The sequence below is a fragment of the Aliivibrio sp. 1S128 genome, assembly GCF_001691065.1.
GTDB lineage: Bacteria > Pseudomonadota > Gammaproteobacteria > Enterobacterales > Vibrionaceae > Aliivibrio.
Map to the genome: position 1 here is coordinate 31,020 of NZ_MAJV01000025.1, position 57,671 is coordinate 88,690.

At 38.0% G+C, this 57,671-nt stretch carries 56 protein-coding genes, 1 pseudogene and 1 riboswitch (1 of these 58 only partly in view); of the genes and pseudogenes, 26 read left to right on the top strand and 31 right to left on the bottom strand.

Translation table 11 applies throughout. From position 1 onward, the window contains the following. Positions 1-63: 63 nt before the first annotated feature. The 4 genes from A6E03_RS04525 to A6E03_RS04540 all read left to right on the top strand — a co-directional run bounded on the left by A6E03_RS04525 (position 64) and on the right by A6E03_RS04540 (position 3,236). Positions 64-495 (top strand): cytochrome c, encoded by a 432-nt coding sequence (locus A6E03_RS04525; protein ID WP_065600254.1) that lies wholly within the window; start codon positions 64-66, stop codon positions 493-495. Positions 496-561: 66 nt separating this feature from the next. Further along, entirely contained in the window at positions 562-1,236 is a 675-nt protein-coding gene (locus A6E03_RS04530) for a hypothetical protein (RefSeq protein WP_065592038.1), read from the top strand. Between the two features lie 149 nt (positions 1,237-1,385). Then, positions 1,386-1,451, top strand: a riboswitch (Fluoride riboswitch). Between the two features lie 103 nt (positions 1,452-1,554). Continuing rightward, positions 1,555-2,247: an iron-sulfur cluster assembly scaffold protein gene (locus A6E03_RS04535; RefSeq protein WP_017021560.1), complete on the top strand. Its 693-nt coding sequence runs from the start codon at positions 1,555-1,557 to the stop codon at positions 2,245-2,247. 14 nt (positions 2,248-2,261) lie between these two features. After that, on the top strand, positions 2,262-3,236 hold the full coding sequence (locus A6E03_RS04540; protein ID WP_065600255.1) for a GGGtGRT protein: 975 nt from the start codon (positions 2,262-2,264) through the stop codon (positions 3,234-3,236). A 75-nt stretch (positions 3,237-3,311) separates the two neighbouring features. Here A6E03_RS04540 and A6E03_RS04545 read toward each other — a convergent pair whose 3' ends face one another. Continuing rightward, positions 3,312-4,196 carry a LysR family transcriptional regulator gene (locus tag A6E03_RS04545; protein WP_065592036.1) on the bottom strand — a complete coding sequence of 295 codons (885 nt, stop codon included), beginning with the start codon at positions 4,194-4,196 and terminating at the stop codon, positions 3,312-3,314. A 150-nt stretch (positions 4,197-4,346) separates the two neighbouring features. Between A6E03_RS04545 and A6E03_RS04550 the strand changes: the two genes are divergently transcribed. Beyond that, positions 4,347-5,030, top strand: a complete 684-nt coding sequence (locus A6E03_RS04550) for a cation transporter (RefSeq protein WP_065592035.1) — start codon at positions 4,347-4,349, stop codon at positions 5,028-5,030. Here A6E03_RS04550 and A6E03_RS04555 read toward each other — a convergent pair. Next, positions 5,027-5,470, bottom strand: coding sequence for an Lrp/AsnC family transcriptional regulator (locus A6E03_RS04555; protein WP_065592034.1), 444 nt, complete (start codon positions 5,468-5,470; stop codon positions 5,027-5,029). The genes A6E03_RS04550 and A6E03_RS04555 overlap by 4 nt on opposite strands. 108 nt (positions 5,471-5,578) lie before the next feature. Here A6E03_RS04555 and A6E03_RS04560 point away from each other — a divergent pair, with 108 nt between their 5' ends. Both A6E03_RS04560 and A6E03_RS04565 read left to right on the top strand, forming a co-directional pair. Next, on the top strand, positions 5,579-6,166 hold the full coding sequence (locus A6E03_RS04560) for a LysE family translocator (protein WP_065600256.1): 588 nt from the start codon (positions 5,579-5,581) through the stop codon (positions 6,164-6,166). Positions 6,167-6,267: 101 nt separating this feature from the next. Further along, positions 6,268-7,107 carry a hypothetical protein gene (locus A6E03_RS04565; protein ID WP_065600458.1) on the top strand — a complete coding sequence of 280 codons (840 nt, stop codon included), beginning with the start codon at positions 6,268-6,270 and terminating at the stop codon, positions 7,105-7,107. Between the two features lie 16 nt (positions 7,108-7,123). On the opposite strand, the gene A6E03_RS04570 is transcribed toward A6E03_RS04565, so the two are convergent. Next, a complete protein-coding gene (locus A6E03_RS04570; RefSeq protein ID WP_065600257.1) occupies positions 7,124-8,029 on the bottom strand; it encodes a LysR family transcriptional regulator in 906 nt (301 codons plus the stop codon). A gap of 178 nt (positions 8,030-8,207) precedes the next feature. Between A6E03_RS04570 and A6E03_RS04575 the strand changes: the two genes are divergently transcribed. Then, positions 8,208-8,729, top strand: a complete 522-nt coding sequence (locus tag A6E03_RS04575; protein ID WP_065600258.1) for an NADPH-dependent FMN reductase — start codon at positions 8,208-8,210, stop codon at positions 8,727-8,729. Positions 8,730-9,068: 339 nt separating this feature from the next. Then, a complete protein-coding gene (locus A6E03_RS04580; RefSeq protein WP_065600259.1) occupies positions 9,069-10,685 on the top strand; it encodes a mechanosensitive ion channel family protein in 1,617 nt (538 codons plus the stop codon). Positions 10,686-10,732: 47 nt separating this feature from the next. On the opposite strand, the gene A6E03_RS04585 is transcribed toward A6E03_RS04580, so the two are convergent. Continuing rightward, positions 10,733-10,948: a hypothetical protein gene (locus tag A6E03_RS04585; RefSeq protein WP_065592029.1), complete on the bottom strand. Its 216-nt coding sequence runs from the start codon at positions 10,946-10,948 to the stop codon at positions 10,733-10,735. 423 nt (positions 10,949-11,371) lie between these two features. Here A6E03_RS04585 and A6E03_RS04590 point away from each other — a divergent pair, with 423 nt between their 5' ends. Continuing rightward, the gene (locus A6E03_RS04590; protein ID WP_012552262.1) at positions 11,372-11,581 is read left to right on the top strand and encodes a cold-shock protein; all 210 of its coding nucleotides are present in this window, start codon (positions 11,372-11,374) and stop codon (positions 11,579-11,581) included. Positions 11,582-11,870: 289 nt separating this feature from the next. Beyond that, on the top strand, positions 11,871-12,080 hold the full coding sequence (locus tag A6E03_RS04595) for a hypothetical protein (protein ID WP_065592028.1): 210 nt from the start codon (positions 11,871-11,873) through the stop codon (positions 12,078-12,080). Positions 12,081-12,110: 30 nt separating this feature from the next. Here the strand turns inward: A6E03_RS04595 and A6E03_RS04600 are convergent, their stop codons facing one another. The 7 genes from A6E03_RS04600 to A6E03_RS04630 form a co-directional block, all read right to left on the bottom strand. Further along, positions 12,111-12,776 carry an HAD family phosphatase gene (locus A6E03_RS04600; protein WP_065600260.1) on the bottom strand — a complete coding sequence of 222 codons (666 nt, stop codon included), beginning with the start codon at positions 12,774-12,776 and terminating at the stop codon, positions 12,111-12,113. Between the two features lies 1 nt (position 12,777). Then, a complete protein-coding gene (locus A6E03_RS04605) occupies positions 12,778-13,797 on the bottom strand; it encodes an ABC transporter ATP-binding protein (RefSeq protein WP_065592026.1) in 1,020 nt (339 codons plus the stop codon). Then, positions 13,794-14,582, bottom strand: a complete 789-nt coding sequence (locus tag A6E03_RS04610; RefSeq protein WP_017021573.1) for an ABC transporter permease — start codon at positions 14,580-14,582, stop codon at positions 13,794-13,796. The genes A6E03_RS04605 and A6E03_RS04610 overlap by 4 nt, the downstream gene beginning before the upstream one ends. Next, complete coding sequence (locus tag A6E03_RS04615; RefSeq protein WP_065592025.1) at positions 14,569-15,456, bottom strand: ABC transporter permease subunit; 888 nt, start codon at positions 15,454-15,456, stop codon at positions 14,569-14,571. Before A6E03_RS04615 ends, A6E03_RS04610 begins: the two co-directional genes overlap by 14 nt. Next, the gene (locus A6E03_RS04620) at positions 15,453-16,274 is read right to left on the bottom strand and encodes an alkaline phosphatase family protein (RefSeq protein ID WP_065600459.1); all 822 of its coding nucleotides are present in this window, start codon (positions 16,272-16,274) and stop codon (positions 15,453-15,455) included. The genes A6E03_RS04615 and A6E03_RS04620 overlap by 4 nt, the downstream gene beginning before the upstream one ends. 8 nt (positions 16,275-16,282) lie before the next feature. Next, positions 16,283-17,350, bottom strand: a complete 1,068-nt coding sequence (locus A6E03_RS04625) for an ABC transporter substrate-binding protein (RefSeq protein WP_065600261.1) — start codon at positions 17,348-17,350, stop codon at positions 16,283-16,285. A gap of 662 nt (positions 17,351-18,012) precedes the next feature. Beyond that, positions 18,013-18,900, bottom strand: coding sequence for a LysR family transcriptional regulator (locus tag A6E03_RS04630; RefSeq protein ID WP_065592023.1), 888 nt, complete (start codon positions 18,898-18,900; stop codon positions 18,013-18,015). 132 nt (positions 18,901-19,032) lie between these two features. On the opposite strand from A6E03_RS04630, the gene A6E03_RS19990 reads away from it, so the two are divergent. Beyond that, positions 19,033-19,203, top strand: a complete 171-nt coding sequence (locus tag A6E03_RS19990) for a hypothetical protein (RefSeq protein WP_141676913.1) — start codon at positions 19,033-19,035, stop codon at positions 19,201-19,203. Between the two features lie 29 nt (positions 19,204-19,232). Here A6E03_RS19990 and A6E03_RS04635 read toward each other — a convergent pair whose 3' ends face one another. Further along, complete coding sequence (locus A6E03_RS04635; protein ID WP_065600262.1) at positions 19,233-21,119, bottom strand: methyl-accepting chemotaxis protein; 1,887 nt, start codon at positions 21,117-21,119, stop codon at positions 19,233-19,235. A 168-nt stretch (positions 21,120-21,287) separates the two neighbouring features. On the opposite strand from A6E03_RS04635, the gene yddG reads away from it, so the two are divergent. The 3 genes from yddG to A6E03_RS04650 all read left to right on the top strand — a co-directional run bounded on the left by yddG (position 21,288) and on the right by A6E03_RS04650 (position 24,148). Beyond that, entirely contained in the window at positions 21,288-22,175 is an 888-nt protein-coding gene (gene yddG, locus A6E03_RS04640) for an aromatic amino acid DMT transporter YddG (RefSeq protein WP_065600263.1), read from the top strand. 59 nt (positions 22,176-22,234) lie between these two features. Next, on the top strand, positions 22,235-23,320 hold the full coding sequence (locus A6E03_RS04645) for an AI-2E family transporter (protein ID WP_065600264.1): 1,086 nt from the start codon (positions 22,235-22,237) through the stop codon (positions 23,318-23,320). 144 nt (positions 23,321-23,464) lie between these two features. After that, positions 23,465-24,148, top strand: coding sequence for an alpha/beta fold hydrolase (locus tag A6E03_RS04650; RefSeq protein WP_083190295.1), 684 nt, complete (start codon positions 23,465-23,467; stop codon positions 24,146-24,148). 3 nt (positions 24,149-24,151) lie between these two features. On the opposite strand, the gene A6E03_RS04655 is transcribed toward A6E03_RS04650, so the two are convergent. Then, a complete protein-coding gene (locus tag A6E03_RS04655) occupies positions 24,152-25,009 on the bottom strand; it encodes a PA4780 family RIO1-like protein kinase (RefSeq protein WP_065592019.1) in 858 nt (285 codons plus the stop codon). Between the two features lie 316 nt (positions 25,010-25,325). Between A6E03_RS04655 and pepE the strand changes: the two genes are divergently transcribed. Next, positions 25,326-26,063, top strand: a complete 738-nt coding sequence (pepE, locus tag A6E03_RS04660; RefSeq protein ID WP_065592018.1) for a dipeptidase PepE — start codon at positions 25,326-25,328, stop codon at positions 26,061-26,063. A 64-nt stretch (positions 26,064-26,127) separates the two neighbouring features. On the opposite strand, the gene A6E03_RS04665 is transcribed toward pepE, so the two are convergent. Then, complete coding sequence (locus A6E03_RS04665; protein WP_065600265.1) at positions 26,128-26,574, bottom strand: FAD-dependent oxidoreductase; 447 nt, start codon at positions 26,572-26,574, stop codon at positions 26,128-26,130. Positions 26,575-26,913: 339 nt separating this feature from the next. Here A6E03_RS04665 and A6E03_RS04670 point away from each other — a divergent pair. Both A6E03_RS04670 and A6E03_RS04675 read left to right on the top strand, forming a co-directional pair. Beyond that, a pseudogene (locus A6E03_RS04670) lies at positions 26,914-27,448 on the top strand (LysR substrate-binding domain-containing protein). Positions 27,449-27,701: 253 nt separating this feature from the next. After that, positions 27,702-28,658, top strand: coding sequence for a DUF3187 family protein (locus A6E03_RS04675; RefSeq protein ID WP_255310582.1), 957 nt, complete (start codon positions 27,702-27,704; stop codon positions 28,656-28,658). Positions 28,659-28,774: 116 nt separating this feature from the next. On the opposite strand, the gene A6E03_RS04680 is transcribed toward A6E03_RS04675, so the two are convergent. Next, positions 28,775-29,731 carry an AEC family transporter gene (locus A6E03_RS04680; RefSeq protein WP_065592016.1) on the bottom strand — a complete coding sequence of 319 codons (957 nt, stop codon included), beginning with the start codon at positions 29,729-29,731 and terminating at the stop codon, positions 28,775-28,777. 373 nt (positions 29,732-30,104) lie between these two features. Between A6E03_RS04680 and A6E03_RS04685 the strand changes: the two genes are divergently transcribed. After that, a complete protein-coding gene (locus tag A6E03_RS04685) occupies positions 30,105-31,379 on the top strand; it encodes an NRAMP family divalent metal transporter (RefSeq protein ID WP_065600266.1) in 1,275 nt (424 codons plus the stop codon). Between the two features lie 86 nt (positions 31,380-31,465). On the opposite strand, the gene A6E03_RS04690 is transcribed toward A6E03_RS04685, so the two are convergent. The 8 genes from A6E03_RS04690 to A6E03_RS04725 form a co-directional block, all read right to left on the bottom strand. Beyond that, positions 31,466-31,939, bottom strand: coding sequence for a MarR family winged helix-turn-helix transcriptional regulator (locus A6E03_RS04690; protein ID WP_023602810.1), 474 nt, complete (start codon positions 31,937-31,939; stop codon positions 31,466-31,468). Positions 31,940-32,205: 266 nt separating this feature from the next. Further along, the gene (gene choV, locus A6E03_RS04695) at positions 32,206-33,393 is read right to left on the bottom strand and encodes a choline ABC transporter ATP-binding protein (protein WP_065600267.1); all 1,188 of its coding nucleotides are present in this window, start codon (positions 33,391-33,393) and stop codon (positions 32,206-32,208) included. Positions 33,394-33,395: 2 nt separating this feature from the next. Further along, the gene (gene choW / locus A6E03_RS04700; RefSeq protein WP_065592013.1) at positions 33,396-34,238 is read right to left on the bottom strand and encodes a choline ABC transporter permease subunit; all 843 of its coding nucleotides are present in this window, start codon (positions 34,236-34,238) and stop codon (positions 33,396-33,398) included. Positions 34,239-34,283: 45 nt separating this feature from the next. After that, positions 34,284-35,225 (bottom strand): choline ABC transporter substrate-binding protein, encoded by a 942-nt coding sequence (locus A6E03_RS04705; protein ID WP_065600268.1) that lies wholly within the window; start codon positions 35,223-35,225, stop codon positions 34,284-34,286. 77 nt (positions 35,226-35,302) lie between these two features. Then, positions 35,303-37,003 (bottom strand): choline dehydrogenase, encoded by a 1,701-nt coding sequence (gene betA / locus A6E03_RS04710; protein WP_065600269.1) that lies wholly within the window; start codon positions 37,001-37,003, stop codon positions 35,303-35,305. A 59-nt stretch (positions 37,004-37,062) separates the two neighbouring features. Then, the gene (gene betB / locus A6E03_RS04715; protein WP_065600270.1) at positions 37,063-38,523 is read right to left on the bottom strand and encodes a betaine-aldehyde dehydrogenase; all 1,461 of its coding nucleotides are present in this window, start codon (positions 38,521-38,523) and stop codon (positions 37,063-37,065) included. Positions 38,524-38,546: 23 nt separating this feature from the next. Next, positions 38,547-39,155 (bottom strand): transcriptional regulator BetI, encoded by a 609-nt coding sequence (betI, locus tag A6E03_RS04720; protein ID WP_065592009.1) that lies wholly within the window; start codon positions 39,153-39,155, stop codon positions 38,547-38,549. Between the two features lie 336 nt (positions 39,156-39,491). Then, positions 39,492-39,683: a hypothetical protein gene (locus A6E03_RS04725; RefSeq protein WP_065592008.1), complete on the bottom strand. Its 192-nt coding sequence runs from the start codon at positions 39,681-39,683 to the stop codon at positions 39,492-39,494. A gap of 266 nt (positions 39,684-39,949) precedes the next feature. Between A6E03_RS04725 and A6E03_RS04730 the strand changes: the two genes are divergently transcribed. Further along, complete coding sequence (locus tag A6E03_RS04730) at positions 39,950-41,812, top strand: PhoX family phosphatase (RefSeq protein WP_065592007.1); 1,863 nt, start codon at positions 39,950-39,952, stop codon at positions 41,810-41,812. An 84-nt stretch (positions 41,813-41,896) separates the two neighbouring features. On the opposite strand, the gene A6E03_RS04735 is transcribed toward A6E03_RS04730, so the two are convergent. Together A6E03_RS04735 and A6E03_RS04740 are read right to left on the bottom strand one after the other, a co-directional pair. Continuing rightward, positions 41,897-42,289: a 3D domain-containing protein gene (locus A6E03_RS04735; protein WP_065592006.1), complete on the bottom strand. Its 393-nt coding sequence runs from the start codon at positions 42,287-42,289 to the stop codon at positions 41,897-41,899. A 139-nt stretch (positions 42,290-42,428) separates the two neighbouring features. Then, on the bottom strand, positions 42,429-43,295 hold the full coding sequence (locus tag A6E03_RS04740) for a LysR family transcriptional regulator (protein WP_065600271.1): 867 nt from the start codon (positions 43,293-43,295) through the stop codon (positions 42,429-42,431). Between the two features lie 115 nt (positions 43,296-43,410). Here A6E03_RS04740 and A6E03_RS04745 point away from each other — a divergent pair, with 115 nt between their 5' ends. Together A6E03_RS04745 and A6E03_RS04750 are read left to right on the top strand one after the other, a co-directional pair. Further along, positions 43,411-43,785, top strand: coding sequence for a nuclear transport factor 2 family protein (locus A6E03_RS04745; protein WP_065600272.1), 375 nt, complete (start codon positions 43,411-43,413; stop codon positions 43,783-43,785). Positions 43,786-43,866: 81 nt separating this feature from the next. Beyond that, the gene (locus A6E03_RS04750) at positions 43,867-44,736 is read left to right on the top strand and encodes a DMT family transporter (protein ID WP_065592003.1); all 870 of its coding nucleotides are present in this window, start codon (positions 43,867-43,869) and stop codon (positions 44,734-44,736) included. Positions 44,737-44,798: 62 nt separating this feature from the next. Here A6E03_RS04750 and A6E03_RS04755 read toward each other — a convergent pair whose 3' ends face one another. From A6E03_RS04755 to A6E03_RS04775, 5 genes are all read right to left on the bottom strand, one after another. After that, complete coding sequence (locus A6E03_RS04755) at positions 44,799-46,973, bottom strand: heparinase II/III family protein (RefSeq protein WP_065592002.1); 2,175 nt, start codon at positions 46,971-46,973, stop codon at positions 44,799-44,801. 1 nt (position 46,974) lies between these two features. Beyond that, positions 46,975-47,526, bottom strand: a complete 552-nt coding sequence (locus A6E03_RS04760; RefSeq protein WP_065592001.1) for an acyltransferase — start codon at positions 47,524-47,526, stop codon at positions 46,975-46,977. Positions 47,527-47,694: 168 nt separating this feature from the next. Further along, positions 47,695-49,485: a transporter gene (locus A6E03_RS04765; protein ID WP_065592000.1), complete on the bottom strand. Its 1,791-nt coding sequence runs from the start codon at positions 49,483-49,485 to the stop codon at positions 47,695-47,697. Then, entirely contained in the window at positions 49,475-50,683 is a 1,209-nt protein-coding gene (gene uxuA / locus A6E03_RS04770) for a mannonate dehydratase (protein ID WP_065591999.1), read from the bottom strand. Before uxuA ends, A6E03_RS04765 begins: the two co-directional genes overlap by 11 nt. An 84-nt stretch (positions 50,684-50,767) precedes the next feature. Next, positions 50,768-51,535: a GntR family transcriptional regulator gene (locus A6E03_RS04775; protein ID WP_141677223.1), complete on the bottom strand. Its 768-nt coding sequence runs from the start codon at positions 51,533-51,535 to the stop codon at positions 50,768-50,770. Between the two features lie 236 nt (positions 51,536-51,771). On the opposite strand from A6E03_RS04775, the gene A6E03_RS04780 reads away from it, so the two are divergent. The 4 genes from A6E03_RS04780 to A6E03_RS04795 all read left to right on the top strand — a co-directional run bounded on the left by A6E03_RS04780 (position 51,772) and on the right by A6E03_RS04795 (position 57,110). Beyond that, complete coding sequence (locus A6E03_RS04780; RefSeq protein WP_065591998.1) at positions 51,772-53,247, top strand: mannitol dehydrogenase family protein; 1,476 nt, start codon at positions 51,772-51,774, stop codon at positions 53,245-53,247. A 28-nt stretch (positions 53,248-53,275) separates the two neighbouring features. Continuing rightward, positions 53,276-54,358: a class I mannose-6-phosphate isomerase gene (locus A6E03_RS04785; RefSeq protein ID WP_065591997.1), complete on the top strand. Its 1,083-nt coding sequence runs from the start codon at positions 53,276-53,278 to the stop codon at positions 54,356-54,358. A gap of 408 nt (positions 54,359-54,766) precedes the next feature. Further along, on the top strand, positions 54,767-56,254 hold the full coding sequence (locus A6E03_RS04790; RefSeq protein ID WP_065591996.1) for a SulP family inorganic anion transporter: 1,488 nt from the start codon (positions 54,767-54,769) through the stop codon (positions 56,252-56,254). Between the two features lie 10 nt (positions 56,255-56,264). Next, positions 56,265-57,110 (top strand): universal stress protein, encoded by an 846-nt coding sequence (locus tag A6E03_RS04795; protein WP_065600273.1) that lies wholly within the window; start codon positions 56,265-56,267, stop codon positions 57,108-57,110. A gap of 76 nt (positions 57,111-57,186) precedes the next feature. Here A6E03_RS04795 and A6E03_RS04800 read toward each other — a convergent pair whose 3' ends face one another. Beyond that, positions 57,187-57,671: the 3' portion of an alkene reductase gene (locus A6E03_RS04800; protein ID WP_065600274.1), read on the bottom strand. Its footprint extends 616 nt past the window's final position; the window shows 485 of its 1,101 coding nt (coding positions 617-1,101); the start codon falls outside the window, past its right edge; its stop codon occupies positions 57,187-57,189.

The following is a 57,671-nucleotide window of genomic DNA, read 5'->3' on the forward strand; positions in this document are numbered from 1 at the left end:
AACTGTTGTTGTGTAAATTAAATGCAACTTGAAGCGAGACAGACATCTATTAGAGAGAAAGTAATGAAAAAATTAGTACTTAGTTTATGTGTTTTACTACCAAATATTGCATTTGCTCAAACGAGTGTTGACCTTATTAACACAAGACAACAGGCTTTTGTACATATCGAAAATCAATCAGAGCAAGTTGAAGGCATGATTGATGAAGATGCGCCTAAGTGGAACGAAATTGAATTGATCAGCCATGAACTTTCTAAACATAGCCAATTACTAACTACAGCATTTCCGGAAGGTAGCCAAGATGGCAGTAAAGCCAAAGAAGCGATATGGAATAAACCTGAAAAGTTTAATCAATTGATGCAAGAGATGGATAGTGGCTTTGTTCAACTTTATCAAGCAAGCCAACAACAAGATAAAGCATTAGCAGAAGCGGGTTTAGAGCAAGCACAAGATATTTGCAATGCGTGCCACCGTTCTTATCGTTCACGTTTTTAAATGCGAGCCCCTTGTTTTTAAAACCACCTTTTAGATAAAGATTATAAAATTAGAGAGAGAAATTTTATGAAAAAATCAATTAAAACAACCTTACTGATTACCTCATTACTTGGTTCTTCAGCGATAGTACAGGCTGCTGATTATGGCGTGACATTAAATTGGAATACGACTGACGCCGATAAAGTTTTGAGTATGATGGATGAGCAGCGTTCAGCATTTGGTGAGTTAATTAAGAATAAAGAAATCAAAGATATGTTCTTAGTAGAAAGTGAAATTGATGGAAAACTAATGGGGATTTTACGTTTTGTTATTGAAGCTGATAACGAAAAAGGCGTAGAAGATAAATTATCTTACCTTCCATTTTATAAAGAGAATTTAGTTAAAATTGAACATATTCAACCCCTTGGAGGTAAGTGGTTAGATAATACTCCAAGTAATAAGAATTATGGGTTAATGTTTAAGTGGGAGGCAGATATTAATGTGTTAGAAATGGATCGAGTGATTGGAATTGATTTGCAGCGTGTCATTGCGCTAAATAAATCGGGTCTAGTTACGTCTTCTTATATCGATACCCAAACAGTAAAAGATGGTTCAACACGACCAACATATTCAGTCTCTATTATGGCAAAAGATGAAGATCATGCACGTGAATTAAGCCAACAATTTGAAGCTGTTTCTCTTGGCTACGCAAAGGTAGAAGTGATGTACTTAGGTTATAAAATTAATATGAAAGCATTATAGTCTTAAATAAAATATGAAATGTTTTAATCATAAAGAGAGAGGGGGGACTCTATCTCTTTATGGTAATTAACATATAAAAATAACCATTATTATGTGAATTTAATCTAAAAACGTTATTGCACGATAATGTGATCTAGGTCTAATATAAAGGCGTACAAGGTGATGGGGTGCCACCTACTTAACCGCCAATATTGGCTGATGACTCCTACAGTAAAGAGAACAGGTGTATCTGTTTGAACGGTCTTTAGTTGATCGCTCTTGGTCTGTAGGTAAATAACACCCTCCTACACCTGTTTTCCTAATCATTGGGAAAATATTATGCAATACGCATCAGAAATTCAAACCATGTGCCCTATTCAAAGAGGCGATCTCCACCCATCAGCTCCTATCCCTGTTGAAGGTCGAATGATTAATCCAAAAGAAGTCATCGCGATTTCAGGATTAAGTCATGGTGTCGGTGCGTGTGCACCTCAACAAGGTGCAGCAAAACTTACCCTAAACGTAAAAGACGGTATCGTCGAAGAAGTACTGATTGAAACGATTGGTTGTTCTGGTATGACGCATTCTGCTGCGATGGCTGCCGAAATTCTTACCGGGAAAACAATCTTAGAAGCAATGAATACCGATTTAGTGTGTGATGCAATTAACGTTGCGATGCGTGAAATCTTCCTTCAATTTGCTTACGGTCGTACTCAATCTGCATTCTCAGAAGGCGGCTTAGAAATAGGCGCGGCTTTAGAAGATTTAGGTAAAACCAAACGAAGTCAAGTAGGAACAAGCTACTCAACTAGCGCCAAAGGCGTTCGTTATATGGAGCTTGCTGAAGGGTATGTGACACGTTTAGGCCTTGATGAAAATAGTGAAGTGATTGGTTATGAATATTTGAATCTTGGAAAAATGATGGCTGATATTGGCAAAGGTGTATCTGCAGATGATGCATTAAAAGCGGCATCAGGTACTTATGGACGCTTCGCTGAAGCGGTAAAAACTGTCGACCCACGTCAAGAATAATTGAGGCCATCATTATGAATACGAATATCCAAACCCTACTTGAAGAAATGAATTTATCTACATTAGATGATGCGTATAACTATTGTCTTGAAATGAACATTGATCCTAAAAAATTGGTCATTGATACTCAACCAATTGCTTTTGATAATGCATGCGATGCTTACACGTTAGGCTCGGCATTGGCGTTATATCGTAAGGCCGGCAGTGCAGCGGCGGCGGCGAATATTATTGGTGAAGGTCTACAAGCATTTTGTAAAAAAGGCAGCGTGGCAGCGCAACGTCAAGTTGGCCTTGGTCACGGTGCTCTAGCGGCTCGTTTATTATCTGATGAGACTCAATGTTTCTCTTTTTTGGCGGGTCATGAATCTTTTGCTGCTGCTGAAGGTGCGATAAAAATCGCACTTAATGCAAACAAATCACGTAATACACCATTAAGGGTTGTGTTGAATGGTTTAGGTAAAGATGCAGCGTACCTTATCTCTCGTATCAATGGTTTTACTTACGTAAGAACGCAATTTAATTATCAAACCGGTGAGTTAGTTGAAGTAGGCAGAAAACGTTTTTCACAAACACAACGCGGTGACATTCTTTGTTATGGTGCTGATGATGTGCGCGAAGGCACAGCAATTATGCATGCGGCAGGAGTTGATGTCAGTATTACGGGTAACTCAACCAATCCTACTCGTTTTCAACATCCTGTTGCTGGTATCTACAAACAAGAACGTTTAGCACAAGGTAAGCCGTATTTCTCTGTTGCATCTGGTGGCGGTACGGGTCGTACATTACACCCAGATAACGTAGCCGCGGGTCCTGCCTCTTATGGTATGACAGATACGATGGGCAGAATGCATGCGGATGCACAATTTGCTGGTAGTTCATCTGTTCCTGCACACGTTGCTATGATGGGCTTTATTGGTATGGGGAATAACCCAATGGTTGGTGCATCAGTTGCGCTTGCGGTTGAAGTTGACCAACGTTTAAATCGATAAATAAACAAGGTTGGAGATAGCTTCTATTTCCAACCTAATAGTTCTTAATCCTATCTAGTTATCTATAAATAACGACTACTCAGACACTTCGAGTAAATAATCTTCAACTTGCTCTGATAACCAATCAATGATTACCCCTCTAGGCATATTTGATTTTGTCATTTCAGCAAAAGATTGCCAATTCATTGCTCGGTTATGTTTAAGTACTTTTAAGGTACCGTCTCGTAAGTGTTCATTAATTAATAATGAAGGAACAGAAGACCAACCTGTTTTATCTAACACTGCATCACGTAAGTGTTCATAAAACGTCAGAGCAATGTACTTACTTGATTTTGGCTCTACAATCATTAATCCATCTTCATCAATGTAGTTCACAATGATTTCCGTATTACTTTCAAGATCGGTTAAATTTACTTTTCGGAGTTGATTGAGAGGATGGTCTTTATGGGCGACAGACATCATTCGTATCTGGCCTAATTCATTTTGCTGAACATGCAGTAATTCATTATTAATAGGTAATAAACCATAAGCGACATCGACAATATTTTGTTCAACCATTTCTTCTAGTTCGGGAGAGGGGGCAACATAAATAGAAATACTGGTGCTAGGAAATTTACGACTCATTTTACCTAAGATTTGACGCCAAATTGCTTCAGGTAGCGCATCATCACGAACGATTCTAATGGTCGAAGCCACGCCATTATTGAATTGAAAGCACTTGTTTTCAATGTCATTGCTAATAAGAGAAATTCGTTGAAAATCATGCACCAAAGATTCACCTATTTCTGTCGCTGTAATGCGATTTCCTGTGCGGGTTAATAACGTTACATTCAACTCATCTTCTAATGCATTTAATGCAGCACTTACTGTTGTTCTGCTTTTTTGAAGTTTACGTGCGGCTTCGGCAATGGAACCTAACTCAACTGTATATAAGAACATTTCAATTTGACTGGTTTTCATGGTCTTGACTCAACAATGTGATGGTAAAACATATATTTAACATTAAGCGACGAATAACCTGACGCTGACTGATTATACTATCACCAATTTCCGTTATATTATGAGCTACATAGATAAAAAAGACGAAAAATAAGTCATGGAGTAAAAAGTATGTCGTATTCAGTTCACAAAGAAAGGCAATTGTTATTAGTCTCAACGTTTTCAGCGTTATTGTTTGCCATGATTGGTATTGCGCTAGGTACGTTAATTCACTCACTCGTTATTATTTTTGATGGAGTATATTCGCTCGTCAGTTTAGGCCTAACGTTAGTTTCTCTAATGGCAGTTTTATACATTCGCAGAAAAGACGTATCAAAGAATATTAAGCGCGTTAAGGTAATTGAGTCTTCAGTTATTTTGCTAAAAGGGATCGCAATTACCTTAATGTGTGTGCTGTCATTTATTGCTGCGATTCAAGCGATAATGGAGGGTGGTCGAGAGGTGAATACGGGTATCGCGTTGGCATTTGGTGTGTTTAGCATGATTGGTTGTTATACCAGTTATTGGGTTATGAAAACTCAAGGTCATGAAGTTAATTCAGCTTTGATTGATGCTGAGGCAAAACAGTGGCTAATGGATACCGTGATCAGTGCTGCAGTGTTTGTTGGTTTTATGATAGCTAAATTATTGTTATTAACGTCATACGCACATTATGCACAACTTGCGGATCCTGTTATGGTCGTTATTGCCTCTATTTACTTTATTATTGTTCCTGTGAAAATGATATTGAGCTCGGCAAAACAATTGCATCAGTTAAGCCGAAATACATTTCTAGCAAAGTATTTACACGCCTAAGTGCGCTCATCTTTAGGTGTGTCCATCACCACTAAGGTTCCAATTGAGTTGACCTGAGAGATCTCTCCAAGCACATTTGAATGAAATTGCTTATAAGAGGATAGACTCTCAGTCTCAACCCGCAATAAGTATTCATTTGAGCCTGTTATATTATGGCACTCAACCACTTCTTTAGAATCCATGATCTGAGCTTCAAACCCCTTCTGAGACTGCTTACTGTGGTTCGATAAACCAATGGTTACATACGCAATAAAACCTACCCCGCATTTACTAGGGTTTAATACCGCTCGGTAGCCTTGAATCGTTTGGTTTCTTTCTAATTCTTGTACTCGTCTGAGGGTTGCAGAAGGAGATAATCCTATGCGCTCTGATAGCTCAACATTAGTCAGTCGACCACTCAATCTCAACTCTTGCAATATTCTCTCGTCAAACCTATCCATAGCGACTAATCCTTGCGTATTAAATTTATTTTAAGCAAATATAGACAGAAAATTTACTCAGTCTCGCATTAAGATACAAGCAGAATTTACTTTTATAAGATGCTTATTATGGATTACACCTATTTACTTGCTTTAACCACATTTGCTTTTGTTGGTGCGTTTACACCTGGACCAAATAACATCATGTTGATGACTTCAGGTGCGAACGTTGGTTTTGTGCGAACTATTCCTCATATGCTGGGTGTGATCTTCGGTTTTGCGTTTATGCTGATATTAGTAGGATTTGGTTTGGTTCAAATTTTTCAGACCTATCCACAACTAGAGAAAGCATTACAAATTATCAGTGCTGTTTATTTATTGTATCTGGCGTATAAAATTGCGAGCAGTAAGCCTGTAGATAATATTAATGGCGATTATAAACCGATGTCTTTTTTACAAGCCGCGAGCTTTCAGTGGATCAACCCAAAAGGATGGTCAATGGCGTTATCGGTAATGAGTATTTACGCGACCAGTGCTGATATGTTTAGTGTGTTTCTGATCGCATTCGTGTTTATTTGTATTAATGTACCAACCGTTAGCTTTTGGACTGCCGCAGGAAAACAGTTACAAAAAAGATTAACGAAACCGAGTCATTTGAAAATATTTAACTACAGCATGGCTGGGTTATTAATAGGTTCTATGGTGATGGGATTGTAATTATTTCTAGCTGATTGCCTTGTTAAGACAATGTAAGCGACTTGGATATGTTATCTTTAAACATACCAATCCGTAATTACACGATTAATAAGGCCAATTTTATGATTCGACCTCTCTTTCTGCTTGCAATGCTTATTTTTACCTCGCTTTCAATTCAAGCTGAAGAAGTGAGTTACTCAGAACAAGAGTACTTAGATCGACCATTAATGGAGCGCTACATTCTTGATGAATTAAAAGCATTACGGACAGATCAGCAAGACTTAGAAAAAAGAATGATTATCCAAATTACAGACAGAGAGCTTGCTGTTGCGGACAAGTCTCTTAATTATTCTAATGTAACCGTGACCTATTTTTTCTATGTTATTGCCGCCGTTGCTTCTTTGGTTGCCTTGATTGGTTGGCAATCTCTAAAGGAAATGAAGCAAAACACGAGAGAGATGGCAGATAAACAACTTAATAAAATTGCCCAGGATTATGAAAAGAAGTTTGTCGCCTTAGAGCGAGATTTAAAACGTAAAACTCGAATAATTACAGAAAATAATCGTGAAATTGAAATTATCAATGAAGTGCATAATCTATGGCTGAGAGCTCAAAGTGTTCAAACGGCCGAACAGAAAATGGGTGTTTATGATGAGATCTTAACGGTTAGACCGGGTGATTTAGAAGCATTAACATATAAAGCCGATGCAGCAATGGAAATGCGTGAGTTCCATTGGGCATTAAACCTGTGTAATCGAGTGCTAGAAGTGGATGATAAAAACGCACATGCACTGTTTCAACGTGCGTGTGCGTATGCTCAATTGGGTGCAGAAGTTCAGGCTATTGATGATTTACAACGTTCTATTAATGCAAGCTCTTCAATGCGTGAGCTTGTTGGTGAAGAAACAGATTTTGACCCATTACGAGGTCTTGAGCGTTTTGAAGCCTTACTAGAAGAATAACCGTCCACTCTTGTTATTACTTATCTCCAAGGTGCTCTGTGATGAAATCTAAAAAGCAGCGCACCTTCCCTGACATATTCTTTCTACTTGGATATACCATAAATACATCAATTATGATTTTTGGATAATCTGCAAATAACTCGACGAGTTGCCCTGTTTCTAGTTCGTTTCTTAAATGGAAACGAGGGATGCGTGTAATACCTTCTCCTTCAACACACAAGGAGACCTCCATAAATGAATTATTGGTAATGAGCTGGCTTTGTATTGGCACCGTAAAATGCTGATTATCTTTATCAATAAAGTCCCATACTAATCCTTGTTTTACATAACTATAACTGATGGTTTTATGATTTGTTAGATCGTTAGGATGTGCTGGTGAGCCGTGTTTTTTCAAGTAATCTGGAGATGCAATCACAATGCCTTCAGAGCGTAAAAAACGGCGGCTGATTAAACTGGAATCTTCAAGTTGATGCGAGGCTCTAATCGCAAGATCAAACCCTTCCGCTACAATATCAATTTTCCTGTCATTAAGATCTAATTCTAAAATGATGTCAGGATAACGATCTGTGAATTTAGAAATAATAGGACGCAAACGGGATAAGGCAAAACCAACGGGACAACTAACGCGCAGCTTTCCTTTGGGTTTATCTTGTTGCCCTGTTAAGGCATTCTCTGCCATTTGAGCATCTTCCATCAATTGCTGGCATTGCTGAAAATACAATTCACCTTCAGGAGTTAAGCGTAGGGTACGAGTTGTACGATGAAGTAAGCGAACGGCTAAGCGTTCTTCCAATTTGCCAACTTCTTTACTTATATAAGAGGTTGAATGGCCGCTGTTGTGTGCCGCTTGAGTAAAGCTGCCAGAGTTCACGACTTCAACAAAAATTACCATCCCATCAAATAAAGCTGAATTGAACGCCATTAATCTGCCTCTTAGGTTGTATTACCAGTCATATGGAAACAATCATTGCACATTTAGGCTATTAATCAATATTTGTAATTAAACTATAGTTACTTCATCGCAAAAAAATAGAATGACATTGAAAAGAGAAAAGTATCACCTACTCTTTTTACTCAAATAGATTAAGTAAGGAATAACCATGAAAGTATTAGCACTAGCTGCAAGCAATAGTTCAACATCAATTAATAAATTATTAGCAACTTACGCAGCTGGTCTAGTGCCTAATGCAGATGTTGAATTATTAGATTTAAATGATTTTGAAATGCCAATTTTCAGTGAAGATAAAGAAAAAGAACTAGGTCAACCAGATCTTGCGAAACGTTTTTTCCAAAAGATTGGTGAAGCGGATGCGATTATTATTTCATACGCAGAACACAACGGTTCATATACAGCGGCATTTAAAAATGTATTTGATTGGACATCTCGTATTGATATGAAGGTATATCAAAGCAAGCCTATGATTATGTTAGCGACGTCTCCAGGTCCTGGTGGTGCAGCAACAGTACTTGCTGCGGCAACAGGTTCAGCCCCTTATTTTGCAGCAGAAGTGAAAGGTTCGCTGTCTATTCCTAGTTTTTACGATAATTTTGACATGGAAAAAGGTGAGTTAAAAAATGAAGCGCTAGCTCAGAAATTGAAAGCAATTATTACTGAGCTATAAATAATGATAAAGCGATTTTAACGGATTATTCATATGTGAAAGGGCGTATTTATTTTATATAGATACGCCCTTTTTATTGTTTTAAAAATGAATAGTAGCGATGTTAATTAACATGTCTCATGAGAATACAGAAAAGCTGAATTAAATTATATTAACGATATCAAATACACATTGAAACATAACGGAGTAAAGTGTCACTCAGTAAATTTATTTTTAAATCACAAATTATCAACAAGTGAGCGTAATATCATCATTTATCACTATTATTGATAAGAGTTATGCACGAGAATAGACAGGCTTAGATTATTATATAGTCATGATTTATATAGGACGTTTTTTATGATTAAGAAATATGTGGCTTTGTTGCTATTGATGGTTAGCTTTATTACGCCAACTTACGCACAAAGTATTAATGAAATTAAAGTTACACAACAAAAATTACAGGAACGCTTAGTTCAGTTATCTACTGCTGATCCAGCCGATAAACTGTTTTTTGAAGATGTATTACGTCGACAAAATGAAACCGTTCGAGCGGACATAGCATTAGAGCTCCAAGAAGATCCAAAGAGCGCTGAATTAACTGGTTTAGTTCAGTCTGAAATGAAATTGATTAATCAATTATTAGCTTATAGTCAAAAAGAGCTAATTCGAATTACTAAAGCATCAAGAAAAGCAAGTGGTGATGAGAAGGCTGATTTGCAATTTGCGGCTCAAAAGCGTCTTGGTTTGATGGATCAATACTACGTAGAAGCATTTGAAACGTTGTCTTGGGGTGAAGAATTAAATATTGATTTTTCGAAACAAGAAAAAATAATTTTAAAAGAATTAGAAACCCGTGCTGATCTTTTATTTAACGTCATTCATTATCTTAATACTCAACGAAGTGATATCGCTAAACGTTTGAAATTTGCCTCAGAAGAACAAAAAGCAACGTTGAAGCACAATGCTGTGAATTTAACAGAGCGTATTTCATTAATGGTTGCAAGCTTACAAGCGACAACAGGGTTAATGGAAGAAAATGGCGTTGATATTACAAAATATAAACAACTTATTTTCTCAATGACTGGGGATATTAACAGTGATGTACTTGATTTAGGTGTTGCTTATGGGCTTCTGGAAGGATGGGGTAATAGCTTTAAAGAATGGGGTATTCAGAATGCTCCCTCTTTAATATTTAAAGTGCTTATATTCTTCATTATTCTTTGGGTTGCTCGTCTTCTCTCTCAGCTTGCGAGAAAAACGATTAAACACAGTGTTTCGCATTCTAAAATGAAGTTCAGCCGTTTGATGCAAGATTTCTTTGTATCAATGGGGACTAAGCTAGTTATGTTGATTGGTATTTTGATCGCATTATCTCAAGTAGGTATTGATCTAGGTCCATTACTGGCTGGTTTTGGTGTTGCTGGTGTCGTTATCGGTTTTGCATTAAAAGACACATTGTCAAACTTTGCATCAGGAATGATGATTCTTATCTATCGTCCATTTGATGTTAATGACTTAGTGGAGATTGCTGGTATCACAGGTAAAGTGAGCCACATGAACTTGGTTTCAACAACAATTAAAACCGTTGATAACCAAAACTTGGTCTTCCCAAATAATAAGATTTGGGGTGATGTAATTAAGAATGTAACGGTTGAGACGGTGCGACGTGTCGATATGGTTTTTGGTATTGGTTACCAAGATGATATTGAAAAAGCAAAATCTATCTTTAATGATATTTTGTTAAGCCATCCAAAAGTATTAAAATCGCCTGAGCACATGATTAAACTGCATACGTTAAATGAATCATCAGTAGATTTCGTTGTTCGCCCATGGGTGAAGACGGATGATTATTGGGATGTGTATTGGGAAGTCACTGAAGCGGTTAAGAAACGTTTTGATGTGGAAGGTGTTAGCATTCCATTCCCACAAAGAGATCTTCATATCTATAGACATGACGCTGAAATTCAACAGTAAATACAAATAAAAAATAGCGGCCAACTTGGCCGCTATTTTTTTATCTATTATTCTGAACCATCGTCTGTTTTTGTCATAACGGTTGACGGTTTTTTAAATTTCTTGATGACAAATGAAATCACAAAACAGATGGCACCAACAATCAGAGCTGAACGTAAAATGGTGAATCCATCATGCTCTAATTGTTGTATATGAGGGCCTACAGAAGCGAATAAACGTAGACTGAAAAAGGCGAGTAGAATAAATGGGACTATTTTTTTCATACGTTATTACTCCGCTAAATAGGGATGTGATGGCTTATTTATAAAGTTATCATAGCTAAAGAGGGGGATGATTTAATCGATTTTCTTGGTAATGTTAGATTTCGATTTTGTTTAATACCGTTTAAGTTGACGTGATTTGGATAAAAAATACAGTTGTAACTTATTGATATTATTAAATCTGATTGTCAATGAGCAAAAAAAAATGAAGAAAAAACTTTACAATATTTGGTACTAAGGTATTATCCATCTCGCTCTGTTGCTCAGAGTTGTTAATGAACATCAAGTAAAAGTAAGCCTTAGTATTTCTTCGTAATGTCGTTATTCTCAGTGTTTCCCTTAGCTTTGTCGTCACATTTAATAATTCAAGCTCTAAGCGCATCGCATTATGCGATTTTTTATGAATTTAAATATAAGGGACATCACATGTCTAAAACAACTGGTATCGTTAAATGGTTTAACGAAGAGAAAGGTTTCGGTTTTATCACTCAAGATAACGGCGGCGCTGACGTATTCGTACATTTCCGTGCTATCGCTTCAGAGGGTTTCAAAACTCTTGCTGAAGGCCAAAAAGTTTCTTTTGAAGTTGAGCAAGGCCAAAAAGGCCCTCAAGCTGCTAACGTTGTAGCTGCTTAATTTCAAATAAGTTGCGTAGATGGTATTTATACCATCTGCGCTACTTTTAAATATTGTTAACACTCGATTTAGTTCTACTCTGTAAGATATAAACATTTCAAACATCTGCTCCTGTTTTGTACTTGTCATAAAATCTCTTAGTTATCCTTACTATCCTAGTTTTAATCTAATCATTTTCTGTAACATCAATCTATTACATAATTTAAATTAATTTTTTGGCCTCATTGTATTTAAAAAGCACAGGTTAAAAAATAATCATATTTTCTATTTATAAATCCAAAGGTACTAAATGAACGTAAGTTTTACTATTTTCAAAGATAATGTTTCATGGGACGCTCCAATTCACCAACTAAACAGTGATGTTTTATTGCGTAATGTCTTAATCAAAGGCAATTTGAATACGTTTGATATTCAATTTTCATATTGTGAAGAGACGGGCGAAGGAAGTATTACCAATAGCGATAATCACTCTATTGGCAATTTTTTAATTTCTTACTAATTAATCACGTTTTTAGATTTAATTGAATTTTTATTGGCTTCCCCAAAATAGCACAGGCCAATTATTCTTCTCTGAATAGCTTTTTAGTGGTTCACAAGGATTTACCAAGTACGTATGGTCCACGTACAAACACAATGGTAAATCGTTGATAGAATCAGTATAAAAGTGAATATCAGAATAGGTATTCTTTTCTTCACCTAACCATTCCGTTAATCGCGTTACTTTCCCTTCTCTATAGCTTGCCGTTCCTAATATATGGCGAGTGTAACAACCATTTTTTTCTTTCAAATCAATACCAATTGCATGTTCAATGCCGATTTTTTTAGCGACGGCGTTGACTAAAAATGTGATTGATGCAGAGATGATAACAATATCAATGTTATCGTTTTTTAATTCTTGAATGAGCATTTTTGCTTCGGGAAACAATAAAGGCAAAATTCGCTCTTCGACACATTCTTCCGTAAGTTCTGTGATTTTTTCTTTTGCCACTGCTTTCAATGGGTGCATTGAGAAGGCAAGATAATCTTCCATATCCATCAAACCCCGCGAATACAGTGCCATTAAACGTTTATCTTCCGTTAAAAAGCTAGGATCCGTGACAATTCCTTTATCCACTAAGAACTCATTCCAAATCATGGCACAATCACCGTTGATCAACGTGTCATCCATATCAAATACGTACAATGGCTGCGTCATACTAAGCTCTCACTGGTTGAATTTCGTTAAGATTAAAGAGTAAGTCTAGTGTACTTCCTGCGGCTAACAGCCTCTCTGAAGAACGATTTAATAAATCGACGGTAAGATCGCAATTATTTACATCGACTTGGTAGCGAATAACATTACCAAGTAATTGGTGGCTCTTAATAATGCCTTGTTTTGGTGCTGAAATATGCTCGGCATAGTGTCGACCTTCTTCTTTTACATAAATCGATTCTGGACGAATGGCGACTTTCCATTCAGTTTCAATATCAAAGAGTTGTTTTGCTTTTGGTGCATCCACCAAGTTGTAGTGTCCCATGAAACCAGCTACAAACTCATTTGCAGGTTGGGTGTATATTTCTTCTGGTGATCCTTGTTGAACGATTTCGCCTTGATTCATTAAAAAGATGCGATCGGACATGATCATCGCTTCTTCTTGATCGTGAGTGACAAAAATAGTGGTTAAATTCAGTTCTTTTTGAATATCTCGAATCTGTTGGCGAAGGCGTTTTCTGATCTTTGCATCTAATGCCGATAATGGCTCATCCAGTAATAATATTCTAGGTTTTACAACTAACGCACGAGCCAATGCAACTCGTTGACGTTGTCCGCCAGAAAGTTGATGTGGGTAGCGATCTTCTTTGCCATTCAAATCAACCAATTCAATGACTTTATTTACCTCTTTTTCGACTGTATGTGCATCGATTTTTTTCATTTTCAAACCAAATGCAATGTTTTCTTTTACGGTCATATTGGGGAATAAGGCATAAGATTGAAACACCATCCCAATACCACGTTGTTGTGGTGTTTGGTTTGTGATGTTTTCGCCATTTACCCAAACTTCGCCGTTATTGATAGGGTCTAAGCCCGTTAAGCTACGAAGTAGTGTTGATTTACCACAACCACTTGGGCCTAATAACGTGATGAATTCCCCTTTTTCGATATTGAAACTCACATCTTCAAATACGGTATTATCACCAAAACGTTTCGTTAATTTATTTACGCTTACATAGCTCATGATTTGATCCCTTGGCTAAAACGACTTGCTAGCCAAGTCAGTAAAAAGATGAATAAGAAATAGGTCATTACTAATGCAGACGTAAAGTGTCCGCTTGTTTGTCGCATGTTATAGAGGTAGATTTGCAGAGTTTCATAACGCGTGCCGACTAAGATGTTGGCAAACACAAATTCACCCAGTAAAAATGAAAAGGATAAGAAGAGTGATGCCATTAATCCTTTTCTTAAATTCGGAAGAATGATCAAGAGAAAGGCTTTGGTTGTACTTGCTCCTAGTAAATGAGCTGCATCCATTAGATCGTGTAAATTGATGGCTTCAAAACTATTTGCGACAGCGCGGTACATAAATGGCAATGCAATAGTGAAATAGGTTCCGATTAGTATCCAGGGTGTTCCAACTAAAGGGATACTACTGTCAGCATAGATTTGCAATAACCCAACGGATGACACGACAGGTGGAACCGCAAAGGGTAAGAGAATGAGAATGTTCATCACTTTATCGAGTTTTGGGAAGTAATAAAACACAACAAAAATAGCGGGAATAATCAGTACAACACTCAACGTTAATGCGGCGAGACCAATAAATAATGAACGCCCAAATGCAGCGATGAAACGCTCGTCTGTTAATAGTTGTCCATACCAGTTCAAAGTGAATCCATCTGGAAGGATTGTCGCCCCCCAGCGTGAAGACATCGAGTACACAAACGTCGCGATAATTGGGATCATCATGATACCGACAATAGAATAAACGACTGATTTGTGAAAGGTGGCGTTAACGTTTTGCATGATAACTCCTAGTAATAAGCCATTGATTAATTAGGGTAATGAAGGCCAGTATTGCCATTAAGATGACAGAAATTGCGGCGGCTAAATTTGGCTCTAAGAATAAATCCCCAGAAACAAGACTCGCAATACGAACGGTAATGACGTTGTAGTTACCATTGGTGAGAGCATACACACTGGCGTAAGCACCAATGGCATTAGCGATTAAAATGATGAAGGTGCCGAGTAATGCGGGTGATAACACGGGTAAGGCGATTTTTGTCCAGTATTGCCATGTTTTTGCACCAAGTAGTGCTGAAGCGGCCTGCCAATCATCGCTTAATGCATCAAACGCGGGATAAAGTAATAAAACACCCAAAGGGATTTGGAAGTAAATATAAAGCGTGAGTAAGCCCCATTGGCCATATAAATTAAAATCATCAATGAGACCATATTGCTTGAGTAGCAAAGTGAATGCGCCATTAACGCCTAGAATAATAATGAAGGCAAAAGAGAGCGGTACGCCTGAGAAGTTACTGCTCATATTGGTAAAGGCTATAACGCCATCACGAATTTTGCTGTCAATTCTTCGTAATGATGAAACCAACAAAGTAGCAATTGCGAGCCCAATAAAACTCGACCAAATAGCCAACCATAAACTGTTACTAAACCCTTGTAGCATAAAGCTTGAATCGAATATTTCGTGATAGTTTTCAAAAGAGTATTCATCTTCATAAACAAAACTATTGATGAACACCCAAATCATCGGAGCTAATTGAAATAAATAGAAAAATAATGCCAATGGAGCGAGCCAAATCGCAGGCTTTATTTTATGTAACCACAATGGTAATCGCTTACTTGGGTTGTTTTTAGAATGAGTGACTACAGAACTACTCATAATGCTAATAATTCCTGAGAATAAGGTTTGTCGTGTTCAAGTGCCAATAATTGACATATAGAACCGCAGATATCGGTTTGCTTTAGCTTTATGTTTTTAAGATCTGGATCTTGATGACTAAAACGATGACCAATGACAAATAAAGGAACCTCACGTTCTTCTGGTAAGATCCCACCGTGTGATAAGTCGTTATTCATGCCGTGATCACTGGTAATGAGGATCTGATAACCATCGCGAACCCAATCATCAATATAATTAGACAGAATAATATCGGCCACGCGTGCGCTGTTTCTGTATTGGCGAGAATCTAAGCCAAATTTATGCCCAATATCATCAATGTTCATTGGGTGAATTAATAAGAAATTGGGTTGGTGAGTACGACGAAGGTGCTCTGCATCTAGAAATAATGCTTCATCTGGATAGTGATCCCAATGATAAAAACAACCATGTTGAATATTCAGATTTTCATCATCAGTAAAGCGATCACGTACTGCATGATAAGGGGCGATATTATAAAGTTCGCTGACCCAATGATAAGCGGCAGCCGCTGTTTTTAGCCCTTGTTTTCTGGCTAAGCTGAATACCGATTCATGATGAGATAAACGCACTATATTGTTGTTTACAATGCCACTTTCGACTGGAGACACACCGGTGAGTAGGCACTCATAGAGTGGGCGAGACATCGACGGCAATTCAGATTGAATTTTATATAGCGTTGTTCTTTGGTGCTCAATTAACCCATTTAAGTAGCCCATGCAATCGCGGGCTACTTGGTAATTAAGTCCATCAAGAACAACAAGGATAACCTTATTGTTCATAGCAACCTCTACTGTTGATTGATAAGGACGTTTTCTTGCCATTGACGTGGCAATTTACGAGCGGATTTTTCCCATGCTTTGAAGTCACTAACAGGATGAACGTTAGTGTATTGGTCGCTTGGAATTAATTTGTCTTGAATAGCTTTAGGTAATATTACGTCGTTACGAATTGGACGAGCGTAGCCTTCAGCCAAGTTAATTTGCCCTTGGTCACTGAAAATATATTCACGAGCTAGTTTTGCTGAGTTTGGATTTTTAGCGAATTTATTGATGATGGTGGTGTAGCCTGAAATAACCGATCCATCTTGAGGAATATTTACGCTGAAACGTGCCTGCCCTGATTCATTATGACCGAGCTTGTCGCGATAATTCAACGCGTTGAAATCCCATAAGATAGCCACTTCAACTTCGCCTTTTTCTAAGTTTGCTAAGCCAGGATCGGTATAAGATAAACGACCCTGTTTTGCTAATTCAGCAAAGAATTTAATGGCTGGTTTTAAGTTACTTTCATCGCCACCATTAGCAAATGCCGCCGCTAAAACGGCATTGTTTGCTTGAGCTGCAACCCCAACATCTCCTACGCTGACTTTGTATGTACCTTCTAATAAATCACTCCACGATGTTGGTGGATTTTTTACTAATTGGTTGTTTGATATGAATGAGATAGTGCCCGTGTAAGCTAGAGCCCAATGCCCTTCTTTGTCTTTTGCCCAATCAGGAATGGAATCCCAAGTGGTTGGTTTATACGCTTGAGTGACGCCTTTTTTAACCGCGACTCGTGCAAAGGCAAAGCCAATGTCACCAATATCAGCCGTTGCATTTTTCTTTTCTGCAGAAAATTTTGCGATTTCTTGAGCCGAGCTCATGTCGGTATCTTGATGTTTTAATCCGTAGATTTTTCCTAGGTCATTCCATGTATCTTTCCAGTTTGCCCAGCTTCCTGGCATACCAACACTGTAAATGTGACCTTCTTGTTTCGCCGCATTCACAAGAGATTGAATATCTGCTTCTTTAGCAAATAGCGGTGTAGATAGGGTTGTCGCAATTAATGTTGCACTGGTTAGTAATGTTTTCATTCGTCTCTATCCTTTTGGACTACATCAATAATTTGATTGTCATCCTAGAGAGAGTTTGTGACGTTTTTGAGGCGAATTTCTGACAGTTTTAGTGGATTTTGATGTCATTAATGTTTCAGTGCGATGAATTTAATAAGCCGTATCAATATTGAATATCGTAAATTCCGTAGTAAATACAGGAACAATTTCAAATAAAGAATTAGAGGATACCGTTTGAGAGAATTTGAATTATATGTATCAGTTTTTTAATTTAGTAGAGTAATTTCAATTGGTTGTTTCTTTCATAGGCTAAACGGTAATAATATGCAGTTTAGTGATGATAGTCGTTAAACTGTTACCTAGATCAAAAATAATACGTAAAAAAACGCAGTACGTTTAAATATTCGTGATCTTGATCCTCGCAAAGTGTTATACACTGCTATAGATTGAATGGGTCATTGAGATTTATGACCGCAGCTCAAAGATGAGCGAGTGATTAAAGGAAGTATCTTATGAAAAAAACAAGAAAAGCCCAATTGCAACGTGCGCGAATTCAATACTGGAAAGACACAGCAAAAGATGCGGCTAAAAAATGGTAAAAAAAGACTCCTGATAATCAGGAGTTTTTTGGTTTTAGTGCTTTGTAATTTCTTTTTTAACAATAAGCCTCATATACCTACCGCCTACAATAATGTTTCTTTGAGTTTTGTTATTAATGTCTGGTAGCGTTTCGGTAAGTCTCGATTCCTTTTTTGAACTAAAAATAAGCTTTCCAATACGATTTGAGTCGGTTGATGAATATACAGTGCGTCTTTGTTATGAAAAGCATCAATTGCGCTTTGTGGTAAGACAGTAAATCCAATCCCTTGGGCTATTGGCAATAAAATCTGGCTAAGCTGATTTATATAACTGGTAATAGGAAATTCGTTTGCATTGCCATTTTCTAATGCAGCATCTTGGCAATGGTCGAAATATAATGATAAATAGTGCTCTGCATCTGGGTGTTTAATTAATCCACACGACATTAATACATCAATGGTTATTGGGGTATTTTGATATTGTTTTGGAAGGACCAAACAGAGAGGCTCTTTTGTCAATTCTTCACTTATAAATAAATTTGGCGTAGGGCGGTGAGTGACAATACCAATATCAATATTCCCACGTTGGATATCGTCTAATATTTTATGATTGGGTGCGGCTTCTAAAAACGTCACTAAATTAGGGTGCATCTTTTGTAACTCGATGCACTCTGGATAAAGAGATAAGGCTAGCGCACCAGAGCAAGATAACTTGCAAATACCGTTGTATGGGTCATCAAAACTTAAGGTTTCAATTAAGCTCGCTGTATGACGCTGCTGTTGTCGAGCAAAGTCGTAAACTAAGCGACCTTGTTCAGTAAGATCGACACTTTTTCCTTCTCGTTTTAATAAATTATAACCACAGGCATTTTCTAATTTTTTGATGTGTTGGCTAACACCCGGTTGGGTCATATATAGCTGTTCGGCTGTTTGAGTAAAATGACCAATATCAACTAAAGTACAAAATGTATTAAGCCATAATGGGTTAAGCATAAATCACCAGATATATAACAAAATATGATTATCTTAAAGATAATGGATAAAAATTTGTTTTACAAATGGGTAAGAAGATTTATGTGGCTACGTATAAGTATTATACTAGGAAAAAATGCTAGAGGTATAAAAATGGAATGTCCGAGTTGTGAAGAGCACATTGGCTGGGAGTGGGTTGAAGATGAAGCTATTGAACCTAATGAGATCTTTGAGTGTCCAGAGTGTGAAGAATCGTTACGCTATTTTATTGATGAAGGAACTTACTTAGGCCCCCAACATAAAACGGTAGAAGTGGTGAGTTAAATACCACTTCTACTAGTCGATTTACACCATTATGATAATTTGAATGTTGCTACTTTTTCACTTAAATCAACAGCCTGCTCTTTAAGAGAATAAGATTGAGTTAACGTGTCTTCTGAATCAATAACGAGTAAATCAGTGACGTCTTTAATTGAGGTAATGTTTTGAGTAATCTCACCTGTTACATGGGTTTGCTCCTCAGCAGCCGTCGCAATTTGAGTCGCCATATCACTGATTAAGGTGACCGACGAGCTGATTTCTTCTAGTGCAAGCGTTGCGCGGTCAGCATCTTCTACTGAACTGTTCGCAAGCTCAGAACTGCTTTGCATTAGATTAACAGCACGGCTTGTTGTCTGCTGTAGAATATCAATGGTCGACTTGATTTCTTCTGTTGAAGTATGAGTACGTTGTGATAAAACTCGTACTTCATCAGCAACGACGGCAAAACCACGCCCTTGTTCACCTGCTCGTGCGGCCTCAATTGCCGCATTTAATGCCAATAGATTCGTTTGCTCAGCAATTCCTTGGATAGTTGCCAGTACCGTATTTATCTCTTGAGAGTGCTGTTGCAGCTCACTAATTACCGTACTTGCTTCATTAACTTCGTTAGCTAGGTTATTGATTGATGCTTTTGTTTCAACGACAAGCGAGTGCCCCTTTTGAGTACTGCTTGATGAATTCTGCGCGGCTTCTGCCGTTTGCTCTGCATGAGAAGCAATCTCACGAGTGGCTGATGCCATTTCAGTGACAGCAGTAGCAACCATGGTAATTTCTTGTTGCTGAAGGTTCAGTTCTTTTACGGAATTATTAGCACGATTTGTACTTTGTTCTGAACCTTCGGTAAGTTGTTGTGATTGTTGGCGAATATGCTGAATAAGTTGCTGTAAGCTTTCAACAAAAGTATTGAAATTATTTGCTAACTCACCAACCTCATCTTTATTTTCAACATGGATTCGTTGCGTTAAATCACCGCTACCATTTGCAATTTGAGCAAGAGCTTGAGAGACATTATTTAATGGGCGGAATAAAATGCTGCACAGAAGGTTGAATAGTAGAGTACATATAATTACAACAATTGCTGTGACGATAATTTGACCTGATACCGCATCAAATAAAGGGGCAACGAGTGAATCATAATTAATGATGCTCACCGTAATTAAGCTTGTGCCTTCAATCTTCTGAGCATACATAATGAACTTCTCACCATCCAATTCAATCGAAATGTCAGAGTTACTATTTGTTGCTTGTTGAATGGTTGAAAAATCCAAGCCTAAAGTGGAGACTGATTTATTCAGTAATGCGGTGTTCGGGTGAGTGAAAATATTCCCTTTCTTGTTGGCAATAAACATAAAGCCTTCACCAGGAATAATGACTTTTCCCATGCTGTTTAAGATATCGGTAATTTCAACATCGGCACCAAGAACGATTCGTTGGCCATGTAGATTCAAGGCTTTACCTAAAGATATAACGTTTGCGCCTGTTGCTGCGGCAACGGTTGGATTATCCATAAAGACTTTAGAGGGCGCGGCAATGGCGTTTGTGTACCAACCCCATTTTCTAGGGTCATTATTACCCGGTGGAAGAATTACCCCATTCGCGTTGGCTTGAGACCCATCAGGATAGGCAAGAAAGACATTATCAAACTTTGCAGAATCACGAACTTGTTGTAAGTGAACGACAATGGCATCAGGACTGGCTTCTTTTGGTAGTGAGGTTAAGGCGCGCTCTTTAGAAAGGACCCAATCTGTCACATATTGATTGTATGAGGCTGTGGTACTTTCTAATCGTTGTGTTACTTCGGTATCTAAACGATCTAACGAAGCGGAAAATGATAGAGCTTCAACCAATACTCCCCCGAGGATGATTGCAGCGCTGGCAGAGATAGCCAGTTTATTTTTAAGCGATAAATTTTTAAACATAATAAATGTAATCTTCTCGTTATTTAATGATAGTTCTGTAAGTAAAGTGTGTTTAATTTGTAAGATTATTAAGCATGGTTCATGCCGGGTTTATTTATATTATGAATATATTTCTTATTTAGATGATAAAGTAAGGTGGTTACTTTTTATTTTTAGGAAATATCTACCTTGAATACCTCATATAAATATACGTTGGCTGGTTGTAGTGCTATTTTATTTTGGAGCATGATTGTCGGATTAATACGTAATGTTACCGAGCAGTTAGGTCCAATTGGTGGGGCTGCAATGATTTATAGCGTGGGGTCATTATTTTTAGTTTTAGTGATGGGATTACCTAAATTAAGTGTATTTTCATCGCGTTATTTACTGATTGGTGGTGGGTTATTTGTTAGTTATGAAATGTGTTTATCATTAGCATTAGGTATGGCAAATAGCCGTAATCAAGCCGTTGAAATGAGTATCATTAATTATTTGTGGCCATCGTTAACGGTATTGTTTGCCGTACTTGTAAGTAATAAACCCATAAATAAGGTAATTTATCCGGCTATATTATTGTCTTTCTTTGGTGTCGCTTGGACATTAAGTGGAGATAAAGGCCTTTCTATTACTCAATTAATGAATAATGCAGCGACTAACCCGGTGAGTTATTCCCTTGCGTTTACGGGAGCGTTTCTTTGGGCAATTTATTGTAATATCACGAAAAAATTAGCCAATGGTAAAAACGCAATTACGTGGTTTTTCATCGCAACAGCAGTCGCGTTATGGGGCAAATACGTCATCAGTGATGAAGGTTCGATTGTGATGACAAGCAGTGCCGCTATCGACCTTTTACTTGCAGGTGTGATCATGGGCAGTGGCTATGCATTGTGGAATATCGGTATTATTGGTGGGAACATGGTGCTTCTCGCTACGTTTTCATATTTTACCCCTATATTATCTACGTTCTTTTCTGCATGGATTTTAGACATTGAGCTAACAATTCAATTTTGGCAAGGCGTTATAATGGTGACTATCGCGTCATTGTTATGTTGGTGGTTTACGAAAGAAAAGCATTAGTTTTTTTAATTAGGTAAACGCGATATGAATACAACTCCCTTTTGCGACAAGGACTGTTTATGAAACTAGAACACAATTTTTCCAATCAAGCGATTGATGCCTTTATTAAAATCAGTGCGCTTTCTGTTTTGGTCTTGTGGTGCTTTTCTATCTTAAAGCCTTTTTTATTATTGATGGTATGGGGAGGCATTATTGCGACTGCCTTGTATCCTATTGTGATTTTTTTTAGTAATAAAACGAGATTAAGTGAAAGTAAAGTCAGTATTGTTTTAACCATTGTTGGGGTGGTTTTATTATTGATCCCCTTAGTGGCTTTATCTACAGGGATTTATACGAGTGGTACGGAACTCTTTTTAGGCTATCAAGATGGGACGATAACTATTCCTAAACCTAAATTGAGTATGCAAGAGTGGCCTATCATTGGTAATGAAGCCTATTCTTTTATGTCATTAGCGTCTTCAAACCTTGAAAGCTTGCTTTTTAAATACAGTGGAGAAGTAAAAGTCGTTGCCAGTAAAGCCGCCTCTATTGTTGGTTCTCTTGGTGGTGGATTTATTCAGTTTATTATTTCTACCATTATTGGCGGTGTCTTTATGGCGAATGCAGCTAAATGCGAACGTGCCTTTATTTTGGTTTCAAATAGATTGACGGGAGCACATGGTGAAGATCTAACTAAATTATCTAAAACGACAATTAGAAGTGTGGTTCAAGGGGTCATTGGTGTGGCTGTAATTCAAACCATGATGGCAGGTTTAGGTATGGCCGTGATAGGGCTTCCTGCTCCCGTATTGGGTTTATGGCTCTTCTTAGTTCTTGTTTTTGCTATTATTCAGTTACCACCAATCTTGGTACTTTTGCCTATTATTTTTTATGTTTTCAGCGTTGATACTACAACCACTGGCGTACTTTTTTCTGTTTGGTGTGTATTGGTAAGTAGTAGCGATGCGATTTTAAAACCGATTTTATTAAGCCGTGGGTCTCATATACCGATGATTGTTATTTTACTTGGGGCGTTAGGTGGCATGGCGATGTCAGGTATTGTCGGCTTATTTGTGGGTGCGGTAGTGCTGAGTTTAACCTATCAATTATTCACGGTTTGGTTGAATAATGAAGCGGAAGAAAGTTCCCATTCTATTGAAAATTAAAATCCTTTAATTCAATAGTTTGTAGTCGCTCACGATTCATAAATTAAGACTGTCGCTACCCGTGATAAATGATATGTCTAGGGCGTTAGAACTATTCGCTCTTGATATAGTCGTATATAAGTGTTTTAAGTAGAGGAATAAGTAATGGCGAACATAGTTGTATTGCATGGATTATATATGCATGGTGTTGTAATGAAGCCACTAGCGGCACGATTACGAAAAAAAGGTCATACCGTACAAGTCATTACTTATAATTCTTTACGCATCAATGAAACCTTACTTTTTAAGCGTATTCATAATTGTTTATCGGTCTCTAAAAAGAATGTCATTGTCGGTCATAGCTTAGGCGGTATTTTAGGCGTTCATTTTGTGAATACCCACCAAGATAAAAATACACCAATTGACTCGATTGTAACGATAGGCTCACCACTTCAAGGAGCTTCCATTGCAAAAGAGCTTCAGCATATGAGACTAGGGTTCATTTTAGGAAATTCGAAAGAACAAGGTTTGGTTGATGTAAATAAATTAATGGTCGATTGTCCTATTGGTTCTATCGCCGGTACGATACCCATTGGTCTACGTTCATCTCTTATTCGAGATAAGCAACCTTCGGATGGAACGGTAACGGTAGAAGAGACATTACTTCCTGAGCTTAGTGATCATTTGTGTCTTAACCATTCGCATACTAGCTTGATTTACGCAACGGATACTGTGAATCAAGTTGATTACTTTATTGAGCATCATAAATTTAATAGAGAAGAAAAAGCAGGGTTGGGGAATTACAGGGCAGATAATCCGTCATCTGCCAGTGATATTATAAGAGTATAAAGATTAGTCGTTATCTTGGTCTTCAAGTTGGCGTTCTTTACGTAAGCGCGCCTCTTCCATAACGGCGTTAATTTCGGCCATTAAGCCATCAACATCCGCATCTTTACCATCATCTACAAATACACCTGTGAGTGTGCTGTTTGGTGTTAATTCACCGATTTCATACAGTGCCCACATTTCTTTTGCGTATTCGGTTCCGAGTAACTCTGGTGCATATTGGCCGTAATAGGTCGTCATGTTATTCACATCACGTTCAAGCATCCACTTCGCATTGTTATTTGCCGACGCATCTACCGCTTGAGGTAAATCGATAATAACAGGGCCGAGATGGTCAACTAATACGTTAAATTCCGATAAATCACCATGAACAATACCGACGCATAGCATACGAGTTACGTATTGGATCATTAAATCATGATCACGCAACGCTTGTTCTTTTGTTAGTGTTATATCGTTTAGACGAGGAGCTACAGAGCCTTCATCGTCTGTCACTAATTCCATTAATAGAACGCCATCAAAACAACCGTAGGGTGTAGGTACACGCACATCTGCTTCTGATAGTTTGTATAGCGCATCAATTTCAGCGTTTTGCCATACTTTTTCTTGTTCATCACGACCGAATTTAGATCCTTTTTCCATCGCACGAGCACGGCGGCTGTTTTTTACTTTTCGTCCCTCACGATAAGCAACGGCTTGTTTGAAGCTGCGTTGTTCAATCTCTTTGTAGACTTTGGCACATTGAATCTTATCGCCACTACGTACAATGTAGACCGAGGCTTCTTTACCACTCATTAATTGGGTTAGAACTTCATCTATTAAACCATCTTCAACTAATGGTAGTAATCTGTTTGGTATTTTCATTGCACCTCATATGAGCGTAGATAAACGTCCCAAGTTGTGACGTATTTTTGAACTATGAATAAAATTTAAAGGGCATTATGCCTATATTCTGCTTTCTCACAAGTTTTGGTGAGTAGTTATTTTCTGTCTTGTTTGTGACGACGGTACTATTTCTTCCTATTTAGTCATAATTTATAGACTACAGATACGATCTAACACAAGTTTTAACGTCACTATTTCTGATATTGTTTTTGCATCTTTCGTAATCATATCGCTTGTTTTTCTCGTATTGGATAAAGCTAAAAAGCGATGTTAAATAGACATAAGGCAGTTAGAAGTGGATATTTTATTATTAAGTAACGGCAAGATTTCAGGTAACAACTACGTGATGGAATTCGCGAGCAAAGCTATTGTAGAACAAATTCAGAGAACTAAGGCAAAAAATTTAGTATTGATCCCTTATGCTGTGATCCGCTCTAGCCATGACGACCGCGTTGCTATGGTTCAGCAAACGTTTGATCATCTAGGTTTAGATTGTAAAGTAACGGGTTTGCATCGCTCAGAAGATCCTGTGAAAACAATTCAAGAAGCGGATGGTATTTTAGTTAGTGGCGGTAATACTTGGGTATTAAATAAAACACTGCATGATTTAGGTTTGGTTGGTCCAATTCGTAAAGCAGTACTTGATAATGGTATTCCTTATATTGGTTGGAGTGCAGGCACAAATATTGGTTGTCCAACGATTCGTACAACCAATGACATGCCTATTATTACAGGTGCAATTCTGCCGTCATTAAACTTAGTACCTTTCCAAATTAACCCACACTATTTAGAAGCGTCTGTTGAGGGGCATTTTGGTGAGACTCGTGATGAGCGTATCCAAGAATTTTTAGAAGTGAATAAACATGAGCCGGTAGTCGGTATCCCTGAAGGAACATGGTTACATATCCTTGATGGTCAATTGAGCTACCACACGGCAAATGAAAAACCACTTAAATTGTTCTCTTACGGAAAAGATCCCGTGTACTACAATGCAGAAGATGATGTTCAGTTCTTAATGGAACATAGCTGCTAGTTTTTATAAACAAAGAACATTGAAATGCACAAAGCCAAGCTAAATTAATTGCTTGGCTTTTTTATTATTCGCTTAAATCGAGTTGTGCTAATACTAAATCTGCCCCTTCTAGGTAACCACCATTATCCTCTGCCGATTCTGTCCCTGCAAAATACCAATTTAATTGATGCAGTTTTTTTGCTGATGACGGTAATCCATAATGAGGATGAGATGTCGGTGCTTGGCGGTCGTCTTGTGTTGCCGTATATTTTTCTTGGCTCCAATCGACGAATTTTACATCAGTAGGGCTACTGGCTTGGGCGCCAAAGATCCGAGTTAGTTGCTCTATAGCGGCCTGCTTAATAACTGTACTTCCTGCGTTTTCTCGAGTTATCGAATCAAAGCCTACAAAGCCGAATAAGGCGCCTGTCCCATCAAATGCACTGGCATCGTGTATTTCCACTAGCGGGCCCACACGGCTGCTTGCAGAGCCTGATAATCCACTGTTTCGCCAATAGGTAAACGTAGCCAATCGAACTTTTCATAATTTATGCCGTTGTGAATGAAGTTGCCATCAACCACAAGAGTTTCTATCCCACCTGTATTTTTAAGTTTGATAGCACTGTTTTCTTGCCATTTTTCTAATTGAACGTTTTCTTTTTTAAAAGAGTGGTTAGGTGTTTCTTTATTTGAGCGGCGTTCATCAGGATTAACCCGCTTGGTGTTAACTAAAGAAGCATTGCAAGGTTTGCTTGAAATTACTCGAGGGTTTGAACACTTATCGCAAGGCGTCACCTTATTAAAGCCGATAGAAATAAGCCCTATTTTAACGGTGGCGGTAAGCCCTGCATTTGCCGCTAAATGGTTATTAATGCGAATTGATGATTTTCAAACATCACATCCAGAGTGGGATCTGAGATTAGATACCAATATTAGAACGGTAGATTATCTTGCCGAAAGCATTGATATTGGGATTCGAGACTTCGTTATTAATGACTGAATCTATTTTTCCCGTCTGTTCACCTGAAATAGTTAATAACGGTTTGAAAAATATTCAATCTCTTGCTGATTTTCCTTTATTACATGATTTGTCTCTACCTAAAGAAAGCGGTTTCCCTACATGGGAAAGCTGGTTTGAGCAACATGGAATTTACAATGTAAATGCAAAAAAAGGATTGAAGATAAATAATTCAGCCTCTGTTATTCAAGCGGCAATAAGTGGACAAGGTGTGGCTCTGGGACGAAGTGTGTTAGTGCAAAGCGATTTAGATAGTGGGCGTTTGGTGCAACCTTTTCCTAAGTTAAATTGTAAAATTGAATTAGCGTATTACATTGTGTGGAAAAAGAATGGGTTAGCTCATGAAAAAATAAACGTATTTAAAGAGTGGTTACAGCGACAATGTTAATCTTCCTGTAATGCGTTTGAATGATATTTTGCTTATCTATTTGTATTTAATATGTATCTAATGCTGCTATCTATCTTTACCATTATTATATATTCCCTTAATTTGATCTGCATCACATCGTATGGGTAACTCATTTGGGACGGAGATATAACGAAGGGATAATGGTCTTTATATTATGAAACTCTCCCCCTTTTTTGTTATCAATATAATTGGTAGCCGTTAATTATGTGAAATTATGATGCCTACGAGAAAATTGATAATCCCCATTTTAGTACCAACGATTCTTATTGGTTTATCTTCTTCTTTGGCAAATGCAGATACAGCGGTTACGCCAATGAAAATTTATGCTCAAGCTCCTATTCATTCTAATACGTTATCAACAGAGTTACGTTCCGCCTTTGCAACGCAAGAAGGCAATGTTGAATTGTTTGCTACTGGAACGATTGCCAGTGTGTGGGCTCATTCTGAAAGCTTTAATATGGATTATTATCAGAATCAGGTCATTACTGGGGCTCAATGGCAAGTGACATCAAAGCTTAAAGCAGAACTTAAATATCAATACAGTTATGCCGGTAATAATGGATTAGATTCGTTTGTTCATGGCTTTCATGATTTTTTTGGTATTGGTCAAAATGGACGAGATGAAGTAGATAATAATCAGTTTAATATATCAGTCCCTAAATATGGGGTTGAAATTGATGATTTTGAGGGGGAAACGTTATCAAGTGCATTGCACAGTTACCTTGAATATCAAGTTTTTTCCAATCAGCATAATGCCGTTAGTTTAGGGGCTAGTTTATATTTTAATCATGTAAACAGTGGTTCATTTAAACGAGACAGTTTTGAACAAGGACTACAGGCGAATTATAGTTTTAGTTATGAGAAACACGCGTTATTTTCGACGGTAGGTGTGACGTTTAGAGATAATGGTGCAGTGGATAATATCCCTTATAACAACAGTACTTTTGCTTTTTCTGCTGGCTATGGTTATGCGATTACTCCGTCTCACCATATTGTGACGTCTTATCATATTTATGAAGGTTCTATTGATGATGGTGAAGATTACTCTGAACCTTCAAATGAATTTGTTCTTGGTTATCGCTATCTTTTAGAAAAAGCAGCGTTTGAATTTTCTGTAATAGAGAATGCGGTGAATATGGATAACTCGACAGATATAGCCTTCACGTTTGGTGTACGTTACGTCTTGTAATCGGCAGGAAAAAATCCCAGAGAGCGGACTCTCTGGGTAATATCGTTTGTTTAGCAAAGGTATCTATATATTTATAGGATATGAATATTTTAATTTCCAACACTTAGGTATAAAAATTAAATTAAACTAAATGAAGACAAAATAAATATCCCCAAAGTACAAGTAACCAATGAAGCTACAGTAGTCTGAGCAATGATATTTGCTGCGAGAATAGCATTACCTCCCATCGCTCTTGCCATCACATAACTTGCTGCGGCAGTAGGTGCTGCACTCATAAAGAATAATAACCCTAAATCGAGCCCTCTAAAGCCTAACAATATTCCACCAATGGTTATAAATAATGGACTTAATATCAATTTATAGCTCGTTGCAAACCATGTTGGTCCTTTGTCTTGCTTCATTGAATTCAGATCTAGTGAGCCCCCAGCACAAAGCAACGCAAGTGGTAACGTCATATTGGCAAAGTATTGTCCAGCTTGCGTCACCATGTCTGGAATGGGAACAGATAGAAATGAACACACAACGCCCAATAGAATTGCAATAATTAACGGATTTTTAGTGAGTGTTTTAATTATCACCCCAAACGCTTGTTTTTCATTGTGTTCTTCTTTTGGCGTTAAAGCGATAACAGCTTGAATATTATAAAGTACAGTTGTGCTTGCGACATAAATAGCCGCTAGTGCAATGCCTGACTCGCCATAGGCGTTAGCAACATAAGCAAGTGCAATAATGGCTGTATTTGCACGGAACCCACCTTGAATTATGACGCCGTGATCTTGTTTATTTTTAAAAGCAAGTTTAGTTGAGAACGTGGTGAATAAGAAGAATCCGAAATTTGCGATAAGCCCATAAATGATTAAGCGGCTACTGGATGAGAAATCATGGTCGGCATTCACAATACTTAAAAACAACATCGCGGGTAAAGTGACTTGAAAGACTAACTTAGAGGCTACTTCAATAAAATTATCGTTAATTAAGCGAATACGCTTAAGGATAACGCCCAAAAATAGCATCAGGCAAATAGGGCCTGTAATTGACGCTGAAAACAGCAGTTGAGTGATGAAGTTATCCATAGTTTGTTTTCGTACCATCCTTAAGTGAATGTTTATTTTACACACAATCAAATAAATTACAGTTGTGTAAACTCACATCCTTTTCTGTTTTATAACATTACCACTGTATTTTAGATGTTTAGTAAAAAATTGAATAGTCACGAATGTTTCTGTGTTTGTTATTTTTTTGGTGAATGTATTTATGGCAGAGAGATTCGATAAGTACCATTATTGATATTTTTCTTATTATCTTAAATAGAGCGTATTTATTCATTTTTTAAATTGATTTAAGTGATCCCTTTATGTAATTTAATTGTTAGCTTAAATGTAAATGGAATTTATTCATTTAAGGAATGCATTAACATCAGGGATAAGTGGGAAAAGAATAACATATATGGAACAGTCTTACACTCAAGATGGCATGAAGCCAAAGTTAGCAATGAAAGATTTATTTAGATCATTAGGGCCAGGGATCATGATGGCTGCTGCTGCGGTTGGTGGGTCACATTTAGTGGCATCAACGAAAGCGGGTGCTATTTATGGATGGGAATTATTGTTTCTCATTCTTGCTGTCAATTTATTGAAATACCCATTTTTTAGAGCAGCAGTTCAGTACACCGTTGGTACGGGTGACAGTATTATTCAGGGATATCACAAATTAGGTCGTGGTTATTTGTGGGTGTTTTTAGTGCTAAGTGCTATTTCTGCGGTGATAAATACCGCTGCGTTATTGTTGTTTAGTGCCAGTTTATTAGGGTATTTTTTACCTTTTGATTTGTCATTGAATGTACTGTCTGGAATTGTACTTGTTACCTGCATGACGATACTGTTTGCTGGGCACTTTAAAGCTCTTGATTTGCTGTCAAAGATCATCATGGTTATTTTAACCTTTACGACCGTTATTGCTCTTAGTGTGGCTTTTTCTAATGGTTCAGTCGCTCCGGTAGATTACGAAGGGCCATCAGTATGGTCAATTGCGTCGATTGGTTTTTTAGTGATTACCATGGGGTGGATGCCAGCTCCGATTGAAATCTCAAGCATCACGTCTATGTGGTTAAAGCGTCAATGCCAAACTCAAGAAGTGACGGCACAATCGGCTTTATTTGATTTTAATGTCGGTTATATTGGTACGGCGTTATTAGCGGTTGTTTTCTTATCATTAGGCGCATTAGTGCTATACGGTTCAGGCATTGAATTTAAAGCGTCAGGGATTGGGTTTTCTCATCAGTTAGTCGGTATTTATGCGGCAACGATTGGTGAATGGTCGCGTTATTTGATTGCTGTAATTGCTTTTTTCTGTATTTTTGGCAGTACTATTACGGTTATTGATGGCTATTCTCGAGCGGTGTCAGAAGCGCAATTGTTGTTGCAAAATAAACCGTTAGATCAGCCAAAGCATTATAACTGGTGGGTTATGATTGTTTCTGTAATAGCGATGTTGATTGTCACAATGTTCATTTCATCATTGATGGGAATGTTAAATTTCGCGATGATCATGGCCTTTATTACGACCCCTGTTTTTGCCGTGCTTAACTACATCTTAGTAACAAAAACAGAATTGCCAGATGAGTTGAAAATGGGACCAAAATTGAAAGCGTTGTCGATTGCTGGCCTCATTTATTTGTTTGGGTTCTTAGCTATTTTTGTTTGGTGGAAATGGTTTATATAACTATTTTCTACGCAAATAAAAAGCCTCTTTAATTAGAGGCTTTTTTATTTTAACTGAACGTTATCTCGATAATCGGAATGAGAACGTTAGATCTTTGCAATACTTTCAAGTTGTAATACAGGGGCTGCATCAATGTCTTCTGCGTTCATCATTGAAGATACACGCTGCATCGAAGACAGTATAAGACTTTGTTCCCATGATTCTAAATTATGGAACTTGTTCACAAAGTTATCTTGTAAAGAGAGTGGGGCTTTACTAAGTAACTCTTCCCCTTTTTCAGTCAAATTTGCATGAACTTTTCGTCTGTCAGATTCGCTACGGATGCGTTGAACGTAACCATTATGCTCTAAGCGATCGATAATAGTCGTGGTGGTTGCTTGGCTTACGTTCGTATGTTTTGACAGTTCTTTGATCGTTACATTATGCATGCTTTGAATCGCACGCATTAAAATAAGTTGAGGACCGGTTAATCCATATTCTTTACTCAGTTTTTTCGATTGTAAATCGATAGCTCGAATTATCTGACGAATAGCGACCAAAACTTCTTCATGTTTATCCACGTAACAGCCTTTGTATAAATGTAAAATTGAATGGTTTACAACGTTGTTGATTTCCGCATTGTACTGATGTTCGTACTATTCTCAATCTTTTCTCGTATTGCTTGCTCATCCATTGTTGTTTTTTCTCTCAATTGAGGCCTAACAACAAGATGTCGCTATTTTAAGATAGTGTATTTATGGAAGATATTCAGGGGGAGGTCGTATTATTTAGGTGTTTCTAAGGTTCAAAAAATAAAAGGTGAGAATTCCCACCCTTTACTTCGGTATTACGCGGCGCTGTGTAATGTAAAGTCACCAATAAGCGCATTATAGAATTCGCTGTTATCTAAAATTCCGACTAATTGATTATGCTCAACCAGTAAAATTGGGTGATTACTTCGTTGTTTTAGTTTTATCGCATCACGCATGCCAATTTCTGGGCTTGCGATAACCAGTGTTGAATGATTGATTAGAGACAGATCTGTCGTTGATTCATCCCATTCAATTAAAGTGAGCGTTGGCTGACCTTCAATGTTCAATTTACCTTGGTGTTGATTTACCCAAAGATTTTTAACATCACAAATCTTCCAACAGTCATTTTCTTGCTTAAGTGAATCTAGAGGCTGCATTAATGAACGGCCTTTTAATACATTTAATGGATTTGTGTGAGCCACAAAATCTTTCACGTATTCTGTTTTCGGGTGAAGCACGATGTTTTCTGGTTTGCCGTGCTGAATTAATTTACCCGATTCCATGATCGTAATGTTATTGCCAATTTTTAACGCTTCATCTAAATCATGGCTAACAAACAAAATGGTTTTATTCAGTTTGGTTTGCAATAAAAGGAGTTCATCTTGAAGCTGAGATCGAATAAGAGGATCAAGAGCCGAGAAGGGTTCATCCATTAATAGAATGTCCGTATCCATCGTAAATGCACGAGCTAAACCGACACGTTGCTGCATGCCGCCTGAAAGCTCATGAGGGTATTTCGTTTCCCAATCAGAAAGGCCAACCATTTCAATTTGTTCACGGGCTCTTGCTCGGCGTTCGTTTTTTGCGATGCCTTGCATTTCTAAACCAAAAGCAACGTTATCTAGCACGGTAAGCCATGGCATTAACGCAAAGTTCTGGAAAACCATCGAGACTCGCTGTGTACGTAAATGGCGTAAAGTTTCTTCATCACACTGAGCGACATCAACAAGTTTGTCGCCATTCTTAATCATTAGCTCACCACGACTTACTTCGTTTAATCCGTTAACGGCGCGAAGCAGACTTGATTTACCTGAACCAGATAAACCCATTAGAACGCAAATTTCGCCTTCTTTAACTGAAAGAGAGACGTTATCTACGCCAACAACGTGCCCCGTTTCATCGATGATTTCTTGACGAGTTTTACCTTGGTCAAGCAATGCTAATGCTTGCTTTGGTTTTTTTCCAAACACCACATCGAGGTTTTTTATAGTAATGGCATCCATGATTATACTTCCTTCTGATTTGGTGCTTTACATAAGCGGTCAAGAATAATAGCGACAAGAACAATGGCTAATCCTGCTTCAAAACCTTGTGAGATATTCACGGTATTAAGCGCTCGAACCACCGGTTTACCCAAGCCATCAGCACCAACAAGTGCGGCAATAACCACCATTGATAACGACAACATTATACATTGGGTGATGCCGGCCATAATGCTTGGAAGTGCCGCAGGTAATTCTACTTTGAGTAATAACTTCATGCGGCTTGCACCAAACGCTTTGCCTGCTTCAATTAACTCTCCCGGCACTTTTGTGACACCAAGGTACGTAAGACGAATAGGAGCAGCAATGGCAAAAATAATGGTTGAGATTAACCCAGGAACAATACCTAAACCGAATAAAACGAGAGTTGGAATTAAGTAGACAAAAGTGGGTACAGTTTGCATTAAATCAAGGATTGGTCTTAACACGGTATAGAGCCAAGGTCGGTGTGCAGCCATGATCCCAATCGGTACGCCAATTAATACGGAAATCGTTGTCGCTGCAAAAACAAGGACAAAGGTTTCCAGCATTTCTTGCCAATAACCGAGGTTTAAAATCGTCAATAATGCAGCGACGACAAAAATCACTAATGATGGTTTTCTATGTAAATACCACGCAATAGCAGCAGTCATAAGAATAGGAAGCGCAGGAGGCATCCATTTAAAGACATCGACTAAAAATAGGATAATAGTTTCTAGAAAAAATGAAATGGCATCAAAAAAACCAGCGGCATTGATAGTTAACCAGTCAACGCCTGTTTCCATCCATTGCCCAACAGGGATTTTGTGCTCAGTAATAAAATTCACAATATTTCCTTAAATGACTGGTGGGCCGAAACCCACCATTATTGATTAAGCTTTAACTTGTTTTAGGTATTCAGTAACTGATTTATTTGCGGCGTCACCTTGCAGTGATTTCACATTATCAAGCCATGCTTTTACTTGTTGTGGATTTTTGTTTAACCACTGTTGAGCTGCTTTTTCTGGCGTCATTTTTTGATTTAGAATGTTTTCCATCAGTTCATTCTCCATCTCAAGACTAAACTCTAGATTTTGCAGTAGCTGACCAACATTTTTACATTCAGAAAGGTAGTTAGAGCGAACGTTGGTATAAACGCTTGCACCGCCATAGTTAGCACCAAAGAAGTCATCGCCACCTGATAGATATTCCATTTCAACATTGCTGTTCATTGGGTGTGGAGCCCAGCCTAAATACACTATCCATTGACTGCGACGAACGGCGCGTGATACTTGAGAAACCATTCCGGCTTCACTTGATTCAACAACACTGAAGTCTTTAAGACCAAACGCGTCAGTATCAATCATGGATTGAATGATACGGTTACCATCGTTACCCGGTTCGATTCCGTAGATGCGGTCTTTGAATTTGTCGGCATTTTTTGCTATATCTGCAAAGCTTGTAACACCTGCATCGTACACATATTTTGGTACGGCAAGTGTGTATTTAGCGCCTTCTAAATTGGCACGAACGGTTTCTACTGTGCCCGCTTCACGGTATTTAGCGATATCCCCTTCCATCGTTGGCATCCAGTTACCTAAGAAGACATCAATGTCGCCATTCGCCATTGAAGAGTAAGTGACGGGAACAGAAAGAAGATCGGTTTTGGTTTTATAGCCCATGCCTTTAAGTAGTTCAGAGGTTACTGCGGTTGTTGCGGTGATGTCTGTCCAACCGACATCTGCAAAACGTACGGTTTCACATTGATTGGCATACACGTTAAAAGCGAATGAGCTGATCGCTAATGTGGCAAGTGTCTTTTTTGTAAGTGACATAATAATTCCTTGTAATGATTCCTTTCGCCATTGGGTATAACGGCGCTGCTGACTGTATTTTTTGTGTTTCTTATTATTTAAGAAAGCGTGTTTGCTTCTCTTATTGGTGCGTTTATTCGTTGTTTCTCTTCCCATTCTGGTGCTATCCAAACGGGGGCGTGCTCCCCTGTGAGCATAGGGTTGTCAAGAATGAAATCGGCGGCACGTTCTGCAACCATTATGGTGGGAGCATTTAAGTTTCCGTTTGGAATCGTTGGGAACACAGAAGAATCGACCACGCGTAAATTTTCAATCCCACGCACACGGCACTCTTCGTCAAGTACGGCCATTGGGTCCTCTTCTTTACCCATTTTGCAACCACAAGAAGGGTGGTAAGCACTTTCTACATTTTGTTTAACCCATTCATCAATTGCCTCATCAGACGTGATTTCGATACCCGGTTGTATTTCATCACCACGGAATGAATCCATTGATGGTTGGGATAAAATTTCACGAGTAAGGCGGATACAATCGCGCCAATCTTGGCGATCTCGTTCAGTCGAAATATAGTTAAAAACGATCTTTGGTTTTGCGTGAGGATCCGCTGAGGTTATTGATACTGTTCCGCGGCTTTCTGGTTTATTTGGACCAACATGAACTTGAAATCCATGACCATCAAACGCGGCTTGTCCGTCATAACGCATCGCTGCAGGTAAGAAATGATATTGAAGGTTTGGCCATTTCAAACCTTTACGAGAGCGAATAAAAGCACACGATTCAAAGTGGTTTGTTGCGCCTAACCCTTTGCGAGTTAGTATCCATTCTGTGCCTATTAAGCCTTTACTTACCAAGCCCAGTTTACTGTTAAGCGTAATAGGTTCGTTACAATGATATTGAAAGTAAATCTCAAGGTGATCTTGCAGGTTCTCACCAACACCAGAGAGTTGATGTTTTACCTCTACGCCTGCGTTTTCTAAGACGGTTTTTGGACCTATGCCTGACAGTTGAAGTAATTGAACTGAGCCAATTGAACCTGCACTTGAAATGACTTCTTTATTCGCATGCACATTGATAATTTTTCCTGATTTTTCAAACTCAATACCAACGGCTTTCTTGTCTTCAAGTCGGATTTTTCTTGCGATAATTCCTTTCATTAGCGTTAAGTTAGGACGCTTTAAAGCACGACGAAGATACGCGTTTGAGGTAGATGCTCTAACGCCTTTATCTACCGTCATGTGCATTGGACCAAAACCTTCTTGTTGATACCCGTTGTAGTCTGATGTTTCTGGGTATCCCGCGTCTTTACCTGCATTGATGAAGGCTTGATATAGAGGGTTAAGTGTCATGTCATTGCCATTACACGTACCTAAAGGGCCTTCGCCTCCGCGATATTGATCAGCACCTTTGCTCCATGTTTCTGCTTTACGAAAGTAAGGTAAGCAGGCTTGGTAGTTCCAGCCTGTCGCGCCATTCTCTTCCCATTCGTCATAATCACACGCGTGTCCACGAACATAAACCATGCCGTTGATCGACGAGCTTCCACCAAGTACTTTACCGCGAGGGCAGTGCAATTGACGTCCATCGAGTCCGGATTCTTGTTGAGTCTCGAACTGCCATGCGTACTTTTCAGAATTCATAGGATAAGAAAGAGCAGTAGGCATTTGGATAAAAATACTCTTATCCGTACCACCGGCTTCTAATAATAAAACGCTGTGTTGACCGCTTTCGGTTAGTCTATCTGCTAACACACAGCCGGCCGAACCCGCGCCGACGATAATATAATCGTAGCGTTGTTCCATGTCTGTATTCTCCGTGGCGTCTAGCGCATAGGGCTAGACGTTTTTATTGGAAGGGTAAATTAAGCGTAAGGGCTAGCGAAATCACTAAGCTCTATTAATATGCTTTTGGTTTGCGTGTAATGCAGTAGCGTTTCAGGGCCGTTTTCACGTCCAACACCTGAATGTTTATAACCGCCTACTGGCATTTCTGCAGGAGAGTCTCCCCACGTATTTACCCAACAAATACCCGCTTGCATTTGATGAATAACTCGGTGAGCTCGTGATAAGTTTTGAGTAAAAATACCGGCAGCAAGCCCATATTTAGTGTCGTTTGCGCGGCGAATAACCTCGTCTTCGTCTGTGAATTTAAGGACAGACATAACAGGGCCAAAGATTTCTTGTTGAACGTGTGGCATATCGTCTTCGCAATTTACAAAGACAGTAGGAACCACAAAGTTACCGTTTTCTAATCCTTTGTCGGTCACTTGATAGCCGCCAGTAAGCAGGGTTGCACCTGACTGTTTGGCTTGCTCAATGGCCTCTAATACTTTTGCTAAATGTGCTTTTGAAATGAGCGCACCGACTTGGGTTTCGATGTCCATTGGGTCACCGACAATCAGTTTTTCAGTACGAACTTTAAGCTGGCTAATGAAATCGTCATAAAGGCTTTCATGAACAAAAACACGAGTGCCATTGGTGCACACTTCGCCTTGAGTATAAAAGTTTGCCACCATCGCAGCGGATACGGCATCATCCAACTTTGCGTCATCAAAGACGACCATTGGTGATTTCCCACCTAACTCCATCGTGACTGATTTTAGTGTTTTTGCACTGTCAGCCATGACTGCTTTGCCTGTTCCTGTTTCACCAGTGAAAGACACTTTTGCGATATCAGGATGTGCAGTCAGCATTTGACCAACACGATAATCCCCCTGAACGACGTTAAACACGCCATCTGGCAATCCCGCCTCAGTAAATATTTCAGCCAGTTTCAATGCCGTTAAGGGCGTTTCTTCTGATGGTTTGAAGATCATCGCATTACCCGCAGCCAATGCAGGTGCTGATTTCCACATAGCGATTTGGATAGGGTAGTTCCACGCACCGATGCCTGCACAAATACCAAGTGGCTCACGACGAGTGTAAAAAAATTGGCTTTCACCCAGTGGTTGTTGGTCACCCTGCATTGCAGGAACTAACCCTGCGAAGTATTCAATGACATCGGCACCAGAGGCTACATCAACTTCTAATGCTTCTTGAAGCGGTTTACCGGTATCCATAACCTCAAGCATTGCAAGGTCATTGTTTCGTTCTCTAAGTATTTTTACCGCATTGAGAAGAATACGGCTGCGTTCAATTGGTGACATTGCAGACCATATAGCAAAACCTCGCTTTGCTGATTCAACGGCAAGTTCAAGATCAGATTGAGAGGCTTGGCCTAGTTGTGCAATGGGTTCGCCATTAGCAGGATTAATGCTAGTGAAGCTTTCTCCAGACGTTGCCTGAATAGACTGACCGTCGATGTATAACGAATTCATTTCCATTTTAATCTCTGACTTAATAATTATTATGAGTGGTTTTTATTTTTTGAATAAAATGAGAGTTGTTTTTCAATGTAATCGTTGATGACGGTACGGGCTTTATTTGCGTCAATGCCTTCAGGGTTCAATGTACCTCTTAGCCATATACCATCAATTAACGATGCTATCCCGTGAGCAACGAGGTCAGCTTGTTGATTATTAAACATTTCTTTTAATTCAATTTTCAAATGAGACAGCAATCGTTTTTCATTTACACGCTGTAGACGCTTTAATTGAGCGTCGTGCATCGAGTAAGACCAGAACGCGAGCCACGTTTTCGCGACTTCATTTTCTGCTTGATAGCCCTCGAAATTACCATTAACAATGGCGGTGATACGTTGTTGGTGAGCGTCAACAGGTAAGCTTTTCAGTTGAGTCGTGATGGTATTAGACAGTTGGCGAAGAATTTCACGCATGGTTTCTTCTAAAAGACCATGCTTGCCGCCAAAGTAGTGATTAATGATCCCTGTAGATACCCCCGCTTCTTTGCTAATTAAAGCAATGCTAGCGGCGTGTAGACCGACACGACCAATAACGGTCATTGTCGCTTTGACGAGTTGTGGTTTTCGTATGTCAGGCATCCCTACCTTGGGCATTTGCTGTCCTTTTATTTTTTATTGAACGTTCAATTAATTATAAAATGACAGATATTTAGTTAGAGTACAAACTATTATTTGTTGGCTTTATTGTGAGTTTTTATTATTACTTCTTTTAATTTATTTAAAATCAATATGTTATGACTTGTTTTTGACTTGTTAATTTATTTGTTAATAAATTTAATGTTTGAGTTATAAATATATGAGGTGTAATTGTTTGAGTGTCGAGTGACTGAAAATAAGGTGAGAAAAAAGAGGGAATGAGGATTATCAGCCCAAACATGAATATGAAAACCTCATTATTAGGCTGTGTTATTGATACATCGAAAGAAGAACTTATTCAGACCATTCTCCCTTGTCGTATTCTTTTTTTACCGATTTAGCAGCATCACGTGAAGCATGGCCAATGGATTTGGTAACGTCACGCGTAGTATGGCCAATAGTTCTACCTGCATCTTTAAGTTCTGCACAACCATTAAGAGCAAATAATAATCCAGTGACTAAAAGTATCGTCGTTTTCTTACGCATTATTGTTCCTTGCAAACGGTTTTTTATCTAATTTGATGTTGATTTATGCGCAAAGTTTATACCAGAGAAAGAGCTAATAGAGAACGATATTAATAATATTATGGATTAAGGTTTTTTTATTATGCGATTAAGACCTCGATTCTAATTTAATTAAACGCAATAAAATCGCCACAAATCTTCCACGAAACTGTAATAAATCCCCTTTAGGCTACTCCTGATTATATAAAACGAATTTATAAAAATAACGATTTCAAAAGGGAAGTATGATGAGCAATTTTGTAGAGAAAGAATCAGATTTTAGCAACATGGTTAATGCACGTTTATCTCGTCGAGGTTTTTTAATGGGAACCGCGGCGGCAGGTGCAGGCGCTTTTTTAGCGTTAAATCCAGTAGCGAAAGCCATCGCAGGTAGCATGGATAATTCATTATTAAATTTTGAGGCAATTACCACTTCTACCAGTGATTCTATTCTTCTTCCTAAAGGTTATAGCTCTAGTACGTTGATGTCGTGGGGGGATCCAATCTTTGCTAACGCACCTCAATTTAACCCTAACGGTAAGCAAGGCTCAAAAGCACAAGCACTGCAATTTGGTGATAATACCGATGGTATGAGTGTATTCCCTTTATCAAAAGATCGCGCCATTCTTGCAGTCAATAATGAATACACCAATTATGAGTACTTGTTTGCACATCAAGGCAAAGCGATGACGGCAGATGATGTTGCCAAAGCCCAAGCCGCAGTAGGGATTACCATTGTTGAAATCGTAAGAAAGAACGGTCAATGGACGATGGATCCAACAGGTAAAGCAAACCGCCGTATTACCGCAAATACAGAGATGTTAGTAACAGGCTCAGCAGCAGGCCATGATTTATTGAAAACCAAGGCAGATCCAACAGGTAAGAAAGTATTAGGAACATTCAATAACTGCGCGAATGGCGAAACGCCGTGGGGCACTTATTTAACTTGTGAAGAAAACTTCAATGACTTTTTTGGTTCAGAAACGAAAGCTGCATTAACTGCTGATGATAAGCGCTATGGCATTGAAGCTGAGCAAAGTAAATATCAATGGCATAATTTTGATGATCGTTTTGATGTTGCTAAAAATCCGAATGAACCAAATCGTTTTGGTTGGGTGGTTGAAATTGATCCGAATGATCCAACATCAACGCCATTAAAACGAACTGCGCTAGGTCGATTTAAACACGAAAATGCCGCATTAGTGGTGAATGATGATGGTCATGTCGTGGTGTATCTTGGTGATGATGAACGTGGCGAGCATTTGTATAAATTCGTATCAAAAGATAAATATCAAGAAGGTAATAACGCAGCCAATCGTAACCTTCTTGAAGAAGGCACCTTGTACGTTGCTAAATTTGCAATGAAAGACGATAAGTTAGAAGGCGATGGCCAGTGGCTAGAACTCACTTATGGTAAGAATGGTTTAACCAAAGAAAACGGATTTAATAGCCAAGCTGAAGTGATGATTTTTGCTCGTCGAGCAGCAACACAAGTGGGCGCAACCACAATGGACAGGCCTGAATGGGTTGCCATTCATCCAGATAAAAAACACGTTTTCTGTACATTAACGAATAATAAATATCGTGGAGTAAAAGAAGGCCAAGATGTCGATGGCGTTAATCCACGAGCTGAAAACCATTATGGTCAAATTGTGCGTTGGGCACCCACTAATGCAAATCATGTGAGTGATACATTCCAATGGGATTTGTACTTAATAGCAGGGAACCCAACGGTTCATAAAGGCAATTTGTACGCTGGCAGTGACAACATCAATAAAGACAATATGTTTAATAGCCCTGATGGTATTGGTTTTGATAAAGCAGGACGTCTATGGATTCAAACCGATGGTAATTACTCAAACAAAGGAGACTTTGCAGGACAGGGTAATAATCAAATGTTGTGTGGTGATCCTAAAACAGGCGAAGTGCGTCGTTTCTTAACTGGGCCAATTGGCTGTGAAATTACCGGACTCACTTTTTCTGAAGATCAAAAAACCATGTTTGTTGGTGTGCAGCATCCATCTGGACACTTCCCTCAAGGAGGAGATAGCAAACCACGCTCAACCATTGTGATGGTGACTAAAGATAATGGTGGTGTGATCGGCAGTTAGGATCGCTATATTTAGATACAAAAAAAGTGGCTTCATTACGAGGCCACTTTAATTGAAAGTGTTGAAGTGATCGTTATTAAGTGCCTACTTCTTTTCTTCTTCTACAGTCCAATGGATAACGACTTCTTTTTTACCCCATTGTCTTGCTTTCTTAACATCTTCACCCATGTAAATATCAATCTTCTTTTTCCAGCGCTTATTCATTTTATCTAGTACTAGATAGGTGCCATCAAGTCCTTCGATTGTTACTTCTTGATTATGAGTAAGACCCATATCGATAAGATCTCTTGATACCGCAATTGATTTCATGCCTGGTTTTAATGTATCGCCCCAAGCTGCAAGATTTGGTGTGTCATCGGTTTCACCAACACTTGATGTGTATGCGCTTGCGGTTACTTTTAGAGATTGTTCGCCTTCTGCGCAGCCAAAAAGTGACGTCATAGCGAGTGCTGCAAGAAGATAAAAACGAATTTTCATAATTTTTTTCCTTTGAATAGAAGGGGTTAATAGGTAATAAATGTATCCGTACATAATACCTTTTTCTTTGGTTGGTGCTTTGCTAAATATTGAGACAACGGATGATTCAATGAATAAAATGAAGTGTATAGGTCGATAACTAGGCTAATGCCCTTTCAATGACATCAATTGCCATTCTTACACTAATCGGAACTTGGCCATGAAAGGGATGAAGCACATAGACATTAGACGCTTTCATTTCATAAGTAGGTAATACTTCTTTTAACTCATCTTGATGTTGCAAATAGATAAACTCAGGAAGAAGCCCAATTCCGAACCCATTTTTTATTAACGCTAAACTATTTTGAACCGTGTTGACTTGATGCGCTGCGATAAAGTTTATAACGCGGGCGTTTTTTGTTGTTATATTTACTAGCTGATGCGAAATTTGCTTTGATTGCCAGTGGTTTGCTACATAAGGCAAAGCTTCAATGCTATCAATAGTAAATTCTGGATAGTCTTTGGCGATACACAATACGTCTTGTATGGTTCCAATACGCTTTTGCTTTAGGTTACTTAATTTTGATTCACCAACACGGATAGCTAGGTCGATTTCTTCTTGCATCAAATCAAGCTGTCCATCATGCGCAATTAAGTTTAGTTCCACGTCTTTGTGCGCGTTAAATACGGAGCTAAGAGCCGGTATGATAATGCTGTTCATTAAGGCGTGCGGAGCGGTGACAGACAATCTCCCTTGAGGCGATTCTTGCTGATGTAAGATATCACTCCATGCCTTTTCTGCTAATTTGTACATCTCACAGCATTGTAGATAGAAATGCTCTCCAGAGGCGGTGAGTGATTGTTTTCTTGTCGTACGTTTGAGCAATGGAATAGCAAGTTCATGCTCTAGTTGTTTTAAGTGTTGGCTAATAACAGACTTAGACAGTTCTAATTTCTCAGCCGCTTTAGTGATTGATCCTGTTTCAACAATTGTCATAAAAAGGGTCATTTGTTTCAGTTTATTCATGCTCTTTTATATCCTATTGTTCTATTTTATTAAACAGTGATTTCTTATTGGTTTGTTTTTCAATCTTAATAATGCACGTATAGTTCACTTCATACAAACATTAGGAGAAACAATCATGGCTCAAGAACAAATTCTAGCAGCATGCAAAGTCGGTATTTCAGCATGGCAACAGGCGTTTAATTCTCAAAATGCAGCAGGTTGTGCAGCACAATACGCTGAAGGTACGGTGATCGAAGCGCGCCCATTTGGTATATTTACAGGCCGTGAAGAGATCCAAGCATTTTGGCAAAACATTATGGATCAAGGTTTTGCTGATGTTGATTATACAGAGGTTAAATGGGAGCCAATCGGTGAAGATGGCTATCTATTAACGGCGAATTGGACGATGAACAAAGCATTTGGTGTTGTACACCGTGAACATTGGACAATTCAAGACGATGGTAAAGCGCGTTTAATTTCTGATGACTTTGAAGTGCAAGGCGAGCGTTAGAAAGCATTTTTTAGTTTATGTGGTTGAGTAATTTGTCATTATCAACCACACTAAAAAATTACCCACCGTTTGGGATCATGGATGATTAATATATTAAGTTTATTTACCTTAGCTGCGTTGTGGGGCGGTTCATTTTTATTTGTTAGAATTGCAGCAAACCCGTTAGGGCCTGCGGTATTAATTGAGACACGGGTTGCTTTCGCCGCATTGACTCTACTTGTTGTTTCCTTCTTTCTGAAAAAATCCCTACACTTTATGTCAAATATTAAACACTTCCTTATTTTGGGGTTGTTTAATTCAGCATTACCTTTCTTATTATTTGCTTATTCAGCACAAATCTTAAATGTATCTACTTTAGCTATTCTTAACTCTACCGCTCCAATTTGGGGTGCGATTATTGGGGCGGTATGGACTCGAACTTGGTTAACCAAAGAGGTCGTGTTTGGTTTGGTTCTAGGTATGATCGGGGTTAGTGTTCTGGTTGGATGGGAGGCGATTAATGTTGGTGATGAAGCCATTATCCCGATGATTGCAGCCTTAATGGGCGCATTTAGCTATGGTGTTGCAACTAATTATGCCAAAAATGCACCAAGCGTTGAGCCGTTTAATAACGCACACGGTAGTATGTGGGCTTCTGTTATCTTGGTGTTACCGCTTGTTCCTTTTATGCCAGTAAGAGAAGTGGTGAGTGTAGATATTGTTTTCGCTGTATTTGCCCTTGGTGCTGTGTGTACGGGTTTAGCGTACTTGTTGTATTTTAGACTGATTAAAGAGCTTGGCGCTTCTTCAGCCTTAACTGTTACTTTTATTATTCCTGTTTTTGGGATTTTATGGGGCTACTTATTCTTAGGGGAAACTGTCGGAATAAATGCCATTATAGGTACTATTTTAGTGGTGACTGGAACCATGTTTGTAACGGGTTTTTATAAGAAGTTACTGCCTAAGAGATAATTATTAAATTTGTAAAGCGCCTAAATATTCATATTTTAGGCGCTTTTATTTTAAGTAAACGATTATTTCTTATTTTCAGTATCGATGTATATCACATCATCATTTATGGTTATTTCAATATTATTGTCTTCTTTTACTAAATAGGAAATCGCATTTTTGGTACAGCTCGCGACGATAAAGTGCTTATGCTGTGATGGCAGTTGCCACTCTAAATGATAAATATCTTCGTTTACGTCTGAGATAATTAAATCATTAGGTGATTTCTCTAAGTTATAACCATGAGCAATTGTTGGTGTTATGTTTTTTTGTCCCATAATTTCAACAGTATAACTGTGATTGTCACTTTGTAATGTTATGTTGTTATTGCTAATGCTAGCGGTTAATTCAGAATGCAATCGCCACTGAATTGATTTTTCTGTGTTTAAGCTAACGTTATCAATAATAAGAAGACCACAATTATCAACCATGACTATGGTACGAATAAATTGTTTCACATTGCGATATGATTTACTCAAGTCTATCTGAGAGAGATACCAATGCTCACCTGACTGTTGTTTTAATAGTCGACCTGTCGCTGATTCGTCATCAAGAATTTGCCCTAACCCTCCAATAAGTGGAAGGTTGTGAGCTTTGGTGGTTCTTGTCCATTCGTTGTGATGATTACTGCCAAAACGATATCCATAACTGCCACTAGGGATTATTACATTCTTTGTATTATCTATTAGGGCAATATTCCCTTGGTCAGCATGGCGATGTGAGCTATTGCCAAATTTACTGGCTCTAAAATATAGTTCTGTAGTGTCAATTCTTGCTTTACCTAAACCGGCAAAATCGTAATATTTAAAGTCTGATATTTTTACTGGATCTTTAAAAATAGGACGAATAGAAAATTCAATTTGTTTGATTGTCGGAATGATATCAAGTAAATGAAGTTCATACGTATTTATTTGAGATTCCAGTTTTTTACACATATCAATAGAAGATTGGTCTCCAAACCTTTCCGCATAAATACGTAATGGATTTTGTGCAAAAAATCCTGGCCATTCTTTACCTTCTCTTTTACACCAAAACCCATCCCCAAAAGGGTGCGTACTGTTTTCAGTTGCCACAAAATCCATAGCAAACTTATGGTAATTTTTATAAAAAGGATGATTATAAAATGAGAACCCACTGATACGCTCAATAGAAAGAAAAAACGGGTGCTGCCATTTTGTGTATGAAGAGGAATAGAAAGGACCCTCGGCCCAACTCCCATCATTACCACCATAAAATGGCAGTACGTTTTGGTAAATCATTAATGAATAGTCTAACCAACGTTCGCACACTGTTTGATTAAATTCTTTATGTAATACAAGGGCGGCTACCCCTAAATAAGCAGGTAAACGAGAGGTATGAGAATGCCCTGGGTATTGTTTGAATTGATCTTGCTCTAATCGCTCTTCCATTTGATAAGCAATACGAATCAACATTGGACGTATAAAATCTTTTTCACTTTTAGTCATTAAAGGTGATAACCAATGATAAGCTAAGTATATATTTCGTGCTAAAGATAACCCTACTTCATCACCCCATGTGCAAGGTCTTAGTAATGAAGCTGGTCCTTCTGGACTCCATTCTGAAAGTCGTAGCAATAGATTAACGGCTTGATGGCCGTATGTTTCTATTTTCCAAATTTTATAGAGTTGAGTAAGAGATATTAGGTCTCTGTCAATCCAATTTCTGACATTCGCTATCGCTGTTCTTTTTCCTTCTTCATTACCTCTTCTATAGTGGGTTGGATAAGCAATGTTTTCGATATTGACTAATTCAGCTGTTTTTTTTAGTTTGTGAAAAGCATCCCATGAGGCAATGCGAACGGATTCAATGTCTTCATTAAAGTACATTAAGAACTGCTCATGATGTTGACACAGCTTAAAAATCTCTTCCGCTGTTGGTGCTAGGTAATTGTGGGTTTGTTTTGTGATTTCAAACTTAAACCATTTACTGATTTCATTGTTTGTATTTATTAGACGCCAACGATAATCGCCTTGAGGCAATAGAAAAGGCAATGTAAAAGGAGAGGTTATATTTTCCCATCTCCATTGAGGTAGTTTTTTATTACTACTTAGTTCTAAAGTAAAACTCTCATTATATAGTGCGCTAGGCCAATTAAAATTTGGTGGGTTTTGTTGTGTTGGTTGCTTATGTTCAGGAGTCATGAATACTTGAAAATCATGATTTCGTTTAAAACTTAACATGCTAATCTTCCTTACCAAACCAATGATATACACCAGTGCGTGGTTCTATTTCACCGATTTGTTTAGCAGGTGTTCCTGCAACAATAGCGTAATCGTTAACAGACTGTGTCACCACTGAATTAGCGCATACTAAGGCACATTTACCAATAGTGATGCCGGGTGTGACAACAACACCTGACGTTAACCAAGCACCATCGTTAATAATGACTTTGCCTTTTTGAAGATCACTACGGTTACTGAAGCTTTCTGTATGTGGATTAAATACATGATTAGATGCCACAATCGAAACATGAGGACCAATAAGAACATTTTTTCCAATATTTACATCGCCATTGATATAGCTATATAAACCGATATAAGAATTTTCACCAATTTGATTTTCATTAATTCTAACAATAGCGCCAGGAGCAACCCTTACTTTTTCTTTATGAAAACCAAGAATAATGGCCCGAGTATTATCATCTTCAAAATTATTACTTTGATTCATATATAAAGTGAATTTTTTAAATTCTTCGTTGGTAAGATCACCTCCGAATTCTTCTTGTACTGACATGATATCTCCAATTAAGTAGATGCTAATAGTTAATTACTAAATTACTAAATTACTAAATTACTAAATTTAAAAAATAGTAAAATAGTAAAATAGTAAAATAGTAAAATAGTAAAATAGTAAAATTTAGATATAACTATATTGTGAATGTGTTATTTGTTTTTTTAATTATTATATTGAATCGTTGATTGCTGCGTATGTTATTTTTTCTTGTAGACCTTTTTTTGATGCCCTTAATAATAAATATCCTACAGAACCAACGAGCACTGCCATTAATACATAAAGTAAGCGGCCCCATAGAGGGTTAGGAACAAATATTAGTGTAGATAACGCAATTGCAGCCATTACTAATACTCGGCCCAGTAAACGTTGTTGTTTACTGTCCATTTTAATGGTTTCTTCATCTTGTATTGACTCTACTGGAGTACTTACATTATTAAAGAATTCGTTAATTTCCTCTGCTCGTTTACCAACTGGCTCTTTATAAAAGAGTTGCGTTGATAAGAAGAAACCACCAGTAATAACAATATGACCAACAACACCCATTGTGATGGACTTCATTTCAGCAAACTCACGAACTGAGAGTGGATGAGGTAAATTTAAAACACTTTGAATCATTTCTGGAGTTATAACAAAAGCGATAACAGCAGAAACACAACCACCTACAGCAATTGTTGCCCAACCAGACCAATCTGGTGTTTTACGAACAAAGAAACAAAGTAGAGAAGGGATTAGTACAGGGAATGCAACTAATGTACTAACAAGCATTAATGCATCAAATAATCCGAACCCTTGTAATTCACTCATTAATAAACCAGCAACGATGATTACTAGTCCAAAAACAATCGTAGATATTTTACTCGCAAGAACGAGGCTTTTCTCTGAAGCATTTTTATTAATATGTGGTTCGTATACGTTTTTAATGAAGATTCCAGCATTACGGTTTAAGGCTGAATCCATTGATGACATCGTTGCAGCAAACATCGCTGACATCATTAACCCAATCATCCCCAGAGGCATTTCATTTCGTACAAAGACAAAGTAAGTTGCATCACTTGCTTTTGAACCTAGAGCGTCTAATCCCCAAGTACTGATATCTGGGTAGTTACCTGCAACATACCAAGCGGGTAGGAACCAAATGAATGGACCAACAAACATTAAGCAAGCGGCTAATATTGCTGCTTTACGCGCATTTTTAGTGTCTTTTGCCGAAATGTAACGATACGAGTCAATCATGTTATTGGTACTAAAAAATTGCTTAACAAATATACAAATAAACCAACCGACAAAAAGGTAACTGTATGAGTAGCCATCACCAACAAATGGTTGTTCTGTTAGCCCTTTCTCTAAAATTGGTGTAATCCCTCCTGACTTCCAAATAGCAACAAGTGTCGCGATAAAGGTAACAACCGTAATGATGATCATCTGTAGGAAATCTGATGCAACTACTGCCCAGCTACCACCAACTAAAGACATTAATAGTACTACTAACCCAGCAGCAATTATGGTTGTGCTGATTGGAATATTAAATACAGCACTGGCAAAAACTGCAAGTCCGTTAAGCCATAGAGAGGCTTGTAAAACACTTGATGGAACTGTTGCCCAAGTAAACACTTGCTCACTGACAGCACCGAAGCGCATTCTTATCCCTTGAATAGGGCTGATCACTCGCATTTGTCGCGCTTTTGCTGCAAAAAATAAGTAATTACAAAAATAACCAAGTGCATTAGCAAAGAAGATAACAACAATAGATAGGCCAGCTGTTAATGCTTTCCCCATAACGCCAGTAAAAGTCATAGCACTTAATGCTGTCATGAAGGCGGTGGAACCTACCATCCACCATAGCATTTTACCACCACCTCTAAAGTAATCACTTGTTGACGATGAAGCATCACGGAACATCCAACCAATGCCCATTAAAAAGGCAAAATAGACCAATACAATAAATATATCAATACTCATAATTTACTCTCTTTCCTTGTTGAGATAACTCACGTTTAATTGCCATTTCCATGCCTCTAATTTCAGCTAGACCTTTTAAGCGGCCAATAGCTGAATATCCAGGGTTAATCTCTTTCTTTAAATCATCAAGAATTTGATGCCCATGGTCTGGTCTCATTGGTATTTGGAATGATATGGTTGTTTTTTTTCTTATATTTTCTTCTTCTAAAATAGCTTTTATTATGTCATACATATCTATATCTCCGTCGATATGTGATGCTTCATGAAAACTAGAACTATTATGTTCTCTTTGAGTTGAACGTAGGTGTAAGAAGTAGATGTGACTGCCATATTGCTTAATAATATCAACAAGATCATTATCAGGGCTAACACCTAGAGAACCAGTACAAACAGTTAATCCATTGGTTGAACTAGGTACAGTAGCGCGTAGCCATGCAATATCATCAATCGTAGACATTATGCGTGGTAGACCACAAATAGGACGTGGTGGATCATCTGGATGGATAGCCATATTAATGCCAACTTGTTCGCAAATTGGTGTTAGCTCATTTAGAAAGAAAGCCAGATTTTCACGTAATTTTTCTTTATTTGTATTTTCATATCGGTCGAGCTGTTGTCTGAATTGTTCTAGAGTGTAGCCTTCTTCAGCACCAGGTAGACCTGCAATAATATTGGAAACAAGTTTGTTTATATTTTCTTGGTTCATATTATTAAAATAAGTAAGAGCTTCTATATGCTCTTGCTCGGTATAATCATCTTTTGCCCCTTTTCGTTTTAAGATAAACAATTCAAAAGCGGCAAATGCAATTTGATCGAATCGTAACGTACGAGAACCGTCAGCTAATTCATAAGTTAGATCTGTACGAGTCCAATCTAAAATAGGCATAAAATTATAACAAACAGTATTAATACCACATTCAGCTAAGTTAATAATTGTTTGTTTATAATTCTCTATATATTGTAAATAATTACCTGACGCTAATTTTATTTCTTCATGGACAGGAACACTTTCAACAATATTCCAAGTTAATCCCTCAATTTCAATAAGTTTTTTTCTTATTAATATTTCTTTTTTAGTCCAAACATCCCCATTTTTAATATGATGTAAAGCAGTTACAATTCCGGTAGAACCTGACTGTTTTATATCGCTTAATGATACTGGGTCATCTGGTCCGTACCAGCGCCATGTTTTTTCCATTATTAAACCCTTTTATTTAGAGTGATAGAGTTCGTACCGACCAATAAAGGTAGTATTAAATATTTAACCAAAAAAATTATTTGGTTATTTTATATTTGCTATTGGATTTACATTAAATAAATAACCATCAAATTTTGGGTCTTCAGTATCTGAGAGGTCAAATAATGTATTTTTTACATTTTCTAAATGTTGCCACATAGCTAATTTTGACTCTTTGGGATCTTTCTTTTGCAAAGCAGTAAGGATCTTTTCATGATCAAGTAACCATTCTTTTCTATAATGGTCAGTATTTATGCGGTCATGCAATTTTTTCCACATTAAACTATGCGTTCTTCTTTCCCATGAAAATTGCATCATTTCAACAAGTACTGAGTTTTGAGTCGCTTCAGCAATATAAAAATGAAAACACTTGTCTCCATTTTCTGAAGATTGACGCCCTTGTTCATAGCTTTCTAACTCAAGCCTTTCTAGCTTTAATGCTGATCGCATTTTAGCTATATCATTTGGCGTTACTTGTATTGCCGCAAACTCTGCAATATTACTTTCTAGTAACTGCCTTGCTTGTAACATTTCAAATGGTCCAATATCATCTTTTAACTCGATACCATAGAGCTTATCTGAAGATTTAATAGCTTGATTCAAAACATAAGTTCCAGAACCCATGCGTACTTGAACTAATTTTTCTAGTTCAAGCATAATGATAGCTTCACGAACAACAGTGCGGCTAACGTCTAGCATTGTTGCTATATCGCGCTCGGGAGGAAGTCGTTGCCCTACTTCATAAATACCATCTATTAGTTGTTTTTTTAACCTTTCACCAACTTCTTGATAAGGCCTTTTGTTCATTGTCATAACGGTTTCTCTATTATTAATATCACTCAATAGTAAAGATATTATAGACAGTTAAATTGGTTGTCCAATTACCGTATAAATTAATCATAATGTATGACAAATAGATCAGGCAAGCACTTAAAACCAATAAAGTGGGCTTTATCACGTTTTTTTTAATCATTGGTTGACCAATTTTTATGAGGATATACTTTGTTCCTACTGCCACTCATCTGTATCTGTCTAATAAGGTTAAAGTAATGAATTTAAGCACTGTTGATAGTAAATTCGAATATGAAATACAAAACATTACGTACGATCCTTCTTTCTTAAAGAGTCGTATTGTCCATTTTGGCTTCGGTGCATTTCATCGCTCTCACCAAGCTTTATTTACGAGTGAATTACTCAATCTAGAACAAGGAGATTGGGGGATCTGTGAAATAAACTTATTTGATAAAGAATTGATTGAAAAATTACGCCAACAAAATCATGGGTATACTGTGCTTGAAAAATCGTCAGATTTTTATACGTTAAAGCATTCAGGTTCGATTACCGAGTCGTTACATCCAGAATTAGATGGTTGCCAAGCTATTTTAAGTAAGCTTGTTGAAGATCAAGTGGCTATTGTGTCGTTAACTATTACAGAAAAAGGGTATTGTGCTGATTTTGCTCAAGGTAGATTAGATGCTACTCATCCCATGATTAAAGACGATTTATGTCATCCCCAGAAACCCAGCTCAATCATTGGGTATATTGTTGAGGGTTTACGCCTCCGGAAATTAAAAAAAATGAATGCATTCAGCATATTATCTTGCGATAACATTAATAATAATGGGCATGTAGCTAAAGCTGTTATTTTAGATTATGCAAAATTAGTTGATGAGTCGTTGGCTGAATGGATTGAAGATAAAGTGACTTTTCCATGCACAATGGTTGATCGGATAACACCAGCGGTTGAAGCTAAAGACCGCAAGGATATCCATGAAATATTGGGGTATGACGACCCTTGTGGCGTAGTTTGTGAACCTTTTCGTCAATGGGTCATTGAAGATAATTTTGTAAGCGGTCGACCAAACTGGAATAAGGTTGGGGCTCAATTTGTTGCTGATGTTGCTCCTTTTGAAGAAATGAAATTAAGAATGCTTAATGGCAGTCATTCTTTTATGGCTTATATGGGTAATTTAGCTGGTTTTGATTATATTTCTGAAGTTATGGAGAATAACGATTATCGTGTGGCGGTCTCTGAACTAATGTTTAATGAGCAAGGAGCATCATTAGAAATGCCTGAGGGTGTTGACTTGGATCTTTATGCTCATTCTTTAATTGAGCGCTTCTCTAACCCTAGTTTACAGCATCGAACTTGGCAAATAGCGATGGATGGTAGCCAAAAAATACCACCAAGATTTTGTGAGTCATTAAGAATATTAAAAGCACAAAATAAATCAACAAAATGGATAATTCTGGGTATTGCTGCTTGGATGAAATATGTTGGTCGACGTAACGACCTCAAGCAATATATCGACGTGGTCGACCCATTGGTTGACCAATTTGACGGTATCTACAAAGAATCAGAGACAAATCAACAAGTCGTTTCTAGCCTATTAAATATTCAATCAATTTTTGGCGCTGATATATCAAATGATGTATTAATTCGTTCTGAAATACTTGATATGTATGAACTCTTGGATAAAGAAGGCTCAAAGAAAGCAATCCAATTTGTTATGTCTAAAAAATAATTAATGAAAAGCAATAAGAGAATATACAATGAATTATGAAGGTAAGTTATTTACGTTTACACAAAATAGAGTTTGGCGTACCTATACAGGGGGAAGAACGCTAGATCAAATAGTTAATCTTGATTCACCGAAAGATAATCATTTCCCTGAAGATTGGATAGGTTCGACAACACAAGCAAAAAATAAAGGTAGGGAAGAGATTAAAGAAGGGATCTCTTCTGTGCTAATTGATAATGAGGTTGTTAAATTTGATGAGTTAATTAATTCAAATTCAAATTATTTCCTTGGGTCAGAGCATGTGGAGAAGTTTGGTAATAATCCAATGTTGCTTGTAAAATATTTAGATTCTTCAGTTCGATTGCATTTCCAGGTTCATCCAACCGCTGATTTTGCGCAAAAGCACTTAAATTCCCCTTGTGGTAAAGCTGAGGCTTATTATGTTCTGCAAACAAGGGATGAGATTACAGATCCTTATATTTATCTTGGTTTTCAACACCCACCTAAAAAAGAGGTATTGAAATCAATGATTGAAGAGCAGCGCATTGATGATATTGCTGACTGCTTTGAAAAAATAGAAGTAAAACCAGGGGATTGTTTCTATATCCCTGGTGGTATTCCTCATGCGATTGGTGAGGGGATTTTAATTATTGAAATTATGGAACCTTCTGACTGGGCTGTTCGATTTGAGTTTGAAAAATCGGGTTATGTTATGCCTGAAGAAGCTAGGTTCATGAATCGAGACCTTGATTTTTGTTTAAATGTATTCGATTTTAAAGAGATTTCTAAGAAAGATGTTTATAAAAATTACCAGCAAGAACCTTTGCTAGTAACTCAATATAATGAATTCTCTTATAAGGAGTCTTTGATTGATTCTCGAGCGACAGAAAGCTTTAGGGTGAGTAAATCAATCGTAAAGGGAACAATAGAAAAATCAGAAAATCATTTTTACATTGCTTTAATCCTTGAAGGAGAATGTACAGTTCAATGCAATAATGAAACCCTTCATTTAAATAAATTTGATAAGTTTTTCTGTCCCCACGGTGTAGATAGTATCTCTATTACTTCTGATCATGGAGTTCAGATTTTAGAATGCTCTCCGCCGCTTGCGTGATAGAAAGTAACTTAAGATCCTGTACCTTTAATCGTGTGTTGTATTAGATTAAACACCTAAAGAAAGTACTTTAGGTGTTTTGTTTTATTGACACGTTAGTGCAATCTTAGATCCTAATAATGTAAATTGAATTGATGACTTTGTAAATATACACTGGCCTCCTGTTTGATTTAGAGAATATTGATCACTGTGTTAATTACGCCGCCTTAAACGCTCCATCCCCCCTATAGCTCTCATTGCTAACTTAAGCACTGTACTCGACTGAGTATTCGGCTTAACTCTTTGCGCTTGTTAATTCTTTGTCGTACTTTCGGCTACTTTTCCGCGCCAAAATTTTATCAAAAAAGCATCGGTTCATGCCCCAGATCTATTTCTGGTACGTATTGCCGTGCATAAATTGAGAATTCAATGTTTAAAAATTTCAAAACTGACTGGATGTCTAATGTCCGTGGTGATCTCCTTGCGGGCATCGTTGTTGCTCTCGCTCTAATCCCTGAAGCCATCGCTTTTTCTATTATCGCAGGTGTTGATCCTAAAATTGGGTTATACGCTTCTTTCAGTATTTCAGTTGTTATTGCTTTTACTGGCGGTCGCTCTGGGATGATCTCAGCTGCGACGGGTGCCATGGCACTATTGATGGTCACATTAGTTAAAGAACACGGGTTAGAATACTTGCTTGCTGTGACGGTTCTTACTGGTGTATTACAGATTTTAGCGGGTTATTTAAAACTCGGTAGCTTGATGCGTTTTGTTTCTCGCTCAGTGGTTACCGGTTTTGTGAATGCGTTAGCCATACTTATTTTTATGGCGCAACTTCCTGAATTAACCAATGTAACTTGGCATGTTTACGCCATGACAGCCGCCGGTTTAGGGATTATCTATCTGTTCCCATACCTACCGGTTATCGGTAAATTAATTCCTTCGCCTTTAGTCTGTATTATCGTATTAACTGCCATTTCGATGTCATTTAATATTGATATTCGTACCGTGGGAGACATGGGGAACTTACCTGATACCTTGCCAATTTTCTTATGGCCTGATGTGCCTTTAAACCTAGAAACGCTATTAATTATCTTGCCGTATTCTATTGGTTTGGCTGTGGTGGGTTTATTAGAATCCATGATGACAGCAACGATTGTCGATGATCTCACCGATACCAGCAGCGATAAAAACCGCGAGTGTAAAGGCCAAGGGCTTGCCAATATCTTTACGGGTTTTCTTGGTGGTATGGCAGGTTGTGCGATGATCGGACAATCAATGATTAATATAAAGTCGGGCGGCCGTGGACGTTTATCAACGTTATCTGCTGGCGTGTTTTTGTTAATTATGGTGGTTTTTCTTGGTCCGTGGTTAAAACAAATCCCAATGGCAGCCTTAGTTGCTGTGATGATAATGGTATCTATCGGTACTTTTTCATGGAGTTCAATTACTGATTTAAGAAAGCACCCAATATCAACTAATATTGTTATGTTAGCCACGGTGATTATTGTGGTAATGACGCATAATTTAGCTATTGGGGTTCTGGTCGGTGTCTTGCTTGCGTCATTATTCTTTGCTAATAAAATCAGTCGAATGATGGTGATAAAGACTAATTCGGACGCACATAAATCGCGTAAATATACCGTAATAGGGCAAGTATTTTTCGCCTCATCGGATAAATTTATTACTTCTTTTGATTTTAAAGAAGTGATCGAGAGCGTGACGATTGATTTATCGGCTGCGCATTTCTGGGATGTTACCTCAGTCTCTGCATTGGATAAAGTGGTGGTCAAGTTTCGCCGAGAGGGGACGCAAGTCGAGCTTATTGGAATGAACCAAGCAACCCAGACGATTGTTGATAAATTTGGTGTACATGACAAACCAGAAGAAGTTGAAAAACTATTGGCCGGACATTAAGGATTAGAAAATGAAAAATATAATAGCTTGTATTGATGGTTCACCGATGACGCTTGCAACGTGTGAAGCGAGTGCGTGGGTTGCATCGAAGATTAATGCGCCGCTTATCTTATTGCACGCTCTCGATAAAACGACCAGACCCGTTGTGAGCGAGTTCTCAGGACAAATTGGATTAGGTAGCCAAGAAGAGTTGCTTAATGAACTTGCAAAATTGGATGAAGCCCGCAGTAAAGTCGCACTCAAGCATGGTAAACAATTGCTGGAAGAAGCGGCTGAATGGGTAATGAATAAAGGCATTAGCCATGTTGAGCAACTACAACGTCATGGAAGTTTACTGGAAAGCCTGATTGATTTAGAAAATGAACTAAGAGTATTAGTGATTGGTAAATTAGGTGAAGAGCAGGACAGTAATAAAACGATAGGCTCTCAACTTGAGAGTGTTATTCGTTCTATTAAATCCCATACATTAGTGGTGAATGCGCCATTTTCTATCCCAACGTCTTATCTCATTGCTTTTGATGGCAGTCCAACGAGTGAAAAACTGATTGAAAAAGCAATCAATACGCCTTTGCTTTCTGGTTTAGAGTGTCATTTAGTGATGGTGGATGACTTTGCGGCAAAGAGTGCTGCTTTTGAGAAGGCTGCGATTAAATTGAAAAATGCAGGGCTTAGTGTGCATGAAGACATACTGTCAGGATCTGTTGATGATGCTTTGCTTAAGTACCAGAAAGAACATCAGATAGGCATGATGGTAATGGGGGCTTATGGGCATTCAACGCTAAGACAGTTTTTTTTAGGCAGTAACACAACCAAGGTATTAATAAAAAGTGAAGTGCCTTTATTGTTAATACGTTAATTATTGATATTTAAGTAGAAAGTTAGAAATGAATGAAACGCCTAAAGTGAGTTTCTTTAGGCGTTTTTTATAGGTATTACAGACTTTTACTGTAGGCTGGGTAGTCAATATAACCTTGTTCATTACCGCCAAATAACGTATTGCCATCTAATGTAGCGAGGTCATGATTGTTTTCTAAACGTGATACCAAGTCTGGGTTTGATACGAATGGGCGACCAAAAGCGATAAGATCGGCATAGCCTTTATTTAGGATCTCATTTGCACGTTCTTGTGTGTAGCTACCTGCAACAATAATAGAATTGGTGAACCGTTTTCTTAGTTCAATGCGGAAGTTTTCAGGAATAACAGGCGCATCGTCCCAATCTGCTTCAGATAAATGCAAATAAGCAATATCACGAGATTGTAATTCTTTTGAAGCGTCAAGAATGGTTGGCACAATATCAGGGCAATCCATGTCTTTAAATGTAATGAAGGGAGCAAGGCGAACACCAACTTTATCGGCACCGATCTCTTTACTTACTGCGTCAACAACTTCAAGTAGAAAACGAAGACGGTTCTCAC

Coding starts and splice junctions, on each gene's coding strand:
- A6E03_RS04525 (WP_065600254.1), top strand. CDS start 64: ATGAAAAAATTAGTACTTAGTTTATGTGTTTTACTACCAAATATTGCA.
- A6E03_RS04530 (WP_065592038.1), top strand. CDS start 562: ATGAAAAAATCAATTAAAACAACCTTACTGATTACCTCATTACTTGGT.
- A6E03_RS04535 (WP_017021560.1), top strand. CDS start 1,555: ATGCAATACGCATCAGAAATTCAAACCATGTGCCCTATTCAAAGAGGC.
- A6E03_RS04540 (WP_065600255.1), top strand. CDS start 2,262: ATGAATACGAATATCCAAACCCTACTTGAAGAAATGAATTTATCTACA.
- A6E03_RS04545 (WP_065592036.1), bottom strand. CDS start 4,196: ATGAAAACCAGTCAAATTGAAATGTTCTTATATACAGTTGAGTTAGGT.
- A6E03_RS04550 (WP_065592035.1), top strand. CDS start 4,347: ATGTCGTATTCAGTTCACAAAGAAAGGCAATTGTTATTAGTCTCAACG.
- A6E03_RS04555 (WP_065592034.1), bottom strand. CDS start 5,470: ATGGATAGGTTTGACGAGAGAATATTGCAAGAGTTGAGATTGAGTGGT.
- A6E03_RS04560 (WP_065600256.1), top strand. CDS start 5,579: ATGGATTACACCTATTTACTTGCTTTAACCACATTTGCTTTTGTTGGT.
- A6E03_RS04565 (WP_065600458.1), top strand. CDS start 6,268: ATGATTCGACCTCTCTTTCTGCTTGCAATGCTTATTTTTACCTCGCTT.
- A6E03_RS04570 (WP_065600257.1), bottom strand. CDS start 8,029: ATGGCGTTCAATTCAGCTTTATTTGATGGGATGGTAATTTTTGTTGAA.
- A6E03_RS04575 (WP_065600258.1), top strand. CDS start 8,208: ATGAAAGTATTAGCACTAGCTGCAAGCAATAGTTCAACATCAATTAAT.
- A6E03_RS04580 (WP_065600259.1), top strand. CDS start 9,069: ATGATTAAGAAATATGTGGCTTTGTTGCTATTGATGGTTAGCTTTATT.
- A6E03_RS04585 (WP_065592029.1), bottom strand. CDS start 10,948: ATGAAAAAAATAGTCCCATTTATTCTACTCGCCTTTTTCAGTCTACGT.
- A6E03_RS04590 (WP_012552262.1), top strand. CDS start 11,372: ATGTCTAAAACAACTGGTATCGTTAAATGGTTTAACGAAGAGAAAGGT.
- A6E03_RS04595 (WP_065592028.1), top strand. CDS start 11,871: ATGAACGTAAGTTTTACTATTTTCAAAGATAATGTTTCATGGGACGCT.
- A6E03_RS04600 (WP_065600260.1), bottom strand. CDS start 12,776: ATGACGCAGCCATTGTACGTATTTGATATGGATGACACGTTGATCAAC.
- A6E03_RS04605 (WP_065592026.1), bottom strand. CDS start 13,797: ATGAGCTATGTAAGCGTAAATAAATTAACGAAACGTTTTGGTGATAAT.
- A6E03_RS04610 (WP_017021573.1), bottom strand. CDS start 14,582: ATGCAAAACGTTAACGCCACCTTTCACAAATCAGTCGTTTATTCTATT.
- A6E03_RS04615 (WP_065592025.1), bottom strand. CDS start 15,456: ATGAGTAGTTCTGTAGTCACTCATTCTAAAAACAACCCAAGTAAGCGA.
- A6E03_RS04620 (WP_065600459.1), bottom strand. CDS start 16,274: ATGAACAATAAGGTTATCCTTGTTGTTCTTGATGGACTTAATTACCAA.
- A6E03_RS04625 (WP_065600261.1), bottom strand. CDS start 17,350: ATGAAAACATTACTAACCAGTGCAACATTAATTGCGACAACCCTATCT.
- A6E03_RS04630 (WP_065592023.1), bottom strand. CDS start 18,900: ATGCTTAACCCATTATGGCTTAATACATTTTGTACTTTAGTTGATATT.
- A6E03_RS19990 (WP_141676913.1), top strand. CDS start 19,033: ATGGAATGTCCGAGTTGTGAAGAGCACATTGGCTGGGAGTGGGTTGAA.
- A6E03_RS04635 (WP_065600262.1), bottom strand. CDS start 21,119: ATGTTTAAAAATTTATCGCTTAAAAATAAACTGGCTATCTCTGCCAGC.
- A6E03_RS04645 (WP_065600264.1), top strand. CDS start 22,235: ATGAAACTAGAACACAATTTTTCCAATCAAGCGATTGATGCCTTTATT.
- A6E03_RS04650 (WP_083190295.1), top strand. CDS start 23,465: ATGGCGAACATAGTTGTATTGCATGGATTATATATGCATGGTGTTGTA.
- A6E03_RS04655 (WP_065592019.1), bottom strand. CDS start 25,009: ATGAAAATACCAAACAGATTACTACCATTAGTTGAAGATGGTTTAATA.
- A6E03_RS04680 (WP_065592016.1), bottom strand. CDS start 29,731: ATGGATAACTTCATCACTCAACTGCTGTTTTCAGCGTCAATTACAGGC.
- A6E03_RS04685 (WP_065600266.1), top strand. CDS start 30,105: ATGGAACAGTCTTACACTCAAGATGGCATGAAGCCAAAGTTAGCAATG.
- choV (WP_065600267.1), bottom strand. CDS start 33,393: ATGGATGCCATTACTATAAAAAACCTCGATGTGGTGTTTGGAAAAAAA.
- A6E03_RS04705 (WP_065600268.1), bottom strand. CDS start 35,225: ATGTCACTTACAAAAAAGACACTTGCCACATTAGCGATCAGCTCATTC.
- betA (WP_065600269.1), bottom strand. CDS start 37,003: ATGGAACAACGCTACGATTATATTATCGTCGGCGCGGGTTCGGCCGGC.
- betB (WP_065600270.1), bottom strand. CDS start 38,523: ATGGAAATGAATTCGTTATACATCGACGGTCAGTCTATTCAGGCAACG.
- betI (WP_065592009.1), bottom strand. CDS start 39,155: ATGCCCAAGGTAGGGATGCCTGACATACGAAAACCACAACTCGTCAAA.
- A6E03_RS04725 (WP_065592008.1), bottom strand. CDS start 39,683: ATGCGTAAGAAAACGACGATACTTTTAGTCACTGGATTATTATTTGCT.
- A6E03_RS04730 (WP_065592007.1), top strand. CDS start 39,950: ATGAGCAATTTTGTAGAGAAAGAATCAGATTTTAGCAACATGGTTAAT.
- A6E03_RS04735 (WP_065592006.1), bottom strand. CDS start 42,289: ATGAAAATTCGTTTTTATCTTCTTGCAGCACTCGCTATGACGTCACTT.
- A6E03_RS04740 (WP_065600271.1), bottom strand. CDS start 43,295: ATGAATAAACTGAAACAAATGACCCTTTTTATGACAATTGTTGAAACA.
- A6E03_RS04745 (WP_065600272.1), top strand. CDS start 43,411: ATGGCTCAAGAACAAATTCTAGCAGCATGCAAAGTCGGTATTTCAGCA.
- A6E03_RS04750 (WP_065592003.1), top strand. CDS start 43,867: ATGATTAATATATTAAGTTTATTTACCTTAGCTGCGTTGTGGGGCGGT.
- A6E03_RS04755 (WP_065592002.1), bottom strand. CDS start 46,973: ATGTTAAGTTTTAAACGAAATCATGATTTTCAAGTATTCATGACTCCT.
- A6E03_RS04760 (WP_065592001.1), bottom strand. CDS start 47,526: ATGTCAGTACAAGAAGAATTCGGAGGTGATCTTACCAACGAAGAATTT.
- A6E03_RS04765 (WP_065592000.1), bottom strand. CDS start 49,485: ATGAGTATTGATATATTTATTGTATTGGTCTATTTTGCCTTTTTAATG.
- uxuA (WP_065591999.1), bottom strand. CDS start 50,683: ATGGAAAAAACATGGCGCTGGTACGGACCAGATGACCCAGTATCATTA.
- A6E03_RS04775 (WP_141677223.1), bottom strand. CDS start 51,535: ATGACAATGAACAAAAGGCCTTATCAAGAAGTTGGTGAAAGGTTAAAA.
- A6E03_RS04780 (WP_065591998.1), top strand. CDS start 51,772: ATGAATTTAAGCACTGTTGATAGTAAATTCGAATATGAAATACAAAAC.
- A6E03_RS04785 (WP_065591997.1), top strand. CDS start 53,276: ATGAATTATGAAGGTAAGTTATTTACGTTTACACAAAATAGAGTTTGG.
- A6E03_RS04790 (WP_065591996.1), top strand. CDS start 54,767: ATGTTTAAAAATTTCAAAACTGACTGGATGTCTAATGTCCGTGGTGAT.
- A6E03_RS04795 (WP_065600273.1), top strand. CDS start 56,265: ATGAAAAATATAATAGCTTGTATTGATGGTTCACCGATGACGCTTGCA.